We start from the raw sequence: 53,982 nt of genomic DNA, 5'->3' as shown, positions 1-53,982 counted from the left end.
GACTCCCACCCTCCACGGGGACCGCTGCAGCCCCGCCTCACTCCATCTCCCTCTCTCTCTGGCTTGCTCCGCCCTGCCAACGGCACGTTGCACTGCGACACATTCCGTTGCATAGCGCACCGCTAACGCTGCACACAGATCGCTCTTGCTGCATTTGCACAACAAAAATGCGGACTCGCACGCTATGCAAATAGCACCGTAGTGCTACTCTCAATGGAACGTGACAAGGAGCAAGGGCATGTCTCCAGACCGGGAGCAGTGCGAAAAAGCGTACAATCAGGGATGCATGTGGGGCATGTCCGGCGGCGACAGCAATCGTTGCCCCTATACGGATGCCCCGCTGACGCAATGGTGGTTTGACGGCTGGCAGGCCGGTATCGACGCCTGGCACGACCGTAACCTGCAGCAGAAAAACGCCAAACAAGCCTGAGACAAATCCGCAAAAAGGATCAGATAATTCTCACGTTTGGCGCAGGTCGCGATGCAGGCATCATGTCCTGCCTCGCCCGCACCCGACACAGTGCGTGAACATCCGTCCTCCTTCGCCCTTGCCGCCATCGGCGCTTTTGCCTACCCTTCGCCGGTCCCCGACGAAAAGAGCCGCCCCATGCCGTCCTTCATTCCTGCTCCACGCCCGCTGAACATCCTCGCATTCCTTGCCTGTCTGGCCGCCATGGCCGGCGCCCTTTACCTGCAACACGTGGATGGACTGGAACCCTGCCCGCTGTGTATTTTCCAGCGCGTCGGCGTGATCGTCGGGGCGGTGATCCTGCTGATCGCCAGCCTGCACGGCCCGAAAGGCGTTGGGGTGCGCATCTACGGCGCGCTGACCGCCCTGGCTGCCCTCGGTGGTGGCGCCGTGGCAGCACGCCATATCTGGTTGCAGAACCTGCCGGCGGACCAGGTGCCCGCCTGCGGCCCCGGGCTGGACTACATGCTCGACGTATTCCCCCTGCAGAATGTGCTCCAGCAAGTGCTGGCCGGTTCCGGCGAGTGCGCCGAAATGGACTGGTCCTTTCTCGGCCTGAGCCTGCCGGCCTGGTCCATGGTGGTGTTTGCCGGCCTGCTGATCGTTGCCCTGATCCAGATGTTCCGCCCGCTGCCCCGCTGAGCCCGCTATGATCGATGGTCTGCTGATCCTGCTGTTATTCCAGTTTTTCGGTGAGGTGGTTATTCGCCTCACTGGCATTCCCCTACCCGCTTCCGTGGTCGGCATGGTGCTATTGCTGCTGGCACTATTGCTGGAAGCCCCGTTCACGCAACGGGTGGCCCCGGCCGCCGGTGCCCTGATCAAACACATCAGTCTGCTGATTTTTCCCCTCGGGGTCGGCATCGTGCTGCAGTGGCACCGCTACGAAGAGTACGCCCTGGCGCTGGGCGTGGCCGTGGTGCTGGGCACCCTGCTCAGCATGATCGTGGTTACCCTGATGCTGAAAAAGCTGCTGGGCGGCAAACACCAGGAAGCCACAGGCAAAGCCCATGGAGACGACCATGCCGGCTAACCTGGACAACCTGGCCGGGCTGGCACACACCCCCCTGTTTGGTGTGCTACTGACGCTGGCCAGCTACCGTTTCGCCCTCTGGATCTACGGCCGCAGCAACAGCCTGCCCGTGTTTCACCCGTTTCTGGTGGCCTCCATCCCGGTGATTATCGTGTTGCCGCTGGTGAATGTGGACTACGAGGAATACCGCGACCAGACCCAGATCATTGCCTTTTTGCTGGGCCCGGCCACCGTTGCCCTGGCCTGGCCGTTATACCGGCAACTCCACACTGTGCGCAGCGTGCTTACCCCCATTGTCATCGCCACCATTCTCGGCGCCTTCATCTCAGCCGCCATCGCGGTGGGGCTGGCCTGGTGGCTGGGTGCGCCCGCGGAAGTCGTGGGCTCGCTGGCCCCCAAATCCATCACCACGCCAATTGCCGTGGAAGTGGTGAAATCCACCGGCGGCTACGTCTCGCTGGCGGCCGGTGCCGTGGCCATCACCGGCATTGTCGGCGCGCTTTCCGCCGGCCCCATCTTCCGGCTGCTCAAGGTTACCGACCACCGGGTAAAAGGCTTTGCACTGGGGCTGGTAGCCCACGCCATCGGCACCGCCAGAGCCTTCGAATACGGCGAGAAAGCCGGCGCCTTTGCGGGCCTGGCGCTGGGCCTGTGTGGGTTGGTCACCGCCATCGCACTGCCTTGGCTGTGGCCCTGGGTGGCGCAATATCTGTAAGAGCCGCAACAGGGGCTGCACGCCACACGCCTGCCGTTACAAAGCACTAGTTACAAAGCACTAAAAGCCCCTGCCTTATAAAAAATCCGTCTTTATCAGCAAGTGGCTGACGCCACGCTGTTTTTTTCACTGTTTCCACCCACTCCGCGAAAAGGTCACTTTCTGCCCATTGCGCCCTCGCCACGCTCCATCCTAGTCTCGATAGCCCTGCTGAAGAATCAGACGTCCGCTCGTACGGCACCGTTCGTACCCCCGGCCCAAGGCAGTCTCAGCCATTCACTAAGGAGGGAACACAATGGCGAGTTCCACATCTGCAGCACTGGCTCAATGGCAACGTATCGAAGCCCTGGTTCAGGCCTGGCTGGATGAACGCCAACAGCTGATTGTGCTGCTGTGCACCATGCAGGGCCTGAAAGGCCTTTCTACCCCCCAACCGTACGACAACCCGCAACCCATGCACCGGCAGGTACAGCGATTCTGTCAGCTACTGATGGACTACATCAGTGCCGGCTATTTCGAGGTATATCGGGAACTGGTTAACGAAGCCCGCCACTTTCACCGGGAGAACCCGGCACTGACCCGGCAGATTATGCAGAAGCTGGACACCTCCACCGATGCTGCCCTGGCTTTCAATGAAGACTTCGAACATCCGAACCAGTGCTTGGCCCAGCGCAAGGTGTTACCTCAGCGCATCAGTGCACTGATGGAAACCCTGGAAGAACGCTTTGCCCTGGAAGACCAGCTGATTCTCAGCATCCACCAGCAAGAACCGCCGCGGCAGCAGGCGACGCACTAAAGGCAGCGGCAAGCTACAAGCTGCAACACGAAGCAATGCATGGCGTGCAACAGCAGCCGCCGTGCTCCGCGCTTCAAGGTTAAATGTAGGAGCGCCGCTCTCTGTGCTCTGCGAGTATGAAGCGCGAACCGGCTTGGCAGAAAAGCGAGTCACGAGGAGCGAGTTTCGAAAGGCAAAATCCGTGAGTGGGGTTTTGGTTTTCGAAACTCACTTCTCGCAACTCGCATCTGGGTCGTTGCTCCGCTGCGGCCTTGCAGAAATGCTCACAAACCAAAAAGGGCGCCCGAAGGCGCCCTTTTTGTTGAAGCATAAGACGACGGGATTTATTCCTCGTCGGCGCTTGCCTCATCACCGCTGCCTTTCACATCCAGCAGCTCGATTTCGAAAATCAGCACCTGGTTCGGGCCGATGTCGCCACCCGCACCTTGCTCACCATAAGCCAGTGATGGCGGCAGGACGATTTTCCACTTGTCGCCTTCCTTCATCATCGGCAACGCTTCCTGCCAGCCCGGAATGATCTGCTGCAGGCCGAAGGTGGCAGGCTGCTCACGCTCTACTGAGCTGTCGAACACAGTGCCGTCGGGCAGTGTGCCGTGGTAGTGCACTTCCACGGTATCGTTCAGAGTCGGAGACGGGGCCCCTTCTTCACCGGAGGCCAGCACTTCGTATTGCATGCCGCTGTCGGTAACGGTCACGCCGTCACGTTCAGCATTCTCCGCCAGGAATTTTTCGCTGGCTTCCAGGTTCTTGCCGGCTTCTTCCTCAACCTTCTTCTGCTGAGCGGCCATCATGCGACCCTGAAAATCACGAATCAGCTGATCCAGGTCTTCATCACCCAGGCGGGACTCGCCCTTCTCGTCGAAGCCATCACGCAGGCCTGCAACCATGGCATCCAGGTCCAGGTTTTCCAGGCTGCGCATCTGCTCGGCACTGCGGAAACCCAAAGCATAGGACGCTTTCTGGTCGTCCGTTTTCACTTCTGCGCTTTCCTGACCACAGGCTGCCAGCAAGACCGTTCCTGCCAGCACGATTCCCAATTTCTTCATTCTGCCTCCAATTGGCTTACTGTTATTGTTTCTGTTGTGTCTCTTCAAGCCCCTTGCCACCGCGCATCTCTTCCGCGCTGATGGTGTCCGGGGCCTTTACCGTAATGGGTTCCGCCGACACACCTGGCGGCGGAATCTGGCCATACTGCCAGTTTCCATCGGGGTCACGCCAGCGATACAGCTCCGTGTCTCCCTTTTTTTCCAGCCAGGGAGACAGGCTCCCATCGAACAATTTTTCCGGCTGTTGCCAGTTCTGTTCCACATGCTGCCAGTCCAACAGTGGCTTACCGCCACCCAGCGGCACAATAAACAATGCCGCCAGCACTGCCAGCAGCAGCACCACAATAATGAGCAAGAAACGCATAATGCCGGATTCCCCTGTATTGAGCCTCTTCACGGGATCGAGTTCCCGGTGGGAGCAAAATAACATCACAATTTACATCACTGGTGCCACTTTTGCGGTAGTGTTGAATTTGTGAGCACAATCACCCTTTCTTCCGACGGTCACCGCACCGGCATTAGGGGCAGGTAGAATCATACGAAATAACCATAAAGAAACGGTATGAACAGCGCACAGAACAGCCCATCCACGGGGATCGGCTCCCAGCATCGCCCCCACGCATCGCGTTTGGTGATTCTGGTCGCAAACAGCAAAGGGGGTTGCGGCAAAACCACCATCGCCACCAATCTGGCCTGCTACTTCGAGGCCTTGGGGCGTCCGGTATGCCTGATGGACCTGGACCCACAACAGTCTGCCACCCAGTGGCTGAAAATGCGCAAGTCACCCACCATTCAAACCCTCAGCTGGCCTGCCGGCGAACCGGTTTCCCTGGGCCGTCTGCAGCAGCGCCTGGACCAGGCCGGCAACCTGGTGATCATCGATTCCCCTGCCGGGCTGGATCCGCACCAGCTGGATCACCTGTTACGACTCTCCCAGGTGGTTCTGGTTCCTGTGCTGCCCAGCCCCATTGATATCCGCGCTACTACCCGGTTTCTGCAAAGCGTCATGCTTACCCCCAGCTATCGACGTCGTCCCCGCCGGCTGGCCGTGATCGCCAACCGGGCGCGCACTCGCACAAAAATGTACGAAGCCCTGCGCCAGTTTCTGTCCAGCCTGAAAATTCCCTACCTGGTGACCTTGCGTGATACCCAGCTCTACGTGCAGGCCATGAGCCAGGGTGAAGGCATCATGGACGCCGCCGTCTCCCGCCATCTTGAAGACCAGCAACACTGGCGGCTAATCGGCGAATGGCTGGAGGTGCAACGGCACCTGATACAGACCATGCCGGGGTTTCGGTAAACCACCTGCAGGAGTTCCCTTCCAGGGGACGAACCGCGTGTAAACGCGGAATTGCCCGCAGGGCGATCAGGTTCTAGATCGACTCATGACAGTGCGGCAGGTAAAAACTCTTGTAGCCTCGCTTCGCGAGGTTCGTCCCCTGGAAGGGAACTCCTACAGCGGGTTTGTAGAAAGTTAGGTCTTAACGTCAACTGCCCTCCGCCAAATCCCGCATCGCCCCGGTGAGCTTGCTTAAATCCTCCGGCTCGATCACGAATGGCGGCATGATGTAGACCAACTTGCCGAACGGGCGAATCCACACACCCAGCTCCACAAAGCGTGCCTGCACCTGCTCCATGGCCACCGGTTCTTTCATTTCCATCACCCCAATGGCACCCAACACCCGGGTATTGGCCACCGCAGGCAGCGCCTTCAACGGCAGCAGTTCGTTCTTGAGCTGAGCTTCGATGGCGGCCACTTTTTGCTGCCAGCCGGAATCCAGCAGTAACTGGATACTGGCGTTGGCCACGGCACAGGCCAGCTGGTTGCCCATAAAGGTTGGTCCGTGCATCAACACACCGGCCTCCCCCTCACAAATCCCTGCTGCTACCTGATCGGTGCATAACGTAGCCGCCAGAGTCATGTAGCCCCCGGTAATCGCCTTGCCCAGGCAAAGGATATCCGGGCACACATCGGCATGCTCCAGTGCAAACATTTTACCCGTGCGACCAAACCCGGTAGCAATCTCATCAAAGATCAGCAACACACCGTATTCGTCACACAAGGCGCGCACGGCTTTCAGATAGGTCGGATGATAAATGCGCATGCCCCCAGCGCCCTGCACCACCGGTTCCAGAATCACGGCGGCGATCTCCTGATGGTGAGCCGCCAGCATCTGCTGGATGGAATCCAGATCTGCCGTTTCGAAATCACTGTCGTAGGGGCACTGCGGCGCGTCAGCAAAATAGTGTTTGGCCAGTACGCCACTGAATAGCGAATGCATGCCGTTGACCGGATCACAGGCTGCCATGGCGCCGAAGGTATCACCGTGATAGCCGTTGCGCAGGGCCAGCAGCTTGTCCTTGCCGGTATGCCCCTGGCTCAGCCAGTACTGCAAGGCCATCTTGATCGCCACTTCCACGGACACCGAACCGCTGTCAGCCAGAAACACTTTCTCCAGTGGATCCGGCGTCAACGCCACCAATTTTTTGCCCAGTTCCACCGCCGGTTCGTGGGTCAGCCCCCCGAACATCACATGGGCCATACGATCGATCTGGTCCTTGGCCGCCTGATTCAACACCGGGTGGTTATAGCCATGCACCGCCGCCCACCAGGACGACATGCCGTCCACTAATTCACGCCCGTCATCCAGCGTCAGCCTCACCCCGGCCGCACTGGCCACAGGAAAAGTGGGCAGGGGTTTCGAAGTAGACGTATAGGGGTGCCAGAGGTGATCGCGATCAAAGTCCAGGTCGGTGCTCATGGAAGGGTCCGAATAAAACGTGGACAGGAAGAATGGCAGCGCAGGGGGGAAAGTTCAAAGTTGAAAGTGGTAACACGCGATTTCTGCAGGAGCACCACTTGAGGTGCGAATCGCGTGTGAACGCGGAATCGGGCGAAGAGCCTGCCCCGGACTTGATCCGGGGACGATCAGGAATGTCAGGGCTTGACAGTTTTTCCTGAGAAAGAGATGGGAGTAGCTGCGATACCGTTTCCTCGCCAAGGCTCGGATTCGCACCTCAAGAGGTACTCCTACAGCGGCTTCGTCGCAATGCCTAAAGCGCAACCAGATCATTGAGCGATTTCTGCAACCCTTCACACTGCGCCGTTTCCGGGACCAGCACCAGCAACCAACCCATGGCATCCACCGGCTTGCCCGCCGGCAACAAGTTCTCGCACAAGGAAGGCAGGGTAGTCAGCAACCAGCGCTCGCCCTCCAGCTCTACCTGTTGGAGTTGGCGTTTGAACTCGGGCAAGCGCTCATCCTGTGCGGCCTTGCGGCGTACCTGGCGCAGGGGGCGCAGATAATCCGCTTCGAACGGCTCCGCCAGCTCCGCCAGCCGTCGACCCGTCCGGGCATCCGGCTGCTTGCCCGACGCCGCCAGCCACAAGCCGCACAGCAGTAGCGATACTGGCACCTGATAATCGTCCTGCAGATGCAGGCAGGCTTTCTCGAACCGCTTGTCCTGCCAGCGCCCCAGCGCAAAACGCCACAGATCCGCTTTCATCTCATCATTCACGGGCATCCCCTGGTTCACCTCCCCGGGCAGGTTGGTGCTTGAACAGGCCATCGCTTACACTGCGCCGGTTTCCTGCACGTCTGTCACGGCACGCAGGCCACTGTCTTGAAAATAGGCTCACCATGCTGTCTCTCGAACATATCAACCTTCGCCGCGGCCCCGACCTGCTGCTGGAAGATGCCAACCTGGTCCTGCACAAGGGCTGGCGCGTAGGTCTGGTGGGCCGTAATGGCAGCGGCAAGAGCTCGCTGTTCAAGCTTATCATGGGCGAGCTGGAGAGCGACGGCGGCAACCTCAACCTGCCTGCCGACTGGCGCCTGGCCATGATGGCCCAGGAAGTCCCCGCGCTGGAACAACCCGCCATCGATTATGTGCTGGACGGCCACCACGCCCTGCGCGCCGCCGAGCGTAAACTGGCGGCCGCTGAACAGGCCGGCGACAACCACGCCATTGCCCTGACCCACGGCGAGCTGGACGCCCTGCACGCCTGGCAACAACCGGCCAACGCCGCCATCCTGCTGGCCGGTCTGGGCTTTAGCGAAGCTCAACAGCAGCAGCCCGTCTCCAGTTTTTCCGGCGGCTGGCGCATGCGTCTGAACCTGGCCCAGGTGCTGATGAGCGACGCGGACCTGTTGCTTCTCGATGAGCCCACCAACCACCTGGATCTGGATGCCATTCTCTGGCTGCAGAGTTATTTGATTCAGCAGCCCGGAGCGCTGTTGGTGATCTCCCACGACCGGGCGTTTCTGGATGCCATCGTCACCCAGATTCTGCACATCGAACACAACAGCCTGAAGCAGTACACCGGCGGCTACTCCGATTTCGAACGCGAGCGCGCCGAAAAGTTGGCACTGCAGCAGAAGATGCATGACAAGCAGCAGACCCAGGTCGCCCACCTGCAAAAATTCATTACCCGTTTCAAGGCAAAAGCCAGCAAGGCGAAGCAGGCCCAGAGCCGGGTAAAGGCGCTGGAAAAACTGGAACTGATTGCCCCCGCCCATGTGGATTCCGGCTTCAGTTTTGATTTTCACAGCCCGGAAAAACTGCCCAACCCCATGGAGAACCTGGACGCGGTGCAATGCGGCTATCGCAATAACGGCGTTGATGCGGTGATCCTCGACCAGGTGAACCTGAGCCTGCGTCCGGAAACCCGCATCGGCCTGCTCGGCCCCAATGGCGCGGGCAAATCCACCCTGGTACGTACCCTGGTGGGCGAGCTTCCCCCACTGGGCGGTCACTTTGAAAAAAACGATGATCTGAAAATCGGTTACTTCCACCAGCAACAGGTGGATCGCCTGGACGCCAACGACACCCCCTACCAGATGCTGTCCCGGTTCTACCCGCAATGGAGCGAATCACAATTGCGCAGCGAACTGGGCCGCTTCGGCTTTCAGGGGAATGATGTATTCGCCCCCATCGGGCGTTTTTCCGGCGGCGAAAAAGCCCGCCTGGCGCTGGCCATGATCGTCCAGCAAAAACCCGCCTTGCTACTGCTGGATGAGCCCGCCAACCACCTGGACCTGGACATGCGCGAAGCGCTGACCCTGGCCCTGCAAGCCTTCGAAGGGGCGGTGGTGATGGTCTCCCACGATCGCCACCTGCTGGAAACCACCGTGGACGATTTTTTCCTGGTGGCCAACGGCGGCGTCAGCCATTTCGATGGCGACCTGGACGACTACGCCCGCTGGTTGCAACAAAACCGCCGCGACGGCAAACCGGTGAAAGAAGAGAAAGCCAGCGATGGCCAGGACGCCAAGGCCCGCCGCCAGCAAGCCGCCCAACAACGCCAACAGTTACGGCCGTTGAAAAAGCAGGTGGAAACCCTGGAAAAACAACTGGCCCAATGCAGTGACACACTGGCCACAGTGGAAGACAGGCTGGGCGATGACGCGCTGTACACCGACCCAAACCGCAAGGACGAAATGAACGGTCTGCTGGGGGATCAGGCTCGCCTGAAGAAACAGCACGACGCCCTGGAAGGGGAGCTACTGGACGCCATGGAAGCGCTGGAAATCGCCGAAAGCGAACTCGGCAGCTGACGCCGCATCAACGCAGGCCAGCACCCGGCTCGCCTGCCCTGCTATAAATCCACAAGCTGAGTCTGATACACCACCGGCCCGGTGGGCTGCCCTGTCGGTGAACCGCCATGGGGCTCCAAGCTGATCGCAAGGGAACGGGATTGCAGCAATTGTTTCACCTGCTCATGACTCAGCGTAATCCGCAACTCTGCCCCTTCGGTCGGCAATACCGATAACGAGATCGGCACCCCGGATTCCGGCAACAACCACAGCTCATAATCCTGATCATCGCTTGCCGGCAACGTGGGCGGCAATGAACGCAATGTGAGACTGTGGTCTCCCCGGGAGGCGTTCAACACCCACAATGGTTGCGCCTGTGTTCCCTGCACCACCCCCACCAATCCACTCTCCGGGGCTTTCGGCGGCACCGGCGTCCAGATCAATAACGCCATCAACCCCGCCACAGCAATGCCTGTGGTCCAGCGCCAGGGCAACGCCGACTGCCACCAGGCAGCGGCACGGGGCTCAGCCGCCGTCTCTGGCGCGGAAAACAACCGGCGCTCCAGCGCATCCCAGGCATCGGCCGGCGGCTGCATGCTGGGCGCAGACTCATTGAACGGTTGCAAACGCCGCTCCCACAGCCACACCTGCCGACGCAATTTGGGCGACAGCATCATCCAGCGTTCGAAACGTTTTCGCGCCGCGCCGTGCAGGGTGCCCAGCACATATTCCGCCGCCAGCGCATGGTTACGTTCAGGGTTATCCGGCTTCATGAACCCAGGCACTGACGCAAGACATTGAGCCCACGGCGCACCCAGCTTTTCGTGGTCCCCAGAGGCTGCCCCATGGCAACCGCCAGCTCCTGATGGGTGAAGCCACGAAAATAGGCCATCTCGATACTGTTTCGATAACGCTCATCCAGATCGCGTAAACAATCACTTAAGCGCTGCCGATCCACCATGTCGCCTGCATTCTGCATGGGCCCAGGTTTCTCGCAGGCATGGTTCTGGGCCACCGTATCGAACGCCACATCGGTACGCCGGCGACGCAATGCATCCAGCCCCCGGTACCGACAGATCGACATCATCCAGGTCAGTACCGATCCCCGGTCCGCATGGTATTCACCGGCGTGATGCCACACCTGAATATAGGTTTCCTGCAGCACGTCATTGGCCTCGTCATTATCACGCAACAATTGCATGCACTGTCCGTACACCGCACGACTGGTTTGTTGATACAGCCCCGCAAAGGCAGCGCGATCGCCCTGCGCCACTTTTGCCAGCTGATCCACCAGCATGCCTTCCTTTGCTGCCATAACGAGGTTCTCCGGACGTGCCGTTGAGTAGACCTCCTTAATGACAGCTTACCTGTTAGTAATACGTGAAAAACCGCATAACGGATGCAGAAAAAAACAAAATATTTTTTGCATCCGGCAGGCGACCTGCTGCGTACCGTAGAGACATAAATAAAAGGAGTGTTCGTATGTTACGCCGCCCTGTTCTCTTACCCGCGGTCTGTACCGCCGCCGCGCTGCTGGCCAGCAGCACCGCGCTGGCATCCAGCCACCGCGAGGCCCCGTTCATCACCGGCATGCCCAAAGTCGATGGCACGGACTTCTATATGTTCAACAGCTATGAGTCCGGCCGTGACGGGTATGTGACCCTGATCGCCAACTACCTGCCCCTGCAGGATGCCTATGGCGGTCCCAATTATTTTTCCCTGGACGATGACGCCATTTACGAAATCCATATCGATAATGACGGCAACGCCATGGAAGACATCACCTTCCAGTTTCAATTCAATACAGAACGCAAAAACGCCACGGTCAATGTGGGCGGCACTGACGTGCCGGTACCGCTGATCAACATCGGCGCCATCACCGCCAACGACACCAGCGCCCAAAACGTGCTGGAGAGCTACACCGTCAAAATGATCACCGGCGATCGCCGCACCGGCAACGTTCAAAACATCACCCACGCCGGCAGTGGTGACGACACCTTTGCCAAACCGGTGGACAACATTGGCACAAAATCGATCAACGATTACGCCACCTACGCCGACAGTTTCATCTATGACGTCACGCTCCCCGACTGCCCCATGCCGGGCAAAGTGTTCGTTGGCCAACGCCAGGAAGGCTTTGTGGTGAACCTGGGCGAAGTGTTCGACCTGGTAGCGCTCGACCCACTGGGCGCCCGGGATTCGCGCAACAACATTCTTGACGACAAAAACGTCACCAGCCTGGCTCTGGAAGTCCCGGCGGACTGCCTGACCGGCGACAACACCGTTGTCGGTGGCTGGACCACCGCCAGCGTTCGTCAGGCCAGCGTCATCAACCCGGCGCCGCAGGGCTCCAGCACCACCGCAAGCACCGATGCCAAAGGCCCGGCCGTGAAAGGCGGCGCCTATACCCAGGTATCACGCCTCGGCTCACCCCTGGTGAACGAAGTGGTCATCGGCCTGCCCGACAAAGACCGTTTCAACGCCAGTGAACCGAAAGATGATGGCCAGTTCGCCACCTATGTGACCAACCCAAGCCTGCCAGCTTTGGTGAATGTGCTGTTCAGCGTGCCGGCGCCGGAAACCCCACGTAACGATCTGGTCACTGTGTTCCTCACCGGTGTCCCCGGTGTCACCCAGCTGCCCACCGTAACCCCCAGTGAAATGCTGCGCCTGAATACCGGCATCCCGGCCACCGCCGCCGGTGCCCAGGTGGACCTCGGTGTTGCCGGGGGTGACTTTGCCGGCTTCCCCAACGGTCGTCGCCCGGTGGATGACGTGGTGGATATCGCCCTCACCGCCGCCGAAGGCTTCCTCTGCGGAGCGGATGTGAACGGCGCCGATCCCGGTGGTGAAATCGGTAATTGCGGCACCCAGGACAGTCAGGTCAACGGTGGTGCCATCGTCAATGACGGCGCCCTGCCCGATCCGGCTGCCTACCTGACTACCTTTCCGTACCTGAACACGCCGCTGCCCGGTGCCGACAACGTGGCCGCCGCGCCGTAACCGCGCCCCATTACAGGAGGACATCATGCGTTTATTACTGGCAACCACGGTTTCACTGGCCACCCTCGGGCTTGTGGCCTGCGGCGGTGACGATGACAACGACCCGCCACCGCCCCGGGCACAAGCCACGGTGGACTACACGGCTTTTGTGAAAACCCAGCTGGCCACCACCAGTGACACCACCGACCCGGTTAGCGTGAACAACCTGCGTTTCCGGAATCAGACCAACAGCAACGAGGATGCCTATAACAGTGTCCTGGACTAACCCCCAAACAGGCCGCCGGTTTCCGGCGGCCTTACTGTTGATTCTCTGCGGGGGGCTACTGGTCAGCACGACCCGGGCAGCCCCCTACACCCCGGACAATGACAACACGGTGCTGGCCACCTTGTCGGACTCGCAACGGGCCCTGACCCCCGCCAGCCCACCACAGAACGAGGCCGATGCACTGCGCCTGGCCCGGGCCCAGATTGATTACGGTCGCCAGCAAGGCGCCCCGCGTTTTCTCGGCTATGCACAACGCACCCTGAGGCCGTTTTCACAGCCGCCCTCCCCGGCAGTGAGCCTGCTGTGGGCAGACATCGAGCAACAACGCCACCATTTCACCCGGGCCCGAACCCGCCTGACGGAATTGCTGGAACAGCACCCCAACCAGGGCCAGGGCTGGCTGATGCTGGCCAACATCGAACGGGTTCAGGGCCAGTTCGATGCCGCCCGGCAAGCCTGTGGCAACGCGGCCAACAGCCTGCCACCGACGACGGTGGTGTTATGCCAGGCCAGTGTGCAGGCCATGACAGGCCAACATCAGCGCGCCTACGCCACCCTGCAGTCGCTGGCCGATAGCCCACTGGTTAGCGACACCACCCAGAGCGTCTGGTTGCAGACTCTCATTGCCGAAATGGCCATTCAGCAGGGCGAACCGGAACGGGCGCAACAGGCCCTGGATGCCGCCCTGGCGCTCGCCCCACAGGATGCCTATTTGCGCTACCTGCAAAACGACCTGTGGTTACAGCAAGGTCACTCCGACGCCGTGATTGCGGATCTGAAAAACTGGCAGGACCGGGACAATGCCCTGCTGCGCCTGGCCATTGCCGGCAAGAGAAGCCAGCATCCGCAGGCAGAGCAGTGGCAACAAGCCTATCAGCAACGGCTGGACGCGGCGGAACTCGCTGGCCGCACCGTGCATCAACGTGAGCATGCCCGCTACCTGCTGCAGGTCGTCCCGTCGCCCACCGAGGCCCTTGCCGTGGCCCGGGACAACTGGCAGCAGCAAAAGGAGCTCACCGACCTGCGCCTGTTGCTCGCGGCGGCCACCGCCGCCGACAACGATGCTGCCCGGGCCACCGCACGGGATTTCATCGACACCCACGGCGTTCATGACGCCGCCCTCCAAGCGCACTGGCCGGAGGCCCAACCATGAAGCATTGCCTGATACTGATGCTGCTTCTCGCCTGCGCCCCGGCGTTTGCCCATAAACCCAGCGACAGCTACCTGACCCTGAACAGCACCGCCAGCAGTCCAGACATTACCGGCCGCTGGGATATTGCCCTGCGCGATCTGCAACTGGTGATCGACCTGGACAGCAACAACGATGGCAACATCACCTGGGGGGAGCTGCGTAACCGCCAACCCGAATTGGCGCAGCAAATTTTGCCCATGCTCACCGTGCAGACAGGGCAAGGCGAGACAGCCCAACCCTGCCCGCTCACGCTCACCGGTTTGCAGGCCAATGACCATGTGGACGGCACCTACGCCGCCCTGCATTTTCAGGGCACTTGCCCCGCCGCACCGGCACAGCTGGGTGTTCATTACCGCTTCCTGTTCGACCGGGACCCCAGTCACCACGGCTTGCTCAGATCGAACCACGACGGCGTCGAGCTGGCGGTGACATTCAGCGACAAACAACGTCGCCACCAGCTCGATAGCAGTGGCGCCGGGCAATGGCAGGCCTTTCAGGGGTTTGTGCATCAGGGCATCCACCACATCCTGATCGGCTACGACCACATCCTGTTCCTGCTCACCCTGCTGTTTCCCGCCGTGCTGGTATGGCAACGGGGCGGCTGGCAGCCGGCACCCACCATGCGTGGTGCCCTGACCCAGACCGTGGCCATCGTCACCGCCTTCACCGTCACCCATTCGCTGACGCTGGCGCTGGCCACGCTGGGCATCATCACCCTGCCCGCCTGGCTGGTGGAATCCGCCATCGCCCTCACCGTCGCGCTCGGCGCCGCCGCCAATCTGCTACCGGGGCTGTTTCCGAAACGCTGGATCATGGCTTTCGTGTTTGGTCTGGTGCACGGGCTGGGGTTTGCGTCAGTGCTTGCGGATCTCGGGCTGATGGGCGACGGCATTGTGTTGCCGCTGCTGGGCTTCAATATCGGTGTGGAACTGGGGCAGATCGCCATCGTGCTGCTGTTTGTGCCGCTGGCTTATCTGGCCCGGGATACGGCGCTGTACAAGCGCGTCTTTGTGCCGGTGGGGTCAGTAGCCATCATGATACTGGCCGGAGTCTGGCTGGTGGAAAGGCTCAGTTGATTCGCTAAGCGGCCCTGGCGCGGAAACGGTATCGGGATACGAGTGACGAGTTGCGAGGTGCGAAAGGCAAAAGCAAAGGCCAAGGCGAAAGGCAAAACCCAGGATCCGAAGAGAGGGCTTCCGGTTCTGCACTTCGCTCCTCGAAACTCGAAACTCGTGACTGAACCCTTCGCCATGCAAGCATGGCTCCTGCAAATAAAACCGTGCGCACAAAAAAGCCGCCCCGGAAAACCGGAGCGGCTTTTTTCAAGCTGAAAAACGCGCAGGCACGGAGCTGAATGTCAGATGACCCGCTACACGCCCGCCCGCGTTTCCATTTTCAACTTTTCACTTCCAGCGACAACGTTTACAGCACTTCGATAATGGTCGCGTTAGCGGTGCCCAGGCCTTCACAGATGGCCAGCAGACCGTACTTGCCGCCACGGCGTTTCAGCTCATACACCAGCGTGCCCATCAGCTTGGAACCGGTGGCCCCCAGCGGGTGGCCCAGCGCCTGGGCGCCACCGTTCACGTTCAGTTTTTCGTAGTCTGCACCCACTGCCTTCATCCAGGCCAGCGGCACGGAGCCGAACGCTTCGTTGACTTCGTACAGGTCGATATCCGCCATGGTCATGCCGGCCTGCTTGAGTACTTTCTCGGTGGCCGGGATCGGGCCTTCCAGCACCATGGTCGGGTCAGAACCCACCACCGCCATGGCGTGGATACGCGCCAGCGGCGTCAGGCCCAGCTCCTTCACCGCCTTTTCGCTGGCGATCATCACCGCCGAGGCACCATCGGTAATCTGGCTAGCGTTGGCGGCGCTGATGTGACCGCCTTCCTGCAGCGGCTGCAGTGCCTTGATCGCATCCAGCTCCGCCTCCCAACGGATGCCTTCATCTACGGTATGCTCTTCCTGGGTACCGTCTTCCAGGGTCACCGGCACCGGAATGATTTCATCCTTGAAACGGCCCGCCTCGGTAGCCGCCGCCCCACGTTTGTGAGAATCGTAGGCGAACTGATCCAGCTCCGCCTTGCTCACCCCGTATTTCTCCGCCATGCGCTCGGCACCATGGAACTGGCTGAAGGTTTCCCCCGGGTAGCGCTTGCTGATCTCACCGGTAAACGGGTTACCCATTTCCTTGACGGCCATCACCGGAGAACCGATGGGCACCTGGCTCATGGATTCCACCCCGCCGGCAATCACCAGGTCCTGGGTGCCACTCATCACCGCCTGGGCGGCAAAATGAATCGCCTGCTGGGAAGAGCCGCACTGGCGATCGATCGTCACCCCGGGCACGGACTCCGGCAGGCAGGAGCTCATGATGGAGGTGCGTGCCACATTGAAGGTCTGCGGGCCGATCTGGCTCACACAACCAAAAATCACATCGTCAACTTTTTCCGGCGCCACACCGGTGCGCTCGACCACGGCATCGATAACGCGACCGCCCATATCCGCCGGGTGTACCTTGCTCAGCCGACCGTTCTTCTTGCCACCAGCGGTACGCACCGCCGCTACGATATATGCTTCTGCCACCGTGCTCTCCTTCTCATCACTGTCTGTTGAGCGTCAGCTCATGAATATGTCACTGAGGCTACGCCGCCTGGGCAACGAAGCTCAATGACCGAAGAAGACGGCAGTGACGGGAATCTTGTCATCCGCAGATAAGGGCGTGTTCCGGATAAATCGAAAAATTCGATTAAATGGCCAACGCTGTCGCACTGTTTCATCGAACAGTCATCGCCGATCCTAGTCCTATTGAACACTCAGCGGCTCGACAATGGCGCCGCTGCCGCTGGCAGAACAACAACTCTCTGTAGAAACAGGCAACAACCGCCCAGCAACGCGATACCGACCATGCGCGTGCGGGGCATACCGTACGCGTCACTGAATTGTAGTTCCGGCGAGCCGCTTGCGCGCTCCCGGAGTGAGACGGACACGGAGCCATGACAGAGAACACACGCGACAGCCTTTTTCCTTCCCCCGGTTTCCGGGTTGCCAGCCTACTGGCGATCATCATGCTGGCGAGCCCGGCACTGACCGCTGCCGCGTCCCTGTCCGACACCGCCTCGCCGCTGGCCCGGGCCGCAGACCCGGGACTCGCCGAAATACACCCACGCCAACCCCGCGCTCAACCGGAGCAGGAGCGCGAAAACGGCAGCTGGGCACTGACCCTGGATAACGACATGCTGGTGCCGGGCACCCGTGATCAGGATTACACCTACGGCCTCAGCATGGCCGCCACCGGCACCCGGGCACGGGATTTTCTGCTTTCCCTGGACACCCCGCTGGGCTGGATCGATAGCGCCCTGGGCCTCAATGGCCTGTCCAGTAGCCGGATTCGCGGCCACAGTTTTGAAGCCGGCATTTTCGGTTTCACCCCGGAACAGAAAGAGCGGCCCGAGCCCCTCTACGACGACCGTCCCTATGCCAGCATGATCTATCTTTCCAGCAGCCGCGTGCAGGTGAATCCCGACGACCAGGTGGCCTGGCACAGCACCCTGACACTGGGCGCCCTGGGGCTGGACCTGGCCGGCAATATTCAAAATGGTGTGCACAAGGTCGTCGGCAGTGAACAAGCGGAGGGCTGGGATCACCAAATCAGCGATGGCGGCGAACCCACCGCTCGCTATGCGGTGGCACGGCAGAAAACCCTGCCCATTTCCAGCGACAATCTGGAAGTGAAAAGCACCGTGGAAGGTTCCGTGGGTTACCTCACTGAAGCGCGCTGGAGCCTGAGCTTTCGCGCCGGGCGCCTGCGCAGCCCCTGGTGGCAGAGCAACCCGGAGCTGACCCGCTATGGTGAACGCAACAACACCACCGCCACCAGTGAAGACAACGAGCACTATGTGTGGGGTGGCATCGCGCTGGTCGGCCGCGCCTACAATGCGTTTCTGCAAGGCCAGTTCCGGGACAGCGACGTGCGCTACGACAGCGACGAAGTGAACCATGGCGTCGCCGAAGCCTGGCTGGGTTACACCTATGCCTTCAGCGACGGCTATCGGCTCAGCTATGTCCTGCGCGGCCACACCTCCGAACTGAAAGAAGGGGTGGGCGACCGCAATGTACTGTGGGGCGGTTTGGTATTCGCGAAGACCTTCGACTAGTTCGAAGGTTAGCGTTGCGCAAGCGCTTCGGCGTAGGGCACGGCATCCGACGACTCACCGTAGATGTCACGCACCGGCCGCACCTCGATGCTGCCATAGCGTGCCGGCGGAATACGGCTGGCCACTCGGATCGCATCGTTCAGGTCATTGGCATCGATCAGGTAAAAGCCCGCCAGTTGCTCCTTGGTTTCCGCAAAGGGCCCATCGGTGACACTCACCTGCCCATCACGCAAACGCACCGTGGTCGCCGTGGACACCGGTTGCAGGGCGGAGCCATCCAGCATCACGCCAGACTCCTGCAAGCCGCCGCTGTAGGACTGGCACTCCTTGTTAAGCGATTGCCAGTGATCATCACCACGCTCCTGCATGGCCGCTTCGTTGTAATACACCAGACATAGATATTTCATCACGCTCTCCTGGGCCTGTTAGACCCTAATTAAAGGGTACCGGTGCGTGCTCCGATTGCCACGTCATAATCAGCGACATGTCCTCCGGATTGAACGGGCAGGAAAAGTGTTCGTGCACAATCTTCCACTGGTCACCATCGCGTTTCCACACATGCGTACAGCGCATCCAGCCACCCTGCTTTTCCCCTTCCACGGTGGCACCGCAATGGGTCAGGCTATGCGACACCGCCAGCGAATCGGATGCCTCCACAACCAGGTCGTGCATCTCGAAAAACGGCTCCGCCGGGCAGGATTCCATGCATTTTTTCCAATGCGCCCGATACGCTTTCTCGCCAGATACCTGAATAGCCAGAATGGCATCGAATGAGCGGATAGTCGGGTGATAGAGGGCCATGATCGCCTCGACATCATTATCGGCTGCGCCTTTCAGCCAGCGGCGAGTCTGGTCCTGGATGGTTGCTTCAATGCTCATGTTCAACTCCTTTATGGGTCGGTCACTCATTAGTCGAACCTGAAACCCCGCTTTCGACAGCGCTCCTGTTTTTTTCAACATTCCGCTGGCCGCGGATAAAATCGCTAGCCGGACAGGTCGGCAAGCCGTTGTTGCAGAAAGCGCTTTTCCGCCGGCTGCGTCGCCAATGCCAGCGCTTGCGTGTAGGCCTGAGCCGCCGCGTCCTGATGGCCCAACTGCCGGTGCATATCGGCCAGCGCGGCATGGGCCAGGTGATACCCTTGCAGGGCCTTGTTCTCCATCAGCGGCGCCAGTGCCTGCAAACCAGCCTCCGGGCCATCACGCATGGCCAGCGCCGCCGCCCGATTGAGCGCCACGATGGGCGTCGGCATATGCTGCATCAACAGATCATAGAGCCCGACGATTTCCTGCCAGTCAGTCTCTGCACTGCTGGGTGACTGTGCATGCACTGCCGCAATGGCGGCCTGCAGGGTATAAGGCCCGAAGCGCCGTGACAGCAAGGCCTGGCGCACCAGTTGATCGGCGCGCTGGATTTCCTGTCGATCCCAGAGACTGCGCTGCTGGTTTTCCAGCAACACCAGCTCGCCTTGCGCATCCGTGCGCGTCGCCCTACGGGCATGGTGGAGCAACATCAGCGCCAGCAGGCCCTGGCATTCCGGGTCCGGCTGGTCGGTGCGTTCCGCCAGCAAGGCCAGCACCAGCTCCGCCAGGCGAATCGCTTCCTCACTGAGATCATGGCGCAGCGCCTGCTCGCCAGACGACGCCAGATAGCCCTCGTTGAACACCAGATAGATCACCTGCAGGACCGACTGCAGACGCTCCGCCAATGCCGCGCCTTCCGGCACTTCGTAGGGAATCTTCGCATCGCGGATCTTGCCCTTGGCGCGAACAATCCGCTGGGCCACAGTGGCGGGTTTGCTGAGAAAGGCCCGGGCGATGGCTTCCGTGGTGAGCCCACACACTTCCCGTAATGTCAGCGCCACCTGGGCTTGCGGCGCCAGCCCCGGGTGACAACAGGTGAAGATCAGGCGCAGCCGGTCATCCTCGATGGCCGCATTCTCTATCTCCATTTCCACCGTCGCCTGGGTGGCAAGGTGATCCGCCTGCTCACGCAATAGCGCGTCGTAACAGGCACGGCGGCGTAACTGATCGATGGCCTTGAAACGCCCCGCAGAGACCAGCCAGGCACGGGGATTGTCTGGCACGCCGTCTTCCGGCCATTGCCGCAGGGCAGCGACGAACGCTTCCTGCAAGGCATCTTCTGCCAGATCGAAATCTCCCAGCAGACGAATCAGCGTCGCCAGTACCCGGCGGGATTCGCTGGCAAAAATCCGTTGAAGCGTGGTTTCCATGTCATCCATGACAGCCGGTTCCGGGTCAGTTTTCCTGTTCCTGAAGATGTTGCACCACCAGCGGTGCGAGCCCGACGGCACTGCCAAAATAGTGCATCAATTCGATATCCAGATCAGGAAAACGCTCGCGGGCCTCTTCAATTTGTGCCGGAATATCCTTTCCCACGTGTTTCCCCTTGTTGAAGAACAACGGGTAAAGCTGCACGGTTTTCACCGGCTGATGTTCCAGCTGTTGAATCGCTTCAATCAAAGAGGGAGTCGCCAACTCGAGAAAACAGGGCAATACGGCCACGTACTCCTGCCCGGCGGCGTGGGCAGATTCCGCCACGGTGTCCACCAGCACACGAAACTCGTCGTTGGCCGTTTCACTGCGGCTGCCATGGGCCATGATCAACAGGGCTTTGGACATGAGAGCTCCTTCGGAGCAGTTGAAAGTTAAAAGTGGAAAGTTAAAAGCGACACAAAACGTAATGTCATATCACCGGCCCTGACCGCGTTTGAACTTTTAACTTTCAACTTTCAACTCAAAAGCTTGCTCTATAACGATGGCATGGCGCTGCGCCAGCGCGTCACGATCATCATCGTAGCCGCCCCCGATCACCGTGGCCACAGGAACATTCCGCTGACGGCAACGGGCAAGGACACCCCGGTCGCGATCGGCGATACCCTGCTCGGAAATATGCAGGCGCCCCAACGGATCGTGCTGAAAGATATCCACGCCGGCGTCATAAAAAACCAGATCCGGCTGCACCCAATCCAGCAATTGCTCCAGCGTCTCAAACACCGTATCCAGATAATCCTGATCCGTCATGCCCAGCGGTAACCCCACATCCAGGTCGCTTTTCATCTTGCGTACCGGAAAGTTTTTTTCGCAATGAATGGAGCAGGTAAACGCCCGAGGCTCATCAGCCAGCATGGCTGCGGTGCCATCGCCCTGATGCACATCGCAATCAAACATCAGTGCTTTTTTCACCACGCCCCGGTCCAGTAACTGACGCACCGCAAATGCCTGATCATTGAAGATGCAGAAACCGGAACCGAAATCGTAGTGGGCGTGGTGGGTGCCGCCGGCCAGATGACAGGCGATACCCTGCTGCAGTGCCAGCTGCGCGGTCATCAAGGTGCCCATAGCAGGCTGCTGCCCCTCCCTTGTGTGCTCAGTCTTTCAGGCTGGCTCGTAATCTAGGCGCAATGTTGAAGGTGTGTGTCCACCCATCGAGAAATTGCAACAACGAGTACGGGCCAGCCTGGAAGACCCGAAGCACCCGTTCGGGCATAAAGGCGCGGCCTGAAACGCACATCTGCTGCGCCTTGCCTCTAGGAAAGGGAGCCACCCTAACCGTCGAGACAAGACACAACAGCTGCACGTTTCAGGCCACGCTGAGCACGCAAGGGAGGGGCAGCAGCCTGCCAGGCGCAATGCAGGAGCGCTTCATCAAGGCTTCGCTCCACGGCAACCCCATGCGACGTAGCGCCCTGGCATCCAGCGTCCCGTCCACCATGGCCGAGACGTATTGCGGGCAGTGAGCCTGACTTAACAGTGTCGCCTTGGCCCGGCCGGGGCGGAACTCGTTATCACCATGGGCAATGCCCCGGCTGCGCAGATGGCCATGCAGCCGAGCAAATTTCTCCATGGGGAAACGGTGTTTGCCGGGAAAGGGAAAGCTGTATTCGGGATGATAAACAAGCGGCAGCACGGGCGACCTGACAGGCTGGAGTCGATCGCCGTATTGTGTCGGTTAGCGGATCAAGCGGCAAACCAAGGGCCACATCAGGATTCCACTGGCGCCTTGCTCCCTTCATCCCCCTCACCCCCTTCACCCAATACCCGGTACAGGGTGATGCGCGACTGATACTGGTTATAGATCAGATCCAGGCTGTTCTGGCGGGCACTGTTAAAGCTGCTTTGCGCGCTGAGCACATCGGTGAGTTCGGTTTCTCCTTCCTGATAGCGCACCTGCGCCACCCGATAGGCTTCCTCGGCTTGCCGGTATGCCTCTTCACGATACTGTTGTTGCTCGGCCAACCCCTGCACATTACTCAGCGATTGTTCCACTTCCTGCAGGGCCACCAGCAAGGTGCCGGTATAACTGGCCACCTGCTCTTGCCAGGCGGCCTTGCTCTGATCGATCCGCGCATTGCGGGCGCCGCCATCAAACAGGGTTTGCGCCAACGACACGCCCAGGCTGTACACCGCATCGCCATTGAACAACGACGACAGGGCGCTGCTGGCATAACCGCCACTGCCAGTGAGCGTGATGGAGGGCCAGTAGTCCGCCCGGGCGGCGGCCACGGAATAGTCCGCTGCCATCAGGCTGGCCTGGGCCTGGGCAATATCCGGGCGCTGGGCCAGCACCTGATCCGGCAAACCGGCCTGAATCTCCGGCAGCTGCAGGTTGCTCAGGGTACCGCCGCCCACCTGGAATGCCTGCGGCATTTCTCCCACCAATACCGCCAGCGCATAACGGCTTTGCCGCAACTGGTGACGCAAGGACGGTAACTGCGCTTTCACATTGGCAACCACGGTTTTCTGCTGGGCCAGATCCTGGGGAGAGACAGCACCGTTCTCCACCTTGGCCTGCACCACATCCAGCACTTGCTGGGCCAACGCCAGGTTTTCTTCCGACAGCGCCAGGTTGTCCTGCAGATACAGTACCTGCAGATAGGTATTCACCACACTGGCAATCACGGTGAGCTGCACGGTATCGCGACTGAACTGGCTGGCCAGCAGGGAGGCCCGCGCCACATCACGGCTATTGCGAAGCTGCCCCCACAGGTCCAGCTCGTAGCTGGCACTCACGGAGGCGTTGTAACTTTCACTGCTACCGCTTTCGCCGAATACACCACTGCGGCTGCCCCCGGCGCCCAATCCCAGGGTCGGGAACAGGGCCGAACCGGCCTGACTGAGTTGCGCATCCGCCTGCTCGACCCGCGCCGTCGCCGCCAGTAAATCCGTGTTGGCCGCCAACGCCTGGTCCACCAACCGATCCAGTTCCGCACTGTTGAACTGCTGCCACCATTGCGGGTGATGCACCATGGCTTCGCTGGCCTGCTGCTGGTTAAGCCACTGTGCCGGCATGCTTTGTTCGGGCGCCTCCAGTCCGGACCGCATGGCGCAGCCGGATAACAGAACAAAAACCGTCACCCATGCCACCTTGTTCATTGCCTTAGTCATTACTGAGTGCCTCCACAGGGTTCAGACGCGCGGCCTTCAACGCGGGGGCAAAGCCAAACAACAGGCCGATGCCAGCGGCGCAAACAAAAGCAGCCACCATCACCGATACCGAGAACACAATGGCCATGCCGAAAGCGTCCAGCAGCCAGCCCACCAAAACCCCAATCACCACACCGATCACTCCGCCCAGCGCAGACACCACCACCGCTTCGGTAAGAAACTGCTGCAGGATATTGCGCTGACGAGCGCCGGTGGCCATGCGGATACCAATTTCGTGAATGCGCTCGGTGACACTCACCAGCATGATGTTCATCACTCCGATCCCCCCCACCAATAATGAAATCGCCGCGATGGAGCCCAACAGCAACGTCAGGGTGTTCTGGGTTTCCGAGACCATATCCAGCAAGGACGCCATATTGAAAACACGCACATCCTCCTTACCGTGACGCTGGGTCAACAGGTTAACCGCTGCGGTTTCGGTCTCATCGATGGCGGTAACGTCATCCACTGCCAGGGTGATGGAACGCAGATAATTCTGGCCGAACAGCCGCAGGGTGCCGGTCGACAAGGGCACGAACACCACATCGTCCTGATCGTCTCCCCAGTCGGTGGCACCCTGACTACCCATCACGCCAATAACCTGAAACGGGATGCTGTCGAGCAACAGAAACTGGCCCAAAGGATCACTGTCCGGGAACAGGTTGTCTTTCACCGTCTGCCCAATCACTGCCACCGGCGCGTAGCTGGCTTCATCACTGCTGTTGAAATACACCCCTTGCACCGGCTGCCAGTCGCGCAAGCTGGGGTACTCCGCACTCACCGCCTGCACACTGGTAGAAATGTCCTTGCCGTTGGCCCGCGCCGTTACGCCGCCGGAAATTTCCGGTACGGCAACGCGAATATTGGGCAGGGCTTTCAGGGCGTCGGCATCCTCCGGCACCAGGGTGGCGATCACCCCGTCGGCAACACGCTGCTGCCCCCGGTCCGGCCGGATCACCAGCAGGTTCACGCCACGCTCGCCAATGCGCGCCACCACGTCTTCCTTGGCGCCCTGACCAATAGCCAGCATCACGACGACCGACCCCACGCCGATCACGATGCCAAGCAAGGTAAGTAAAGTGCGCAGCCAGTTGGCGTGTAATGAGCGCAACGCCATTACCACCGATTCCAGCACTTCACCCAGGTCAGGAAAGCGGCTTTCCTGCGGCGGTTCCGGCACCGCATGGGCCGCTTCTACCCGGTGCGGGCGGCGACGTCGATCATCAATCACGTTACCGTCGCGGATTTCCACTATCCGGTCTGCATGTTCGGCCACTGCCGCGTCATGGGTAATCACGATCACCGTGTGGCCCTGTTCCGCCAGCGCCTTGAGCTGGCCCATCACCGCCTCGCCACTAACACTGTCCAGCGCACCAGTGGGCTCATCGGCGAGAATCACCTTGCCGCCATTCATCAATGCACGGGCAATCGACACCCGCTGCTGCTGGCCACCGGATAATTGGTTGGGGCGGTTTTCCAGTTTGTCGTGCAACCCCAGATCACTGAGCAGGGCCTGCGCCCGTTGCTTGCGATCATCCCGGGACAGCCCCGCATAAATGGCCGGCAAGGCCACATTTTCCCAGGCGCTGGCAGTGCCTATCAGGTGATAGCTCTGGAACACGAAACCGAACATCTCCCGACGCAGCCAGGCCAGTTGCTCGTGGTCCATGTCCGTCACCGCCCGCCCGGCAAAGCGGTAAGCGCCGTCGCTGGGTTGATCCAGGCAACCCAGAATGTGCATCAGGGTGGATTTACCGGAGCCGGAGCTGCCCATGATCGCCACGAATTCCCCCGCGTCGATGGACAGGTCGATGCCGTGCAGCACTTCCACCTCTTGCTCACCGGCAGGATAGCGTTTACGAATGCCAGCCAGTTCAATCAGCGCCATCAGAACAGCCCACCGCGACGTCGCCCACCTTTTTCGATCTCACCTCGCAGCGGGCTGGCCTGTGCCTGTCCCAGCACAACGGTGTCACCTTCCTGCAAACCATCACGGATCACCCTGCGCACCCGATTGCTGATGCCCACTTTCACCGGCTGGCTGAGTGAGTGACCCTCACCGTTTAACACCTGCACCTGCCATTGGCCGCGCCCGGCACGCTTCACTGCGGCCACCGGGACATGCAGAACATCCTTGGCCGAGTGCACCACGAAAAACACCTGGGCAGTCATGCCAGACATCAGCTGGCCTTGCGGGTTATCGATGTCGAATTCAGCGGTGTACAGCACCACATTGTTGACCACTTCCGGGGTGGGCAGCACCTGGCGCAGGGTACTGTCATAACGCACATCACCATTGCCCAGGGTATTGAAGTACACCGGCATCCCCGCAGAGAGACTATCCACATCGGCCTCGGACACCTGAGTGGAAATGGTCATGGTGGTCAGGTCAGCGATACGCATCAGCGTGGGGGTGGTCTGGTTGGCGTTCAGTGTCTGCCCTTCGCGAGCTTCCAGGCTCACCACGGTACCGCTGCGCGGCGCATAGATTTTTGCGTAGCCCAGGCTAGCCTGATCCCCTTCTACACTGGCCTGCTTCTGGCGAATCTGGGCCTTGAGTACCTTGATCTGGGCACGGGTAATGGCCAGCGTGGAACGGGCACTCTGGAAAGCATCGTCACTGGTGGCGTTGGCATCACGCAACCGCTGCTGACGCTGATACTGCAACTCCGCCAGCTCCAGTTCTGCCTGCCGTTGTTCCTGTTGCGCACGCAACGCTTCCAGTTCTGCCAGGCCCGCATCCACTTGTGTCTGCTGTACCGACGCATCAATTTCCGCCAGCAACTGGCCCTGCTCAACGCTGTCACCCACATCCACGTGCAGCTGCGTCAGCTGGCCGGAGACCTGAGCGCCCACGTCAACATAATCCCCCGGTTCCAGGGTACCCAGAGCGGTGACCAGCTCTTCCACATCGCCACGCTCTACCTGAGCCGTTTTCCACTGCACAGCAGGCGCCGACGCGAGCCCCCAGCGCCAGCCCGCAAGCAGCAGGCACACGATCAGAATGACAAACGAAAGAGCCATTTTCGGATAACGGCGAATCCAGCGGGACATGGGCGATTCCACAAACCAGTAATGATGGTTGGGGAATATAGCGGGAAAAGTTGCAAGAAATGTGGAGGGGAGGGGAACAAGCTACAAGCGGCAACGCGGGTTGGGAGGCGCGGCCACACGTTGACCACTCTGCCCGCGAAAGATCAGTTGAACGTTCAAAGTGAAAAGTTGAAAAGAAAAACCGGGGGAGCTTTTCCCGCACCCCCATCCAAGCTTGTAGCTAGAACAACCATTCCATCCCATGGCGAACCTGGTTACGGGCGTTTTCAGCGATAACATCACCGTGGGCCAGGCTGAGTGTTTCGAAGGGCCATTCCAGAATGCGGGTGACGCTGGCCCGAGCCTTGCGACGGTTCAGATACACCAAACGCAGAACCGGATGCCAGCCCGGGGTCTTCCACAAACCGCCCAGCTTCAGATACCAGCGGGTAAAACCGTGCTCACACTGATGAAAGTTTTCTATCAAATCCGCAGCAATCAGGGTTTTGCTGGCCTGATGGTAGAACACGGTCTCGTGCAACATGGAGCCTTCAATAAAGACCAGCTCAAAGTCATCGCCCCAATCCGGATGGGGCGTTTCCGACAGTACCGCATCCAGCGACAGATCCTTGCGCTTGCTCGCCAGTTTCGCCGGCCCGTGCAGCACCGCCTGCGGATAGCGCTGCTTCACTTCTGCGGCAAAAACATGGTGAAACAGGTTGGGACAAACAATGTGGGTGACCTCGCCCAACGCCGCCAGCTCCTGGGCCAGAGACTCATCCACCGGCACCGGGGAATGCAACAGCAAGCCGCCAGCAGACAATTTGACCACCGTCATGCGGGCGCCCACGTGTAGCCCCATAAAACTATGGGGAACCGAATACGCCCACACATTATTGGCAACAACATCGAGTAACGGCACAGCTGGCTCCTGAATATGGTAATGCCCTCAGGATACCTGCTTGATTCAGCGGATACAGCCTATTTACGCAACGGTTCCAGCAGGTTTTCCGTGCCGTCCATTTTCAGCATCAAGGCCAGCGCCATCAGCCGCCCCAACTCCCCCTTCGGAAAGCCTTTTTTGGTGAACCACAGCAGATAAGGCTCAGGGAGATCAATCAGCACCCGCCCGGCATATTTACCAAACGGCATGGTGCGTTCGACCAGAGCAGTCAGGTCTTCCTGTTTGAAATCCATAGGTCTCAATCGTGATGGCAGAGGAAAAAGCCGTATTGGCAGCGGCGCCGCCAATACGGCCATGCAGCGTACCGCCCTGCTCACTCACCGCCAAGCCCCATCGCTTTTCTCAATCGTCGCACCGGTCACCCATCGCTGATTCGCTGCTGGCCTGGCGCAGAATCGAAATGGCGCTATGCGTAAACAGCCCGGCAATGGCCACGGCCACCAGCAGGTCCGGCCAACGGCTATCCAGCCAGAACACCAGGCTGCCAGACATCAGCACCGCCAGGTTGGCCAGCGCATCGTTGCGCGAACACAACCAGGCGGAGCGGATATTGGCGTCGCCCTGACGATGGCGCAGCAATAACAGCGCACTCACCACATTAGCGGCCAGCGCCACACTGGCCACCCCCATCATCAGCTCAGCCTGTGGCGCACTGCCCTGTAACAGCGCCCAAACGCTGTTCGCCAGTACCAGCACGCCCATTACCAATAACGACACACCTTTAATGCGCGCGGCACGTACCCGCCAGGCCATCGACTGTCCCAGTGCCCACAGTGTTAACCCATAGGTGGCGGTATCGCCCAGGAAATCCAGCGCATCGGCCTGCAATGCCCGTGAATCCGCCAGCACCCCGGAGGTCGCTTCCACCACAAACATCACGGCATTGATGGCCAATACGACCCATAACACCCGCTGGTAAGCCGGTGCCGGGTTTTCCACTATCTCGTGATCACAACAACCCATGTTTTCTCTCCTGTCTCTTTGCACCCAGCGCAGCGCCGGGTCCGGGGATAATGTGGGGAGCACTCAGCATCAGCGCCCATCCATCACGTCGCGCAGCGCATCGGGAATCGGCATGGGCTGCAGCGGGTTCACATTGGCCCCACCGGTATTGCCGGTGGGCACCCACACCCGCGACATCACCAGCGCCGCCAACAGTCGCAGCACCTGCCCACGGATTTCCCGCACCTCACGGCGTTGCCATCCCACTTTCAGCATCCACCAGTGAGTCAGGGTATGGGCGCCAACCCGCCGCTGACCCAGAATATGCGCCCGCTCCAGTTGCGCGAACGCTCCGCTCCAGTTCTGCCTGGCATAGGCGCACCGTGCCGCCGCCATGGCGGCACCAAACGCCCGCTGCTGTCTCTCCTGCATCGCCGTGCTCCTTGACTCCGTTTCACCTTGGCCCCATTTAAAAAGCTATAGTGACTACAGGTTCAAGTCCGATTTTCCCTTTGTGATGAGGTAATCATGTCTACCCTCTTTTCCATCGGCACTCTCAGCGACGCCACCGGCTGCAAGGTGGAGACCATCCGTTACTATGAAAAAATTGGCCTGATGCCCGAACCGGCCCGCAGTGAAGGTGGCCAACGGCGCTATCACCGCAACCATCAGGAACGGCTGCAGTTTATTCGCCACAGCCGGGAGCTGGGTTTCACGCTGGAAGACATTCGTGAACTGTTAGCCATGAGCGAACAGCATGGCTGTGCTGATGATATCGCCCGCCGTCATCGGGACGCCGTACAAAACCGCATCAGCGCACTGACCGCCCTGCGCAATGAGCTGGACCGGATGATTAGTGAATGCGAGCAAGGACAACCGGGCGAATGCCGGGTAATTGAAGTGTTGAGCGACCACGGACAATGCCTGACCGACCACGGCGGCTAGAGAGCCTCTGAAAAACGTCTCACGTGCTCAGCGCTCTGACCGGATTGAAGCTGACACTTTTACAACAGGTTCTATACCGATATACCCCATATGGGGGAGGCGGATTTTCCCCATCTTTCTAAAATTATTGTGTCTGGCTCGTTGATCGAGTCGTTGATATCGATAACGAAGGAAGGGGAAAAATCATGAAATGGACCATTGGCATTGCCGCACTCTTCGCCTCACAGTTTGCTGCCGCTGATTATTATTCCAGCGTCGACGATGACACCTGCTGGGATGCCCGGAACAGTAGCGGCGGCCCCTGCATGGTGGTGCACAAAACCAAATGGAGTGAGTACAGCAAGGACAACTTCATCATTACCTACCGCAACACCTGCAGTCACCGCATCTATGCCCGCTTCTGCAACGAGCGCAAGAACGGTTCCGAGGATTGCGGCGCCTCCGGCATCGGTGCGGGCAATACCAAAAGCTGGTCCACCCACAATGCCAATGGCCGCTACAGCTACAACTCGATTGGTGTGGTAAAAGGCTCCAAGGATTGGGTCTGCACCGGCAAGGTGTCTAACTGGCACGACTGACGCACTGCATATCGCCAAAAGCTGTCACGTTTAAGCCCGGCTTCCGGGCTTAAACGTATTGCCGGTTTCCCACTCCGGGGTTCGCGCCTCAAGAGGCACTCCTACCGAAAAGCCGACGCCCCCTGACCTGTGAGGACGGTGGTCCCACCGCGATGCAGACAACGTTGGTTAAGCGGGAGAATGCACGGCTTAGCTCAGCCACAGGTGGTTATCCCACCAGCCACCCGGCAGCTCCAGCCACTGGCTTTGTACCTCTGCGGTGCGGCTATCGTAGTAGCGGCATTTGCCCTGCCCCGAAGTCACCGCAAAACCGCCCGGCACCGCGCCAACCCCGGCACAGTCGGACATGGGCGCATCCAGCAGCGTGTCACCGCTATCCAGATCCCAGATAAAGAAACGGTTTCCCCGTGGCGCGGTCATGGCCACTTGTCGCTGCTCGCTGTGAATGGCAATGCTGGCGGTGTATTGATCCATCATCGCCAGTTGCGCACGGCTGACCGGGAACGGTTGATAGGCTTCCCCGGGCCGCTTGATCGCCAATAACGGCACACTGTTGTAGGCCGGGCCATGGTACTGCTGGCCAGTGATCACGGTGCCATCGGCAGCCACATCCAGATGGCGGATGCTGCTTTGTGCGTCGGCCAGGGTTTCCTTGCTGATCAACTCGCCATGGCGGCTCATGATCACCAGGCTGGGCGCCATGGCGTCCAGATTCATTTCCTCACGGCTGCCGCCTTCCGTGCGAATGCCCCCGTTACCGATCACCAGGGATTCACCGTCCGGCATCCAGGCTAGCTCGTGGGGGCCGACACCGTGGGTGGTCGCCTCGCCGTCATGGGTCAGCCGCAAGACAGCCGGATCAAGGCGGTAACGCCCCAGCACACCGCGCCCCGGTTCACGGGTATCGTTCTCGGTGGTGTATAGCCACTCGCCGCGGGCATGGAATACGGCATGGCCGTAGAAATGCCGATCCGGCTGACTGCGCAGGGTTTGCAGCAGTCGGCCATCGCGCAGGTCGATCAGGTAACTTTCCCTCGCCGGGCGGCGCCCCACATACAAAGCCACCGGCAGAAACGGGTGGCGAGCCACCGCATGGCAGCGTTCGGCCACTGGCGTGGCAAACGCCCGCTTGCCGTTCAGGTAATAGCCCACGGCATAATGCTGACCGGCATCATCGTTGCGGGCAGACAGCAACAGGGGAGATTCACCCGCCGTGCCAGTCCATAGCGCCCAGCCACCCAGCGCGGCCACACCGGCCATCGCCGCACCCGCGCCCAGCAACTTCCGCCGTGTCAGTGACATAACGCTCTCCTGCAAGCCCGCACTGCCAACGCCGGGCCTGGCTTTTCTAGCCTTTAACTTTTAACTCGCAACTGACGCTAATCGCCATCGTTGGCGTTAAAACCGATCTGGATATTGAGATTGCGGGCCAACTCCGTCTGCTGACGGTTTTCCAGATTATCCAGCGCGGCATAGAGCGTCGTCAGCGTCTCGCTGTTTGCCGGCGCCTGCACCAGCTCCATCAACGGCGCAGGCAAGGCCGCAAGCTGGTTGGCCACATCCGCATAGGCCTGGTCGATGTCTTTCACCAGGGCCGCATCACTCACCAGCGAACGCACCCGCTCCCACACCGCCTGCGCGCCTTGCAGCGACGCCTGCAGGTTTTCAATGGACTGTCGGCTACGCCATGCTTCTGCCTGGTAAGGCTGCACCACGCCCTGATTCAGGCGCCCCATGGGGGTACCCAGCTTTTTCTTCAGCACATCCACGCCGGTGATCTGCGTACGCAGAATCGCCGCCAGGCCTTCCTCCGCCGTGGCGTAACGCTCATTAGGGAAATCGCGCAACTGCGCCAGCATGCCGCCCGGCTCATTCCACAGCGCCAGCACCGACTCGGACAGCGCCAGCTGGTGGCGGGCAATGCCGGTGAGCAGCGGGCAGTAGCGGTCATGGCTCTGCGCCAGGGCGACCGATTGATCAAACAGCACATACTCAAATGCCGTCAGTCCCTGCACCACCACGCTGGCCTTCTCCAGCTGCTCACGGGTCAACGAATCCGTCTCGTCCAGCAACGATTCTGTTTGCCGCACCACCATGTTGCGCTTGTCCGGCCAGAACTGAACCTGCCAGCTGCGGTTGCCTTCGGATAACGGGCCGACCATTAACGGTTGCAGATGCGACCACCGGGACTGGGCCTGATAAAACGCGGTTTCCAGATCATCCACGGATGCCTGTGGAGCCGCGCAGTACGTCTCCACGGCGTCCACCAGGGCAGCATTGCTGTCGCGCCACTGCTGATGGGCCGGCAGCAGCACATCGTTGGCCAGCTGAACGGTGACTTCCTGGCGCGGGTTACTGCACGCCACCAGCAACACAGACAATGACACCGACACCAGTACACTCAGAGCACGCATGATCCATCCTCAACCTTAAAACCGTTACAGAAAAAAATCACAAAGAGTTCAGAAACGCCAACAGCGCAGCACGTTGCTCGGCATCAAACACCAGCACCGCGTCCCGTGACCCGGCCGCTTCGCCACCATGCCAGAGAATGGCCTCCATCAGGTTGCGGGCACGACCATCATGCAGGAACTGGGTGTGGCCATTCACCGCCTCGGTGAGGCCGATACCCCAGAGCGGCGGCGTACGCCATTCCTGACCATTGGCCAGAAACTCCGGGCGACCATCCGCCAGCCCCGGTCCCATGTCATGCAGCAACATGTCGGTGTAAGGCCGTATGGTCTGGTTGGCCAATTCCGGTTCGGCGGCGTCGGCACCGGTGGTGAACACGGGCACATGACAGCCCTGGCAATTGGCCTGGAAGAACAGACTTTTGCCCGCCAGCACCTGCGCATCATCCACATTCCGGCGGGCGGGAACCGCCAGATTACGGGTATAGAAAGTGACGTTATCGAGAATCGAGTCGCTCACTTCCACCTCGCCGCCATTGGGCATGGCAAGGCAGTCTGGCTGCGCGGCGGAGCAGGAATCCGTGGGCACCAGATGGCTGGTCAGCCCCATGTCGTTGGCGAAGGCTTCCGCATTCTGCTGGCGCAGACTGGGCTGGCCCGCTTTCCAGCCGAACCGCCCCATGGCCGTGGTGTTGTTGCTGCGATCCCAGACCCGGTTGGCCCGGCCGCTGATGCCATCACCGTCCTCATCGTCCGGGTCGGCGTGGGCCAGCAGGTCCGCTTCAGGGATGGCTTCGAGCAGGCCCAGCCCGATCACTGGCGGGGCAATGCGGGCGGAAAACAGGGTCGCCGGGTGCATCTCCCCATAGGCCAGATTACTGAAACTCAGGCGAGGCTCGCGCAACTCCACCTGATGGCCATCCGCAAAGGTGATTGTGCGGGGGCGGTAATCCACCCGTACCCGCCCTTCCGGTTCAATACCCGGAATGGCTGCGTCCTGAAACTGCCCGCCGTAGATCGGCTCAGGCATCAATCCGCCCTGGGTCAGGTCATCCTCGGCCGCCGCCGGCACGGACAACCGCACCAGCATGGAAACCGCCTGCTTGGCGTCAGGCCCGGGCGGGTGCCCGCGGCCATCCTTGATATGGCAGTTCTGGCAGGCATTGGTATTGAACAACGGCCCCAGCCCGTCACGGGCATCGGTGGATGCTGGCGCAATCACCCAGGGGTTACGAAAAAAGCTGTTGCCCACACTGAAGTCCAGCCGCCGGGACGGCGACAGATTGGCTAGCGGTAACGAGAACGCATTCTGGTCCGTCTTGGTGACCGTGGCCTCGCCCGCAGACAGCTGCTCGCCGGGCTCGGCTTCGGTGAACGTGGGGCCGGCATCACAGGCCGCCAGCAGGGCGGCAAGAGTCAGCGGGAGATATCGCAAGAGCAGGGCTTCCTTCTTTCTTGATGGCTGGCGGGCAGCTGGCTACAGGAGCGCGCCTGCACCCCAGAGAGGCTTCAGCCCCCTTGCGTGCATGCGCGCCTTTCAGGTTCTAACGTCAGAAGCTGTGGTTCGCCGTATCCGGGTTCAGGGCCTGAATGTTCAGCACCCGCGCCGCTTTTTCAATGCTGGTGGTTTGCACGACCAGGGCGTCAATGGCGGCATTCACCGTGTCGGCACCCTGCGTATTGCCCGGGGCAATCAACTGGTCGAAATGGGTGCCCTGATTGGCGCTGTCTACCAGCACCTGCAGCGCCGCCTCGCTGGCGTTCAGGTCGATTTTCAGCTGGCGGTCCGCCGCTGGCTGGTTCGCCGCCACCAGGTCGCTCAGCGAGGGGCCCGTCAGGGTTTCCCCGTTGCTGCGCTGATACTCGCCCAGGTACACATTGCGAATGCCCTTGCCATTATAGAAGTGCGACGCATGGGTGTTATCGCTGAAGCAGTCGTGCTCGTCTTCTGGGGAATGCGCCGCCAGCGCAACCTTCATACGCTCGCCGGCCAGCTCGCCCAAAGACAGGCTGCCCATACCGAACAGCATCTTGCGCAGGCCGTTTTCCACGCTGTCCGCTTCCAGCTCGGCCCGGTAGTTTTCTTCACCCGGTCGCCATTCATCCACCATCACTTCCAGATCGTCGATCAACAGATCGGTGACCACCGACAGGTATTCGCGGCGACGCTCGTTGTGACCGCCCGTTGCATCCGCGCCGGTGGCGAAATCCGTTGCCGGGCGCTGGCCGGCACCGGTGTCAGTGCCGTTCAGGTCCTGGCCCCACAGCAGGAATTCAATGGCGTGGTAACCGGTCGCCACGTTCACTTCTGAGCCACCCAGTTCGTTGAGGCTGGCCAGCAACTCCGCGTTCAGGTCGGTCAGGTCCAGAGTCTGTTCACCGATTTTCAGTGACTCACTGGCAATGATATTGGCGCGGGCACCGGGGTTACCCATCACCGCCTGATAGTCCTCGTCCACGTAATCGATCAGGCCTTCATCCAGCGGCCAGGCATTCACCTGCCCTTCCCATTCATCCACCACTGCATTGCCGAAGCGGAATACTTCTGTCTGCATGTAGGGCACCCGCGCGGCACGCCAGGCATCGCGAGCGGCAGCCAGGTTGGCCTCGGTGGGCGCTGCCAGGAGGGCATCGATCTGTGTCTTCAAGGCCCGTGCACCGGACAGTGCGTCGCCAAAGGTGGCCAGCGCCACATCAGCATAATGGCTCACCACCCGCTTGCCCTCTACCTGGTCATAGGCCGGAGCCGTGTCGGCGTCGGTGGATTGCGGGTCGTCGCTGCAGGCAGACAAGAACAGGGAAGCCAGTAGCAGGCCCCCGGCGGACAGGCGGGTCAGCATGAAAATTCCTCGATGACATCAGGCACAATAAGTAAAACGCACCGGCACACCGATGCGAAAGCAATCAGGGTGCACATAATGCGAATTATTCTCATCTTTTTAAAGGGGGACGGGCAAAATTTGCCCACCTTTGCCCGTTTTTCGCCCACAATTCGCCGGATAACCACGGATAAACAGGCCGTTTCCGGGTGAACCCTGTTCACAAAAAGCCTAATATAGCGCCGCCCTCCACTCTTCACCTTCTGCCTACAGTGCGAGTCGCCCGTTATGACTACCGTTTTGCTGATCCTGGTGGCGCTGGGCTTTTTGTCCATCGTCGTCGAAGACATCGTTCATATTGATAAAGCGAAAACCACCCTGTTTTTCGGGTCGTTCGCCTGGCTATTGTTCTTTATCGCCCCCCCGGCCCACCTCAGCCACGACGCGCTGATGGAAAGCCTGAACGAAAACCTGCTGGATATTGCCACCCTGTGGCTGTTTCTGATGGCCGCCATGACCTTTGTGGCCTACCTGTCCAGCAAGGGCATTATCGATAGCCTGGTCAACAAGCTGCTGCCCGAGCACATCAGCGAACGCAAATTGATGCTGCTCACCGGCCTGTTTGCTTTCCTGTTCTCTTCCATGGCCGACAACATCACCGCCACCCTGGTATGTATCGCTGTGCTGATGAACCTGAACCTGCCGGCCAAAAAGCTGATGCGCTACGTGGTGCTGGTGGTGTTCTCGGTGAATGCCGGCGGCACTGCCCTGATCACCGGGGACGTCACCACGCTGATGATCTTTCTGGCAGGCAAAGTGGAAATCCCGGACCTGCTGTTACTCAGCCTGCCCGCTGCCGGGGCCGTGGCCGTGCTCGCCATCATGCTCTCGCTGGGCCTCAGTGGCGACGTGCATATCCAGAAAAAAAACAGCGCCATTGAGCGCGGCGACAAGGTCATTGCCCTGCTGTTCTTTGCCACCATTGTCGGCACCATCGCCGCCAACGTGGCGTTCGGCATTCCGCCGGTGTTGTGCTTCCTGTTCGGCCTGTCGCTGATGTTCATGGTGGTGCAGTTCCTGAACAAGGACGAACCGGTTCTGGAATACATTCGCAAGATCGAGTTCGACACCCTGCTGTTCTTCCTGGGCGTGTTGCTGCTGGTCGGCATGCTCAAGGAACTGGGGATGCTGGCCTACTTCCCGGCACTCTATGAAGTGATGCCGCCAGTGGCCGCCAACTTCCTGGTGGGCCTGGCCTCGGCCCTGTTTGATAACGTGCCGCTCACCGCCGCCCTGCTCAATTCCGGCATCGAAATGAACCTGGCCCAGTGGTTGTCGTTGACCTATTCGGTGGGAGTGGGAGGGGCGCTTCTTGTCATCGGCTCCGCCGCTGGCGTGATCGCCATGAGCAAGATCGAAGCACTGACGTTCGGCAGCTACCTGCGATACTTCGGCTATCTGTTGGTGGCGTATAGCGTTGGGTTTGTCGCGGTACTGGGGCTCGGCCAGCTGCTGTAGGCTCCGCTACCGCGCCGGACCGGGGCGACCCGGTCCAGCCTACCAGCGGCCTTCGCGCCGTAGCTGATTCTTCCATTTTCGCCAGCGGGGTTCTGCGTACGCCGGGCGGGGCTTGAGTGACCGCAATGGCACCCAGCTCCCCTCATCCAGCCGGCCTACCCATTCGTCATCGGGCAAGAATGCCTCCCCTTCATGGGATTTCCCATGGCAGGTATAGCGGAAACGCAGCAACCACAGCGTTTCTTCTTCACCCTCTGGCTCATTGTATTGCGTCACTGACAACACCGCCCCATCCACATTGGCGCCATGTTCTCTGAGCAAGGCCCGCTCGTAGTAATAGCCGATGCTGCTGACGCTGGTCACCAGCGCCATGATCATGACCCCAATGCCGACCAACGCAAAGAAAGCCCCGCCAAACGCAGCCCCCCAATCATCGCCACCTTCAAACCAGAGCAGGCTGACGCCAACCGCCGCAAACGGCAAACCGAGAAAGAAGAAAAGCATGAAGAAAAGGGAAAAATGCCGACGCGCCGATTGCAGCAGCAGCGGCCAGCTGAGCGGCCCAATGGCCATAGTGCGACTCCCGTCCCTAGACAACCAGACAGAAGCATACCGAAAAAGCCCCCGGACCCCGAGGGCTAACAGACCACCATCGAATCAGTTGGCGCCGTAAAGATCGCTGTCCAGATCCTTCAGATCCTTGTCCAACTGTTGCCAGTTAGCCTGGCCATCCACGCTGTCTGCACCGGTCAGTTCATGGTATTCGTCAATGCGTTGCTGCAATTCCGTCAGCACATCCTGCAGGGCAAGCTGGTGCCGCTCGGCTTCGGTGCTGCGGTCTCCGCCCCCCTGCTTTTCCAGTTGATCCAGCTCGGCTTCCAATTCATCCAGCTTGCCTTTGATATCGGCAATCATCTGTTTACCGGTTTCCATAATCGCAACTCCTTGTTCGATCAGGGATTCACAGGCGAACCCGGTTTTCAGAGTGGCCCTATTCATTGAACAGGGTCAAGTCTGACTCCGGCAACGGTACAGACGGTCAGACAATCGGGCACCAATACGTGTTCCCGGGGCCCATAATGGTTATGGTCCTTGTTAACGGTTTTCGCTACATTGCGGAACAGCCCCTTACCCGATTGACCATGCAGGCCGACAATGAAAAAAACAGCAGAACGAGCAGAGCTGCTCAAGGACATGATTCAGGAAGCCATTGAAGATGGCGCCACCACCGTGGAAGACGTACACCAGCATATTGCCGGGCTACCGTTTGACGCGCTGGAGAAGCTGGGTCTCTTTGAAGACAAGGCGCCAGCCCTGAAAGAAAAACAACGCAAAACCATTGGCCTCGTCTACGACACCATTCGCAAGGTGAACCAGGAAGTGGGCGCACTGATTTCCGAGCAATTTGCCGCACTGGAAGATGCCCGCACTGCCGCCAAAAACATGGACAAAAAAGAAGACTGATCAGCGCCAGCTGGACCCCGCCTGAATATACCAGGCGGTATCCTCCGGCCCCCGGGCAATATCAATGCCCATCGTCATCCCATACCGGCGAGCGATCAGATAGCGAAACCCGGAACCGTAACTATTTGCGACTTCAGCCTCTGACAAATCCGAAAGGCTTTCTGCGGCACGTCCACCGCCACCAAAAAAGTTAAACCGCCAGCGAGGACTGGCTTTCCAGATCGCCTCCACTTCTGCCACCGCGACCGCCTTACCCTGATAGCGAACAGCCGGAATGCCGCGCATATCCACATAAGGCAACACATAAGGTGGCAACCGGGTACTGTCGCTCACATCGACACCGTCATACTGAAGACGCAGGGCAAAATTGAAATGCTCGTTAACGTTCCAGTAATTCAGGCCCTCCAACGTATAACTGGCAAAGTTGATATCACTGCCAACACTGTCCCCGTACCACACATAATTACCCGCATAATAAAGCCCGGACTGAGGAGCCAGAGGATTATCCCGGCTATCATACTCAGCCAGCACTCCCAGCCCTGAGGTGCTAATTTTATCCCCCAGATTGTTTTGCAAAAACGTATTCACCGCCTGTTCAAGCCGGGGATTGGGCAACGATATATTTTCTTCAAGGGACAGTTCGACCTGTCGGTAAACCTGCCTTGCTCCCAGCATCCAGCGGCTTTCACCCAATCGGAATTTTAATTCCTGCACGGCCGCCGGCCCTTTCACATTCAGCTCTACGGGATCACGCAGGTCGCGTCCTCCCAGGGAATAAAAGTCCAGATTCAAATCGGGAAACAAGGCAAAACCACGATAGCGAATACGGTCGTCATGCCAGAAACCTATATGTCCCAGTCCCGCTGCACGTGTTCCATTCTCTGTCGCGCCCAGCCCTACGACACTGATATTGTGAGGGATGATAGCCGCACTCTGAGCGTTTTTTTGCTGTTTCTTTTGTTCTTCACTTTCATGGAAAAACACCGCGCCCATCCCCAGGCCGGCGCCCACCGCGGGCTCTGTAATCACCATCGGGATCGGCAAGAACCCTTGCGGCACCTCGGAAAGATACCGACTGCCGTCCAGCATGCCGTCTTCCGGATCGATCATGTAATCCTGAAAAAAATCAGCCTGTGCGGCGCCAGCCATCAATCCTGTAACGACTGCCAGCATCCCTTGCTTGAGCATGACCCGATCCCTGTGTAAGTTCAGTTTGAAATTATCGCACTGTTGCGTTTTGATAATCGCAGACTTGCTGCGATGACTCCACCATGCCTCATATGCCACCCCTGATCGGGCTATTACTGGTTACCTTGCTCTCCACGGCTTGCCAGGCACAGCCCAGCTATGACCCGAGTGACCGCCCCGCCAGCGTAGGGCTTCCCAGTCCTGCTGACGGCCCTATTGTCGAAGGGCTGGAACAGCTTCACAAAAACCCCGAGCATGAAAATCAGTCCGGCTTTTACCTGTTGCACGAGGGGCTGTCTGCTTTTGTGGCACGCGTTGCCCTGATTGAAGTGGCCCAATCCTCGCTGGACCTGCAGTACTATATTGTTTCCGACGACACCTCATCGCGCATCATCATCGCCAAACTGCTGGAAGCAGCAGACCGGGGCGTTCGGGTGCGTCTTCTCGTCGACGATTTGGGCACACGTGTGGCAGAGCCGCTCGTTGCCACCCTCGAACAACACCCCAACATTCATATCCGCATTTTCAATCCGGTTGCTGCCCGCAGCGGCATTAGCCGGGCGTTTCAAATGGCCACACATTTCGGGCGCACCAACCATCGCATGCATAACAAATTGATGGTGGCGGACAGTAGCGTCCTGATCACTGGCGGGCGCAATCTGGGCGACGAGTATTTTTCCAATAGCAACGTGGATTTTCAGGATGTCGACGTGATGGCCGTGGGCAAGATTGTCCCTGACGGTGCTGCCAGTTTTGATCTGTACTGGAACACGACCGCCGCGGTGCCGATCAATCATGTTCTTGACGCCGTCGATGCGGACATGGATCTGGCCACCTTGCGGCGCACCCTGAACAGCTTTCTGGATGAGCAGACGAACAGCGAATTTGCCAACGCCCTCTCCGGCTCCAGCCTGGGCCGCCGGCTTGTAGAAGGGAAAGTCTCCCTGGACTGGGGGCAGGCTACCCTTTATGCCGACCCACCGGAAAAAGCCACCGCACGGGACACGGTGAGCCGCGACGATTATCTCGGCGCTTCACTGAAAACCATTCTCGACAGCGCCGAACAGCGGCTGCAAATCAGTTCTGCCTATTTTGTCCCCGGAGATGCCGGCGTGGCACTGTTTTCAGCATTGACCGATCGTGGCGTTAAAGTCGACATCCTGACCAACTCCCTGAGCACCACCGACGTGGCCATCGTGCACAGCGGCTATGTGAATTACCGAAAGCCGCTACTGGAAAATGGCATCCGCCTGTGGGAGCTGCGTGCCGAAGCCGGGCAGCAGGAACGCATTCACTGGTTTAAGGGCAAGTCCCGCGCCAGCCTGCACGCCAAGACCTTTGTCATTGATGACGATCGCACCTTCATCGGTTCGGTGAACCTGGATGGCCGTTCGATCTTGCAAAATACGGAAATCGGTTTGCTGATTGAAAGCGAATCGCTGAATCAACAACTCAGCCAACTGTTTTCCAGCTGGATCAGCGACGATTCAGCCTGGCACGTCAGCCTGAATGATGAGAACGAATTGCAGTGGCAAGCGAGCAATGCAGACAGCGACACGCCATTGACGGTGGATCACGATCCGGAGACGTCCCGCTGGCAACGCATCAAGGTATGGGTACTGTCGTGGCTGCCGATTGAATCGCAAATTTGATTCCCGCAAGCCCCGGCGTTACTCGTCGCTGTCGTCAGCCGCTTTTTCCTCATTCCCGTCAGCACTGCCATCGCCAAAAATATCCTTGGCGGTATCGCGGAAAAAATGCCCGGTTTCACGGGCCGCATCGCGGGTGGCGTGACCGATATCACGGGTCACATCGCGGGTCGTCTCACCAACCTGGCGCCCGCCATCTTTTATTTCCTGTTTCTGCTGGCTGGAACACGCCGAAACCATCACCAGCACCGCCATAACCATCACTATCCTGCTCATTACTGCCTCATCCTCTGTGCTCGGCCACGCGCAGTGGCGCTACCAATACAGGCCTCGCTTATTGTAAATCGTTGGCAATACGTACCAGCAAATCCGTCACACCCACATCAACGCCAACCTGCGACATCAAGGTGCTCACTTGGCCACGATGGTGAGTCTGGTGATTGAAAAAATGCGTTAACAAACTGCCAAACCGCCGCCGCGCCGCAACACCCTTGCTGTTACGGTAGGACAACAGATATTCCAGATCGGCGTCACGCAGATTCCCACACCACACCACAATTTGCTGATCCAGCCATAACCGGTGCATGTGCAATTCAGAAAACGTGTCCCGCACCGGTGCATCCAGCGCCGGCGGCGTGGGCAGAATCGTAATGGGCGCAAGGCTGTCGATACACGCCGGGTGCAGCGCAAACCGTTTTAACCACAGCGTATCCGCCACCACCAGATGATTCAGCGTCCCTTCGACAGACCCGAAAAAGGCCCCACGGTCTTGCTGGCGCACCGCATCCGGCAAGGCCGCGGCGGCCTCGTAGAGGCGCCCGTTCATCCACTGATTATAATCCGCCAGCAAACGGACTGCGCTTAATTCACTCACCGCGCCTCTTCCCGCATCTCTTCCCGCATTGACTCATTGGTCCGGATCCGCACCGGTACAAAAATGCTCAAAGCCTGCTGTCGTATTGGCAAAGCCATGGGCTTCAGCCAGCTCCCAGGGGCGCTCACAGGCGGCGGTGGCCGGGCACCATTGATAGCCACCGGACAGCAGGCAGCCGTGACGGTCCCGATCGGCGCCCACTGGTTTGCCCGGCTGGCAGCCGGAAAGCAGGCCCGACGCCAGCAGCATCACCGGTATCGCGGTTTTCCATGCGTTCATGTCGCACTCCTTTGCGTGCCGGCCCTACGACAGATTTCGCAACCCATCTTTCAACCGACCAGCGCATTATCATCGCCGGCCTTTCCCGATTAGAATGGGCGGCTGGCTACCGATCCATTCTAATCGGGAAAGGCAGCACCTTGCTGCAGCCACCGATAACCCGTTTTCCCGTATCTGCAGTCGCCATGGACAACAGTATGCATAGGACGCAAACACCCGCGCAAACCGGCCCCGCCGGCAGCCGGCTGGTACAGCTGCTCGCCAGCCTGGACCCGAAAGCCGCCGCGTCCTCGCACCCCTGCTTTGCCGAACGGTTGGGGCGCCTGTTTGACCTGTCCGACACCATTGCTCTGGATGCCGCCACCCAGCACCGCCCCAACGGCCCGTTTACCCCCCGGGACGATATCACCGACACCCTGCAGGCCGACCTGCTGAAAACCCGTAACACCCTGCTGGAGAACCTGAGCTACAGCTTCGCCGGCAAACAGGCCGCTTCGGTGATCAGCCTGCCCGCCGTCAATCGCGATACCCCGGCAGACAAACGCCCCACCTTTGGCCCCTATGAGCGCTTCCACCAGGCCCACCAGCGGCAAATGATTGCCGCGCTGACCAACCTGCGCCTGCGTGCCCGGCGCCAGCTCACCGCACACAGTGCCGAGCTGGCACGGCTGGCCGAGCTGGATGCGGTGTTCGAGCACAGCCTCTCAACCTACGTACGCCGCTGCTTTACTGCCCTGCCCGCCTTTCTGGAAAAGCGTTACCGCACGCTCTGGCAGCAGGGCCAACACACACCACCGCAGGACTGGATGGCCGCCAACGGCTGGCTCGCCCAATTCTGCCAGGAAATTCAAATGCTGTTGCTGGCTGAACTGGACGCCCGTCAGGAGCCCATTCTGGGCCTGCTGGGCGCAGCCACCGCCGCGTCCTCAGACGCAAACACCGGCTCCACGTTCGCCACCATTGATCACAAGGAAAGCACCACCCCATGAGACGTTTTTTGTTTGCTCTGCCCTTTGCCCTTGGCGCCGTGGCCGTTATCTGGATTGGCGCCACCTTTTTGCGCAATCCGGTGGCCCTCACCGTTACCCTGCTGATCGCCGCCGTCTACGGGCTGGGCTTTCTGGAACTGCTACGCTACCGCCGCGACACCGCCCGGCTGGATCAACAACTGCAGCAGCTCCCCGAGCCCGATGCCGGCCGGGATTCCCTGACCCGCTGGCTCACCGACCTGCCCCGCACCCTGCGCCATGCTGTACAACGCCGCGTCGACGGCCAGCCCTCCGCCCTGCCAGGCCCGGTGCTGACCCCTTACCTCACCGGCCTGCTGGTCATGCTCGGCCTGCTCGGCACCTTTGTAGGCATGATCGTCACCCTGAAAGGCGCCGCCACCGCCCTGGATGGCAGCAGTGAATTGACCGCCATTCGCAGCGCCCTGTCCGCGCCCATCGCCGGCCTGAGCCTGGCCTTTGGCACCTCCATTGCCGGGGTAGCCGCCTCCGCCATGCTGGGCCTCACCGCCACCCTGTGCCGTCGCGACCGCATGGAGGTCTCCCGCCATCTGGACGACGCCGTAGATGGCCAGCTGTACCGCTTCTCCCTGAATCACCAACGTGAAGCCGCCTACGCGGCTCTGCAAAGCCAGTCACAAGCCTTCCCGGAACTGGTCACCGCCCTGCAGACCCTCACCGGGCGCATGGAACAAATGGGCGAGCAGCTCACTGGCAATCAGCAAGCCTTCCACAACGGACTCCAGGAGCAATACCAGGGGTTGGCGCGCTCCGTGGGCGATTCCCTGCGTGACACCCTGGCCGATAGCAGCCGCCTGGCCGCCGAGAGCGTACAGCCGATCATGGCCCAATCCCTGGCCAGCCTCAGCGAGCAGGTTCAGGGCACCCACGAAAAGCTCAACGCCATCACCGAACAGCAACTCGGCACCCTCACCGAGCGCTTCCGCGACACCACCGAACACGCCGCCGAACAATGGCGCGCCGGCCTCGCCGAGCATCAGCAAACCAGCGCCCGGCTGGTCAACGACATCAGCACGTCCCTGGCCGCCCACCACGACCAGTTCCAGCACAACAGCGACACCCTGCTGCAACAGGTCCGCGACACCCAGCAACAACTGGGCAACGCCAGCGAACAACAACTGGCCGCCATTACCGAGCAATTCCAGGCCGCCACCCGCCAGGCCATGGACAGCTGGAACGCCGGGCTGGAAGTCCACCGGGCCAGCGGCGCGGAACTGCTCCAGCAGGTACAACGCACCCAGCAGACCGTGGCTGAACAGAGCGAAAAACAGTTCGCTGCCATCGCCGGGCAATTCCAGGCCAGCACCGAGCAAGCCAGCCAGCACTGGCAAACCGGCCTCAGCGAACAGCAACAAACCGTGGCCACGCTGGTCAGCGAGATCCGTAGCGCCCTGCACGAGCACAACAGCGAATTCCGTGACAGCGCCGCCGGGTTACTCAGCGGTCAGCAAACCGGCATGGACAGCCTGATCAAGCAACTGGGCGAACAACTCAATACCCTGCGTGATCAGGAAGCGGCCCGCGGCGATGCCGCCAGCGAGCGCCTGGCCGGGCTGGAAACCACTGTCACCGAGCATCTGGGCCGTCTGGGCACCGCCCTGGAAGCACCGATGACGCGACTGATCGAAACCGCTTCGCAGACCCCCAAAGCGGCCGCGGAGGTGATCACCCGCCTGCGCGAGGAAATGACCCACAGCAGCGAACGGGACAACGAACTGCTGGAAGAACGCCGCCGCATCATGGCCGAGCTGGACACCCTGCTCAGTGGCCAGCAAGCCGCCGCCAGTGCCCAGCGCGACGCCATCGATACCCTGATCCGCACCTCCAGCGAAACCTTGAGTCAGGTCAGCGACACCTTTTCCCGGCAGGTCAGTGAACAGGCCTCCCGCCTCAATCAGGTGGCCGGCGATGTCACCGGCAGCGCCGCCGAAGTGGCCAGCCTCAGCGATGCCTTTACCGCTGCCGTGCAGGTATTCAGCAGTGCCAACGACACCCTGCTGGACAACCTGCAGCAGGTGGAAAGCTCGCTGGAGAAATCGTCCGCCCGCGCCGACGAGCAACTGGGTTACTACGTGGAACAGGCCCGCGAGGTGATCGAGCTGAGCATGGCCTCACAGAAAGACGTGATTGATGCCCTGGCCAGCCTGCGCCATAGCGAGGCGCCCGCGCAGGATAGCCAGCGCCCGGCTTCCGAGGTCAACTGATGGACGAATTACACGACAGCGATGCCCAGGCCTCGCCGGTCTGGGCCATCTTCTCGGACCTGATGGCCGCGCTGGTGGGCATTCTGGTGCTGTTACTGGTGTGGGTAATCGGTATCCAGCTGGAATTAAGCCAGTCTCTGGAGCAGGAAAAAGCCAAACGCCTCGCCGAAGAACAGCGCCGCATGGCACTGGAAGAAGCGCTGGCCGACCCGTTAGCCAGCGGTCGAGTAACCTTCCACAACGGCCGCATCGGCATCAGTGGCAGCGTGCTGTTCCAGCTCAACTCCGACCAGCTGCAACCGGAAGGCGAAGCCCTGCTAAGCGATCTGGTGAAACCACTGCAGGTATTTCTCAGCCAGCATGACGACATGCTCATGGTCAGCGGCTTCACCGACGACCTGCCCATCAACCGGGGCAACGGCCGTTACGCGGATAACTGGGGCCTGTCGGCGCAGCGAGCACTCACCGTCACCCGCACCCTGATCGAACAGGGCATGCCGGCGGACCAGGTGTTTGCCGCCGCTTTCGGCGACAACCAGCCGGTGGCCCCCAACAACGACGCCGACAGCCGTGCCCGTAACCGCCGGGTAGAGCTGACCACGGTGCCAAGGCAAAGCGAGGAAGCCGATGCACCCTGATCACGCCGCGCCCTCGCCCACACTCGGCGCCCTGCTGGAGCGGCTAACCGCCCTGCGCGAACAGGGCGCGGAATATTTCGAGCCGGTGCAGTTCCACTACCTGGCCAGCCTTGCCCAACGGCTGGCGGCGCTGCCTGAGCCCCCCATCAGCACACAGGGCAAACTGGCTAGCCAACTGAGCGAGTACGAAGACGCGCTGAATCAGGCACGGGAAACCCTGCAACGTGCCGGGGAACCCACCGACAATCCTGGCCAGTTCCGCTCTCTGCTACGGCGGCGCCAGACGGCAAACCCGTCACCGTTTGCGCCCTTGCAGCAGGCCTACCGTGCCGCACCTGCGGATGAGGACGCGCAAGAGCACAACGCACTGGCAAGCATGTTGAAGCAACAGGAAACCCAGGTTCTGGCAGACAATGGCGCCAGCCCCCCACCACCGCCGCCCCGACAACGGGAACTGAGCGCCTTGCGCCAGCTGCGTAGCCAGCGGCAGGCACACCAGGCTCGCCAGCGCATCGACGATGCTATTACCCAAACGCCCAGTGACGCCGGCCCCCTCAACTCCCACCGGCTGGTGACCCGCTCCATCGAAACCCTGCGCGAGCTGTCACCCGCGTATCTGGAACACTTCGTGAATTATCTGGATACCCTGATGAGCCTGGAAAAACTGGCACGCAAACGCTGAACTCTCACCCTTCGAGTTTTGACTACCCTAAATGTTGGATTACGCCTTTCAGGCTAATTCAACCTACAAAACCAGAGAGTCGTCTGGTTTTACAGGTCAGATTTACCCAAGGGCACAGAGAGCCTAAAGGCGTAATCCGACATTGGCCTGAAACGAAAGACGCCCCAACATGTGGGGCGCCCGAGCGATAACACCATTTCGGTTAGCGAGCCATTACACCGGCTTCACACTCCCGTCGCCTTCTCCATTATTCCCTTCACTGTCGTCACCGGGTTGATCGCGCAGCAGGTCATCGTGCTCCGCCATTTCCCAGGGCAGCTTGCCCGGGGCCACATTCAGGAAGTGCAGATAGTTTTCAAACTGGTCGAGCATATCGCGGATGATATCCACCTCATCGTAACCGAACACATCGTAGGAACGGCCGCCACGGCGCAGGAACACCTCGGCGCGGCAATACTCATGAGCATCGCTCACCTTGGCCTCGCGGCTGCTGTAGGCGTATTCCGGCACCGGCGTGGTAATCAGGCGAATATCATAGATAAAGCCCACATGCTCATCGCGGTTCACCACCAGCTCGGCACGGATAAACTGCTCGTCGAAATCCACCGCCGCATCCCAGCCAGCCTTGCGCAGCTCTTCGACCACCTTGGTCATACTGCCCATGGCAGTCTCACGGATGAAGGCTTCCACTTCTTCCCGGGTAGGGTAACGAATCATGGCAGTAAGACGGTGGCGCCACTGGCTGCCCGTCATATGGCGACTATGGGCCATATGCGCCTGCAAGCTGGTTTCCCGATGCCCCTCAATCACCAGCGCCCGCCACATGCCCACGGCGGCCAGTAGAATGATGATCGCAAACGGCAACGCACTGACCATGGTCATGGTCTGTAGCGCACTCAAACCGCCGGCCAACAACAGCACAGACGCGATGGCACCTTCCAGCACCGCCCAGAAAATCCGCTGCCAGGCCGGAGTTTCCAGCACGCCACCAGACGCCAGGGAATCCCCCACCAGCGAGCCGGAATCCGACGACGTCACAAAGAAGGTCACAATCAGGCACACCGCAAGGAACGACACCAGCGTGGACCAGGGCAGGTGATCGAACAGCTGGAACAGGGCCACCGCCTTGTCCGCCTGCACCTGAGTGACCAGCTCGGTATAGCCTTGTTCCATGATCGCGTTCAGTGCCGTATCGCCAAACACCGAGAACCACAGGAAGGTAAAGATACTGGGCACCAGCATCACCCCGACCACAAACTGGCGAATGGTGCGGCCACGGCTGATTTTCGCAATAAACAAGCCCACGAAGGGCGCCCAGGCGATGGTCCAGCTGAAAATAAACAGGGTCCAGTTGCCGATCCAGTCACTGTGCGTATACGCCTGCAAATTAAACGTACGCTCGACAATATTGCTCAGGTAACTGCCCGTGTTCTGCACAAAACTTTCCAGAATATGGACGGTGGGGCCGACCACAAACACGAACAGCATCAGTGTCACGGCCAACACCATATTCAGGATCGACAGGCGCTTCACACCCTTGTCCATCCCGGCCACCACCGACACCGTCGCCAGCGCGGTAACAATAGCGATAGCGCTGATCTGCACCATGTTGCCCACCGGCACATCCCACAGGTAATTCAGCCCGGCATTAATCTGCGCCGCCGACAGGCCCAGGGTAGTGGCGATACCGAACATGGTGCCGAGAATGGCAAACACGTCGATGGCATGGCCGATTGGGCCGTAAATTTTTTCACCGATGAGCGGATAAAACGCTGAGCGCATGGACAACGGCAAACCGTGACGGAAGGCGAAATACGCCATCACCAAACCGACCAGCCCGTAAATCGCCCAGATATGGAAGCCCCAGTGGAAGAACGCAATCTGCATGGCCTGCTTCGCCGCATCCACCGTTTGCGCCGCGCCCACTGGCGGCTCGGCATAATGCAGCACAGGTTCGGCCACACCGAAGAACAACAGCGCGATGCCATAACCCGCCGAAAACAACATGGCGAACCATTCCGGAAACGAATACTCCGCCTCACAATGGTCTGGCCCCAACTTGATGTTGCCCCAGGAGGTCAGGCTGATACCGACAATGAAGATAAAGAACAGCGCCACCACCAGCATATAGAACCAGCCGAAGTTAACGGTGATCCAGGACTGGGCAGCCGAAAACGCCTCCCCCGCCAGCTCCGGGTCGCTGATCGTGCCAATAATCAGTAATAACGCAACGATAACCGCCGGCACAAACACCGGCACGAGAATGGTTGAACTTCGCAACACAGCATTCTTCGCCATACACAACATCCTTATTCGGCAAACAGACTGGTCAGCGGTGACCGCACAAACCCCAGATTCTCTATGACCATACAGGCCGTTAACCCGCCTTTCCAGCTCCCCTCTCACGGCCCAGGTTTCGAATACAACTCACCGCCTGCGGCATACTCATGGTCAGCCGCTCAACGCGATCGGCGGCGACTTGGATCAGCGACCCCGACCAGGGATCCGGCGCACCAGGCAGATAAATCGTCACCTCGCCGTCATCAGCGCGCCCCACTTCAAAACACAGTTGCGAATAATCATCGAAACGCACCTGCACCGGCACCATTAATGCCTCCCCGCTTGCGTCCAGCGACAAGGACTGGGAAAAGGATTTGATAAAGGCATAGCCGGGCAACAGCATTAACAGTCCATCGAGACGATGGTAAAACCGCCGCGCCACCCTGCTCATGGCAAACAGGCCGGCGAAGAAGCACACCAGCACCATCGCCAAAACGGCCATCAGGTCCGCCACCGCAATCCCGCCAATCGATTCCAGAGGCACAAAGCGCTGCACCGGTGCCGCCAGGCGCGACATAAGCTCAAACGCCTTGCCAAACACCACCATCAGCACAACAACCGGGATAAGAAACGCCACCCCGCCAATCAAGGTTGCCTTGAGAAAATGCATCCGTTCATCCTCATTGCTGAATGACTTCTGGATAGCATATTAATGGCCGGGGGACTAGCAGGGAGGGACATGTTCACTGAAACAAAGAAGAGAGGCCTGGCGTGCAGCTCCGTAAGTTATATCGGCCTGATTTACGGTCCGTCTGGATCAATATCTTCACCAAACATGATCCGGTGACCGTCCGGTGTGGCTACACCAAACTCACGCAACCCCCAGGGCTTATCTGCGATCTCCTGAAAAATATCAGCGCCACGCTTTTGGTAATCCTGGTAAAGCTCGTCGATGCACTCACAGTTCACATAGGCGAAATACGAATGCTCGTTGGTGTCACCGGCAGATGTTTCGTCCGGGCAATGTCCCACCATTACATGAAAACTGCCCAGGCTAAGAAACGACCAGCCGTCTACATGAAAACGGACGGAAAACCCAAGCTTGTCCAGAAAGTAGTTTTCCGTGGTTTCGAGATCCTTGACAGCCAGCACATGCTGGGTTGCTTTTACTTTGAACACCGGTGATTCCTTTCATGGGTTTACTTGCAGGCATAACGCGCGCCATAAGTGGCGGCCTGACAGGGACGCCCGATGGAGGACCGTCGGCCCGGAACAGACTCAATGGCCTCGTTATACCTTCTCAAGGACACAATCGATCTCCGTCTCTACGAGCCAGGCCGGGTTGATAAATCGACTCACTTCAACAAACGTGCATGCCGGCTTTATTGCAGAAAACAGCTCACCATGTGCTTTGGCGGCTTCCTCCCAACGGGAAATGTCAGTAAGCATAATGCGAGTTCTGATTATATCTGTCGGTTTTCCACCAGCTTCCTCGATAGCCCGAATAGACAACTCAAGGCAATACTTGGTCTGCCCATAGACATCCCCAACACAAGTAGTTTCACCATTATCTATGGGTGCCGTGCCCGAAACCGAAATCATGTTTCCAACTCTGCATGCTCTGGAAAACCCAATCGGTTCTTCCAGAGGAGAGCCTGAACTTACCAGTTTTCTCATATACCCCTCCGTGAGATATAACGCTCGCATTTGCGGCTGGTTTGGAGCGCAGCGGAAATCCAGTCCGACAACATGCGCTTGTTAGCTGCTTACTCCATCAGCCTAAACCAATCTCCTACAGTAAGGCGGAGTCGAACTATTTCATCTTCTGCGAGTGGGCTGCAATGTGCTATAGGCCCTCTTAGGAGATTCAAGTTGTTCATGACTCGGTTGAAGCCTTTCTGGCTGTTGAAAAGATCACCAAATTTATCCCAGTTCTTTCGAACAATTTCGCCCAGCTCACCAAACGTCGTGTAGTCTAACTCGTCATCTGATCGCTGAGTAAATGCTGAGTCTACTTCTCGCTGGATATTATCCTTTACATTTTTCCTAATATGTTCGGGAATTTCTGCTTGGTTCCACCAGTCTTCACCTAGCTCTGACACCAGCTTTTCACTTACGATATTTCGTATAGATACTTCCAGGCAATAGAATAATTCATAGTGAATTGCCATTTCTCTTGCTTCAGAGCGGATAGAATGCTGGAACTGAGGATAATATTCTTCATCCTTGTCCGATTCATGGCCTGAATCTCGGCCTAAATCGATCTTTAGATCTTTCTCGACATAATCTAATGTTCTTTCTGCCATTTGGTTAGAAATGGCAAATAGCTTTATTTTGTCTTCCATATTATTTCTTCAGTAGGTTTTCTCTTAAGCTCTTAAATATTGCATTGAACACCGCAACATCATCTGTCTTCGGTAGTACCAAATTAATGGTATAAGACAAATTGAGGCCGATTTCGCCATCATCGCTGGAAATACTAGTCGGGCCGACGGGTATATTCACTTCCGTATCTGCACTATCTGGTTTTTCGTGAACGATATCTGCCGTAGATACATCAAAGTCTGCAAACCCTTTCAGTGCTTCAAATGAGCCAACAACCGCCTGAACAGTTTTATTGCCCTTCTCCGACCCCGTCATCTCCATGATGAGACCTTCCAGATCCGCCTTGCTCAGGCTATGGGCGTATTCATTTCTGGAATAAATATCTGCGTAGCCTTTTTTAATGGCTTCAGCCATAGCAGCTTTAGCTATAGAGGAGTTTGTGTTTCTAAACTGCTTGTATAGATCCGTTGGGCTTCCATCACCTCCCAAAAACCCAATTTTTTTGGCGAAAGAAATGAAGGCTCTAGCACTTCCCCCACTAAATCCAAGTTCGGTAGCGAGGTAATCCTGAGTAAATCTATCTGGTGTTGCAGCAACTTTAATTTTATCTAGTATTTTACTGATAAGCCCCGTAGCGTTCATGTAGGGTGGATATGATTTTGCCATTCTAAATTCCTTCTCGATTTTAATTATTTGGTGCAGCTAACGCCCGGCGCAGCGGGCAAATTGGAGCGACGGAGGAGCGGAAATTTGATCCGCCTGGCGCCGCTTGTTATGCATTACTTGTCGCCGACACTTTTTTGGACCCTATTGTTTAGTTCAATAAAGTCTCTTACGAGCTGGTCGCAAACGTCTTTTGCAGCACCGCAACGAGCCCTAGTTTCAATCAAAATAGAACCTTCCTTCTGTACCACTTCACGTTTTACATACGAAGGGTGAGCCGGATGCGTTTCTGGCGTAAATGAATACAGAGTCCTTTCTGACTTAACTTCTGCGATTTGCCAACCACGCTCAACTCTCACTTGCACATCAGGATTCGATTTTAATTGCTCCAAAAGCTCTGAGACAGCCAACCCATCCGAATTGTGACCTTCATACCCGAGCTCCTCCTTAACGGTGGGGGCAGATCCGCAGCCAAAAAGTGAAGCAGCAAATACCAGAACAAATATTTTCTTCATCGATCCCCTCTTATGCATAACGCCCCAAGCAGGGGCAGATTTTGCGTTTTGAGCGCAGCGATGCAAAATTTGTCCCTCTGCCTTGGCTTGTTAGGTTCGAGAGGGGCGGCAGATGCATCAAATCACCCTTAAATTTTTCACTAGAGGGAAATAACATACCGCCAAGATTGCTGTAACGCCCAAAAACCACTCACCATCACCACCAAAATATACTCTTACCCACTCCCCTCCTTCTGGGCCGGAAAATAAAAAGGCAGCCAGGAAGAAAAGAACAAGATTTGTAACCAACCCCAACCCTGAAGCAGCTATAACCGAATAAAACTTCTGCACCACTGGATTTCTATCCATCACTTCGATACCTAACGCCCGCCATCATGCGCTTGTCGCATGCATGGCATTGTTATGCTTCTTCAGTTTCCACATTTTTTGGCATTGAAGCCTCAAGAATGGCTTGCCGAAGCCCTTTCGCGAGAAAAAAGACACCGGAAATACCAGAGATATACGCAAAATAGCCAATATATAGACCAGACGCCGTCTCATTTCCAAGCCCCAACACACCTTTAAGAAAACCAGCAACCATTGGAATTATCACCAAAAAGAGAAGCGCATTTTTCAGAAGCTTCTTACCCTTCTCTCCTGCTGTATTCGCAATCCCATTAAGAGTAATAACCAGGTAGGCGCTTGCTGCGAACATAGCGCCCGTTATAAGACCATTAAGTAATTGCATTCTTCCCCCTCTTATTTAATGCATAACGCCGAGAGCAGCGGCGGAACGTCCGCTGCCTTGCATTGTTATGTGGTGAATACACTTAGGCAGATAGGTGTGGAACAACGCTGCCGACTCCGATAGCCCAGATGTTTTCAAAAGTTGAGCTTAAAAACACACGAGTACGTACAGTTAATGTTTTCTTCATAGGCATCTCCTTAATGTTGTTTTGATCCGATGGAACCAATCTAATACTTACGTAACGCAACAAAACCAGCAGAAGAGCTATGGAGCCAACAAGCGCCACGGGAGCCATAACCTCCCCACCTATTACCCCTATCGGCCTAAATGTACTCACCATCTCCTTTCACATAACGCCGACCATCATGCGCTTGTCGCATGCATGGCATTGTTAACTGCCCCCCAAAAGAATCTCATTGTATAATTCTAGAATTGTGACTTTACCAATAACCCTGCCCCCTGAATTCATATTGATTTCTTTGCCCACACTCAAACTTTTCGGGTAATACTCAGGAGCAAGAAGCTTTATGTAAGCACGAGCAGATTCACCAGGCATCAAAATGTCATTTTCGAAGAACATTTGCTCCCCACTAGT

The 53,982-nt window shown here is 58.9% G+C and carries 61 protein-coding genes; 21 read left to right on the top strand and 40 right to left on the bottom strand.

Features of this window, described 5'->3' with window-relative positions:
• Positions 1 to 238 precede the first annotated feature (238 nt).
• From rmf to rsd, 5 genes are all read left to right on the top strand, one after another.
• The gene (gene rmf / locus CL546_RS15940) at positions 239 to 430 is read left to right on the top strand and encodes a ribosome modulation factor (protein ID WP_007150230.1); all 192 of its coding nucleotides are present in this window, start codon (positions 239 to 241) and stop codon (positions 428 to 430) included.
• A 177-nt stretch (positions 431 to 607) separates the two neighbouring features.
• A complete protein-coding gene (locus tag CL546_RS15935) occupies positions 608 to 1,111 on the top strand; it encodes a disulfide bond formation protein B (RefSeq protein WP_290496689.1) in 504 nt (167 codons plus the stop codon).
• Between the two features lie 7 nt (positions 1,112 to 1,118).
• Positions 1,119 to 1,502: a CidA/LrgA family protein gene (locus tag CL546_RS15930; RefSeq protein WP_290496685.1), complete on the top strand. Its 384-nt coding sequence runs from the start codon at positions 1,119 to 1,121 to the stop codon at positions 1,500 to 1,502.
• Positions 1,492 to 2,217: an LrgB family protein gene (locus CL546_RS15925; protein WP_290496683.1), complete on the top strand. Its 726-nt coding sequence runs from the start codon at positions 1,492 to 1,494 to the stop codon at positions 2,215 to 2,217. Before CL546_RS15930 ends, CL546_RS15925 begins: the two co-directional genes overlap by 11 nt.
• Positions 2,218 to 2,512: 295 nt before the next feature.
• Positions 2,513 to 3,013: a sigma D regulator gene (gene rsd / locus CL546_RS15920; protein WP_290496682.1), complete on the top strand. Its 501-nt coding sequence runs from the start codon at positions 2,513 to 2,515 to the stop codon at positions 3,011 to 3,013.
• A gap of 323 nt (positions 3,014 to 3,336) precedes the next feature.
• On the opposite strand, the gene CL546_RS15915 is transcribed toward rsd, so the two are convergent.
• Complete coding sequence (locus CL546_RS15915; protein ID WP_290496681.1) at positions 3,337 to 4,059, bottom strand: FKBP-type peptidyl-prolyl cis-trans isomerase; 723 nt, start codon at positions 4,057 to 4,059, stop codon at positions 3,337 to 3,339.
• 22 nt (positions 4,060 to 4,081) lie between these two features.
• On the bottom strand, positions 4,082 to 4,423 hold the full coding sequence (locus CL546_RS15910; RefSeq protein ID WP_007149274.1) for a DUF4124 domain-containing protein: 342 nt from the start codon (positions 4,421 to 4,423) through the stop codon (positions 4,082 to 4,084).
• A gap of 198 nt (positions 4,424 to 4,621) precedes the next feature.
• Here CL546_RS15910 and CL546_RS15905 point away from each other — a divergent pair, with 198 nt between their 5' ends.
• Positions 4,622 to 5,359 carry a ParA family protein gene (locus CL546_RS15905; protein WP_290496680.1) on the top strand — a complete coding sequence of 246 codons (738 nt, stop codon included), beginning with the start codon at positions 4,622 to 4,624 and terminating at the stop codon, positions 5,357 to 5,359.
• A gap of 187 nt (positions 5,360 to 5,546) precedes the next feature.
• Here CL546_RS15905 and bioA read toward each other — a convergent pair whose 3' ends face one another.
• Both bioA and CL546_RS15895 read right to left on the bottom strand, forming a co-directional pair.
• Complete coding sequence (bioA, locus tag CL546_RS15900; protein ID WP_290496679.1) at positions 5,547 to 6,821, bottom strand: adenosylmethionine--8-amino-7-oxononanoate transaminase; 1,275 nt, start codon at positions 6,819 to 6,821, stop codon at positions 5,547 to 5,549.
• Positions 6,822 to 7,113: 292 nt separating this feature from the next.
• A complete protein-coding gene (locus CL546_RS15895) occupies positions 7,114 to 7,584 on the bottom strand; it encodes a TIGR02444 family protein (protein ID WP_290496687.1) in 471 nt (156 codons plus the stop codon).
• Between the two features lie 116 nt (positions 7,585 to 7,700).
• Here CL546_RS15895 and CL546_RS15890 point away from each other — a divergent pair, with 116 nt between their 5' ends.
• On the top strand, positions 7,701 to 9,617 hold the full coding sequence (locus tag CL546_RS15890) for an ATP-binding cassette domain-containing protein (protein ID WP_290496677.1): 1,917 nt from the start codon (positions 7,701 to 7,703) through the stop codon (positions 9,615 to 9,617).
• Between the two features lie 41 nt (positions 9,618 to 9,658).
• Here the strand turns inward: CL546_RS15890 and CL546_RS15885 are convergent, their stop codons facing one another.
• Positions 9,659 to 10,369, bottom strand: a complete 711-nt coding sequence (locus CL546_RS15885) for an anti-sigma factor (RefSeq protein WP_290496675.1) — start codon at positions 10,367 to 10,369, stop codon at positions 9,659 to 9,661.
• Complete coding sequence (locus CL546_RS15880; protein ID WP_290496673.1) at positions 10,366 to 10,911, bottom strand: sigma-70 family RNA polymerase sigma factor; 546 nt, start codon at positions 10,909 to 10,911, stop codon at positions 10,366 to 10,368. Before CL546_RS15880 ends, CL546_RS15885 begins: the two co-directional genes overlap by 4 nt.
• A 167-nt stretch (positions 10,912 to 11,078) precedes the next feature.
• On the opposite strand from CL546_RS15880, the gene CL546_RS15875 reads away from it, so the two are divergent.
• Genes CL546_RS15875 through CL546_RS15860 form a run of 4 tightly spaced genes read left to right on the top strand, consistent with a single transcriptional unit; the run spans position 11,079 to position 15,132 of the window.
• Complete coding sequence (locus CL546_RS15875) at positions 11,079 to 12,599, top strand: DUF4331 domain-containing protein (protein ID WP_290496672.1); 1,521 nt, start codon at positions 11,079 to 11,081, stop codon at positions 12,597 to 12,599.
• Positions 12,600 to 12,624: 25 nt separating this feature from the next.
• A complete protein-coding gene (locus CL546_RS15870) occupies positions 12,625 to 12,864 on the top strand; it encodes a hypothetical protein (protein ID WP_290496670.1) in 240 nt (79 codons plus the stop codon).
• Positions 12,851 to 14,017 carry a tetratricopeptide repeat protein gene (locus CL546_RS15865; RefSeq protein ID WP_290496668.1) on the top strand — a complete coding sequence of 389 codons (1,167 nt, stop codon included), beginning with the start codon at positions 12,851 to 12,853 and terminating at the stop codon, positions 14,015 to 14,017. The genes CL546_RS15870 and CL546_RS15865 overlap by 14 nt, the downstream gene beginning before the upstream one ends.
• On the top strand, positions 14,014 to 15,132 hold the full coding sequence (locus CL546_RS15860; protein ID WP_290496666.1) for a HupE/UreJ family protein: 1,119 nt from the start codon (positions 14,014 to 14,016) through the stop codon (positions 15,130 to 15,132). The genes CL546_RS15865 and CL546_RS15860 overlap by 4 nt, the downstream gene beginning before the upstream one ends.
• Positions 15,133 to 15,478: 346 nt before the next feature.
• Here the strand turns inward: CL546_RS15860 and CL546_RS15855 are convergent, their stop codons facing one another.
• The gene (locus CL546_RS15855; protein WP_290496665.1) at positions 15,479 to 16,645 is read right to left on the bottom strand and encodes an acetyl-CoA C-acetyltransferase; all 1,167 of its coding nucleotides are present in this window, start codon (positions 16,643 to 16,645) and stop codon (positions 15,479 to 15,481) included.
• Between the two features lie 410 nt (positions 16,646 to 17,055).
• Here CL546_RS15855 and CL546_RS15850 point away from each other — a divergent pair, with 410 nt between their 5' ends.
• The gene (locus CL546_RS15850; RefSeq protein ID WP_290496663.1) at positions 17,056 to 18,216 is read left to right on the top strand and encodes a lipid A deacylase LpxR family protein; all 1,161 of its coding nucleotides are present in this window, start codon (positions 17,056 to 17,058) and stop codon (positions 18,214 to 18,216) included.
• 8 nt (positions 18,217 to 18,224) lie between these two features.
• Here CL546_RS15850 and CL546_RS15845 read toward each other — a convergent pair whose 3' ends face one another.
• The 13 genes from CL546_RS15845 to CL546_RS15785 all read right to left on the bottom strand — a co-directional run bounded on the left by CL546_RS15845 (position 18,225) and on the right by CL546_RS15785 (position 29,032).
• Positions 18,225 to 18,623 (bottom strand): YciI family protein, encoded by a 399-nt coding sequence (locus tag CL546_RS15845; protein ID WP_290496661.1) that lies wholly within the window; start codon positions 18,621 to 18,623, stop codon positions 18,225 to 18,227.
• 25 nt (positions 18,624 to 18,648) lie between these two features.
• Complete coding sequence (locus CL546_RS15840; RefSeq protein ID WP_290496660.1) at positions 18,649 to 19,095, bottom strand: YybH family protein; 447 nt, start codon at positions 19,093 to 19,095, stop codon at positions 18,649 to 18,651.
• A 104-nt stretch (positions 19,096 to 19,199) separates the two neighbouring features.
• Positions 19,200 to 20,456: an RNA polymerase sigma factor gene (locus CL546_RS15835; RefSeq protein WP_290496659.1), complete on the bottom strand. Its 1,257-nt coding sequence runs from the start codon at positions 20,454 to 20,456 to the stop codon at positions 19,200 to 19,202.
• 16 nt (positions 20,457 to 20,472) lie between these two features.
• Positions 20,473 to 20,856: a sirohydrochlorin chelatase gene (locus CL546_RS15830; RefSeq protein WP_290496657.1), complete on the bottom strand. Its 384-nt coding sequence runs from the start codon at positions 20,854 to 20,856 to the stop codon at positions 20,473 to 20,475.
• A 96-nt stretch (positions 20,857 to 20,952) separates the two neighbouring features.
• Positions 20,953 to 21,576, bottom strand: a complete 624-nt coding sequence (locus tag CL546_RS15825) for a histone deacetylase family protein (RefSeq protein WP_290496656.1) — start codon at positions 21,574 to 21,576, stop codon at positions 20,953 to 20,955.
• A 241-nt stretch (positions 21,577 to 21,817) separates the two neighbouring features.
• Entirely contained in the window at positions 21,818 to 22,144 is a 327-nt protein-coding gene (locus CL546_RS15820) for an arginase family protein (protein WP_290496654.1), read from the bottom strand.
• Between the two features lie 74 nt (positions 22,145 to 22,218).
• Positions 22,219 to 23,622 (bottom strand): efflux transporter outer membrane subunit, encoded by a 1,404-nt coding sequence (locus CL546_RS15815; RefSeq protein WP_290496652.1) that lies wholly within the window; start codon positions 23,620 to 23,622, stop codon positions 22,219 to 22,221.
• Entirely contained in the window at positions 23,615 to 25,549 is a 1,935-nt protein-coding gene (locus CL546_RS15810; protein WP_290496650.1) for a MacB family efflux pump subunit, read from the bottom strand. The genes CL546_RS15815 and CL546_RS15810 overlap by 8 nt, the downstream gene beginning before the upstream one ends.
• Positions 25,549 to 26,715, bottom strand: a complete 1,167-nt coding sequence (locus tag CL546_RS15805; protein WP_290496648.1) for an efflux RND transporter periplasmic adaptor subunit — start codon at positions 26,713 to 26,715, stop codon at positions 25,549 to 25,551. Before CL546_RS15805 ends, CL546_RS15810 begins: the two co-directional genes overlap by 1 nt.
• A 220-nt stretch (positions 26,716 to 26,935) precedes the next feature.
• Positions 26,936 to 27,616, bottom strand: coding sequence for a DUF4336 domain-containing protein (locus CL546_RS15800; RefSeq protein WP_290496646.1), 681 nt, complete (start codon positions 27,614 to 27,616; stop codon positions 26,936 to 26,938).
• A 59-nt stretch (positions 27,617 to 27,675) separates the two neighbouring features.
• Positions 27,676 to 27,891 (bottom strand): DUF3820 family protein, encoded by a 216-nt coding sequence (locus CL546_RS15795; RefSeq protein ID WP_007149068.1) that lies wholly within the window; start codon positions 27,889 to 27,891, stop codon positions 27,676 to 27,678.
• A gap of 109 nt (positions 27,892 to 28,000) precedes the next feature.
• Complete coding sequence (locus tag CL546_RS15790) at positions 28,001 to 28,621, bottom strand: cation efflux transmembrane domain-containing protein (RefSeq protein WP_290496644.1); 621 nt, start codon at positions 28,619 to 28,621, stop codon at positions 28,001 to 28,003.
• Positions 28,622 to 28,690: 69 nt separating this feature from the next.
• Complete coding sequence (locus tag CL546_RS15785) at positions 28,691 to 29,032, bottom strand: DUF3703 domain-containing protein (RefSeq protein ID WP_290496643.1); 342 nt, start codon at positions 29,030 to 29,032, stop codon at positions 28,691 to 28,693.
• Between the two features lie 96 nt (positions 29,033 to 29,128).
• Between CL546_RS15785 and CL546_RS15780 the strand changes: the two genes are divergently transcribed.
• A complete protein-coding gene (locus CL546_RS15780; RefSeq protein ID WP_290496642.1) occupies positions 29,129 to 29,545 on the top strand; it encodes a MerR family transcriptional regulator in 417 nt (138 codons plus the stop codon).
• A gap of 185 nt (positions 29,546 to 29,730) precedes the next feature.
• Positions 29,731 to 30,123 carry a hypothetical protein gene (locus tag CL546_RS15775; RefSeq protein ID WP_290496641.1) on the top strand — a complete coding sequence of 131 codons (393 nt, stop codon included), beginning with the start codon at positions 29,731 to 29,733 and terminating at the stop codon, positions 30,121 to 30,123.
• Positions 30,124 to 30,312: 189 nt separating this feature from the next.
• Here the strand turns inward: CL546_RS15775 and CL546_RS15770 are convergent, their stop codons facing one another.
• The 4 genes from CL546_RS15770 to CL546_RS15755 all read right to left on the bottom strand — a co-directional run bounded on the left by CL546_RS15770 (position 30,313) and on the right by CL546_RS15755 (position 35,374).
• Positions 30,313 to 31,425, bottom strand: coding sequence for a DUF1513 domain-containing protein (locus tag CL546_RS15770; protein WP_290496639.1), 1,113 nt, complete (start codon positions 31,423 to 31,425; stop codon positions 30,313 to 30,315).
• A gap of 77 nt (positions 31,426 to 31,502) precedes the next feature.
• A complete protein-coding gene (locus CL546_RS15765; protein ID WP_290496638.1) occupies positions 31,503 to 32,537 on the bottom strand; it encodes an imelysin family protein in 1,035 nt (344 codons plus the stop codon).
• 37 nt (positions 32,538 to 32,574) lie between these two features.
• Complete coding sequence (locus CL546_RS15760) at positions 32,575 to 33,969, bottom strand: di-heme oxidoreductase family protein (RefSeq protein ID WP_290496636.1); 1,395 nt, start codon at positions 33,967 to 33,969, stop codon at positions 32,575 to 32,577.
• A 115-nt stretch (positions 33,970 to 34,084) separates the two neighbouring features.
• Positions 34,085 to 35,374, bottom strand: a complete 1,290-nt coding sequence (locus CL546_RS15755; protein WP_290496634.1) for an imelysin family protein — start codon at positions 35,372 to 35,374, stop codon at positions 34,085 to 34,087.
• A gap of 267 nt (positions 35,375 to 35,641) precedes the next feature.
• On the opposite strand from CL546_RS15755, the gene nhaD reads away from it, so the two are divergent.
• Complete coding sequence (nhaD, locus tag CL546_RS15750) at positions 35,642 to 36,871, top strand: sodium:proton antiporter NhaD (protein ID WP_290496632.1); 1,230 nt, start codon at positions 35,642 to 35,644, stop codon at positions 36,869 to 36,871.
• Positions 36,872 to 36,910: 39 nt separating this feature from the next.
• Here the strand turns inward: nhaD and CL546_RS15745 are convergent, their stop codons facing one another.
• Positions 36,911 to 37,444 carry a hypothetical protein gene (locus CL546_RS15745; RefSeq protein WP_290496630.1) on the bottom strand — a complete coding sequence of 178 codons (534 nt, stop codon included), beginning with the start codon at positions 37,442 to 37,444 and terminating at the stop codon, positions 36,911 to 36,913.
• Positions 37,445 to 37,528: 84 nt separating this feature from the next.
• A complete protein-coding gene (locus CL546_RS15740) occupies positions 37,529 to 37,804 on the bottom strand; it encodes a hypothetical protein (protein ID WP_290496629.1) in 276 nt (91 codons plus the stop codon).
• A 222-nt stretch (positions 37,805 to 38,026) separates the two neighbouring features.
• Between CL546_RS15740 and CL546_RS15735 the strand changes: the two genes are divergently transcribed.
• Entirely contained in the window at positions 38,027 to 38,335 is a 309-nt protein-coding gene (locus tag CL546_RS15735; RefSeq protein ID WP_290496628.1) for a hypothetical protein, read from the top strand.
• Here CL546_RS15735 and CL546_RS15730 read toward each other — a convergent pair whose 3' ends face one another.
• Positions 38,336 to 39,445, bottom strand: coding sequence for a BamA/TamA family outer membrane protein (locus CL546_RS15730; RefSeq protein ID WP_290496626.1), 1,110 nt, complete (start codon positions 39,443 to 39,445; stop codon positions 38,336 to 38,338). It lies immediately after the preceding gene.
• A gap of 161 nt (positions 39,446 to 39,606) precedes the next feature.
• Between CL546_RS15730 and CL546_RS15725 the strand changes: the two genes are divergently transcribed.
• Positions 39,607 to 41,175 (top strand): phospholipase D family protein, encoded by a 1,569-nt coding sequence (locus CL546_RS15725; RefSeq protein ID WP_290496624.1) that lies wholly within the window; start codon positions 39,607 to 39,609, stop codon positions 41,173 to 41,175.
• An 18-nt stretch (positions 41,176 to 41,193) separates the two neighbouring features.
• Here the strand turns inward: CL546_RS15725 and CL546_RS15720 are convergent, their stop codons facing one another.
• Genes CL546_RS15720 through CL546_RS15710 form a run of 3 tightly spaced genes read right to left on the bottom strand, consistent with a single transcriptional unit; the run spans position 41,194 to position 42,325 of the window.
• Positions 41,194 to 41,448, bottom strand: a complete 255-nt coding sequence (locus CL546_RS15720) for a hypothetical protein (protein ID WP_290496622.1) — start codon at positions 41,446 to 41,448, stop codon at positions 41,194 to 41,196.
• Between the two features lie 58 nt (positions 41,449 to 41,506).
• Positions 41,507 to 42,046, bottom strand: coding sequence for a DinB family protein (locus tag CL546_RS15715; RefSeq protein ID WP_290496621.1), 540 nt, complete (start codon positions 42,044 to 42,046; stop codon positions 41,507 to 41,509).
• 33 nt (positions 42,047 to 42,079) lie between these two features.
• Positions 42,080 to 42,325, bottom strand: coding sequence for a serine protease (locus tag CL546_RS15710; protein WP_290496619.1), 246 nt, complete (start codon positions 42,323 to 42,325; stop codon positions 42,080 to 42,082).
• 197 nt (positions 42,326 to 42,522) lie between these two features.
• Here CL546_RS15710 and CL546_RS15705 point away from each other — a divergent pair, with 197 nt between their 5' ends.
• From CL546_RS15705 to CL546_RS15690, 4 genes are read left to right on the top strand one after another with little or no spacing between them, the layout of a single operon-like run.
• Positions 42,523 to 43,314 carry a DUF3348 domain-containing protein gene (locus CL546_RS15705; RefSeq protein WP_290496617.1) on the top strand — a complete coding sequence of 264 codons (792 nt, stop codon included), beginning with the start codon at positions 42,523 to 42,525 and terminating at the stop codon, positions 43,312 to 43,314.
• Entirely contained in the window at positions 43,311 to 45,557 is a 2,247-nt protein-coding gene (locus CL546_RS15700) for a DUF802 domain-containing protein (RefSeq protein ID WP_290496615.1), read from the top strand. The genes CL546_RS15705 and CL546_RS15700 overlap by 4 nt, the downstream gene beginning before the upstream one ends.
• Positions 45,557 to 46,195 (top strand): OmpA family protein, encoded by a 639-nt coding sequence (locus tag CL546_RS15695; RefSeq protein ID WP_290496613.1) that lies wholly within the window; start codon positions 45,557 to 45,559, stop codon positions 46,193 to 46,195. Before CL546_RS15700 ends, CL546_RS15695 begins: the two co-directional genes overlap by 1 nt.
• Entirely contained in the window at positions 46,185 to 46,877 is a 693-nt protein-coding gene (locus CL546_RS15690) for a DUF2894 domain-containing protein (RefSeq protein WP_290496611.1), read from the top strand. Before CL546_RS15695 ends, CL546_RS15690 begins: the two co-directional genes overlap by 11 nt.
• Positions 46,878 to 47,090: 213 nt before the next feature.
• On the opposite strand, the gene CL546_RS15685 is transcribed toward CL546_RS15690, so the two are convergent.
• The 10 genes from CL546_RS15685 to CL546_RS15640 form a co-directional block, all read right to left on the bottom strand.
• Positions 47,091 to 49,175 carry a BCCT family transporter gene (locus CL546_RS15685; protein WP_290496609.1) on the bottom strand — a complete coding sequence of 695 codons (2,085 nt, stop codon included), beginning with the start codon at positions 49,173 to 49,175 and terminating at the stop codon, positions 47,091 to 47,093.
• A 79-nt stretch (positions 49,176 to 49,254) separates the two neighbouring features.
• Positions 49,255 to 49,827: a DUF502 domain-containing protein gene (locus CL546_RS15680; protein ID WP_290496607.1), complete on the bottom strand. Its 573-nt coding sequence runs from the start codon at positions 49,825 to 49,827 to the stop codon at positions 49,255 to 49,257.
• Positions 49,828 to 49,958: 131 nt separating this feature from the next.
• A complete protein-coding gene (locus CL546_RS15675; RefSeq protein ID WP_290496606.1) occupies positions 49,959 to 50,336 on the bottom strand; it encodes a VOC family protein in 378 nt (125 codons plus the stop codon).
• 111 nt (positions 50,337 to 50,447) lie between these two features.
• A complete protein-coding gene (locus CL546_RS15670) occupies positions 50,448 to 50,834 on the bottom strand; it encodes a RidA family protein (RefSeq protein WP_290496604.1) in 387 nt (128 codons plus the stop codon).
• An 89-nt stretch (positions 50,835 to 50,923) separates the two neighbouring features.
• Positions 50,924 to 51,502: a Swt1 family HEPN domain-containing protein gene (locus CL546_RS15665; RefSeq protein ID WP_290496603.1), complete on the bottom strand. Its 579-nt coding sequence runs from the start codon at positions 51,500 to 51,502 to the stop codon at positions 50,924 to 50,926.
• Between the two features lies 1 nt (position 51,503).
• Positions 51,504 to 52,148 carry a DUF5343 domain-containing protein gene (locus CL546_RS15660; RefSeq protein ID WP_290496602.1) on the bottom strand — a complete coding sequence of 215 codons (645 nt, stop codon included), beginning with the start codon at positions 52,146 to 52,148 and terminating at the stop codon, positions 51,504 to 51,506.
• A 113-nt stretch (positions 52,149 to 52,261) separates the two neighbouring features.
• Positions 52,262 to 52,660 (bottom strand): hypothetical protein, encoded by a 399-nt coding sequence (locus CL546_RS15655; RefSeq protein WP_290496600.1) that lies wholly within the window; start codon positions 52,658 to 52,660, stop codon positions 52,262 to 52,264.
• A 117-nt stretch (positions 52,661 to 52,777) separates the two neighbouring features.
• Positions 52,778 to 53,008, bottom strand: coding sequence for a hypothetical protein (locus CL546_RS15650; protein ID WP_290496598.1), 231 nt, complete (start codon positions 53,006 to 53,008; stop codon positions 52,778 to 52,780).
• Positions 53,009 to 53,060: 52 nt separating this feature from the next.
• Positions 53,061 to 53,387: a hypothetical protein gene (locus tag CL546_RS15645; RefSeq protein ID WP_290496597.1), complete on the bottom strand. Its 327-nt coding sequence runs from the start codon at positions 53,385 to 53,387 to the stop codon at positions 53,061 to 53,063.
• A gap of 391 nt (positions 53,388 to 53,778) precedes the next feature.
• On the bottom strand, positions 53,779 to 53,982 hold a 204-nt coding region (locus CL546_RS15640), incomplete at its 5' end, for a hypothetical protein (protein ID WP_463671048.1).

Origin of the sequence: Alcanivorax sp. (genome assembly GCF_002726155.1) — a bacterium.
Taxonomy (GTDB): Bacteria; Pseudomonadota; Gammaproteobacteria; order Pseudomonadales; family Alcanivoracaceae; genus Alcanivorax.
The sequence above is the reverse complement of the archived record's forward strand: the minus strand, read 5'-3'. Positions and strand labels throughout refer to the sequence as shown.

Excerpts from the sequence above, each read along its gene's own strand:
- rmf (WP_007150230.1), top strand. The coding sequence starts at position 239 with ATGTCTCCAGACCGGGAGCAGTGCGAAAAAGCGTACAATCAGGGATGC.
- CL546_RS15935 (WP_290496689.1), top strand. The coding sequence starts at position 608 with ATGCCGTCCTTCATTCCTGCTCCACGCCCGCTGAACATCCTCGCATTC.
- CL546_RS15930 (WP_290496685.1), top strand. The coding sequence starts at position 1,119 with ATGATCGATGGTCTGCTGATCCTGCTGTTATTCCAGTTTTTCGGTGAG.
- CL546_RS15925 (WP_290496683.1), top strand. The coding sequence starts at position 1,492 with ATGCCGGCTAACCTGGACAACCTGGCCGGGCTGGCACACACCCCCCTG.
- rsd (WP_290496682.1), top strand. The coding sequence starts at position 2,513 with ATGGCGAGTTCCACATCTGCAGCACTGGCTCAATGGCAACGTATCGAA.
- CL546_RS15915 (WP_290496681.1), bottom strand. The coding sequence starts at position 4,059 with ATGAAGAAATTGGGAATCGTGCTGGCAGGAACGGTCTTGCTGGCAGCC.
- CL546_RS15910 (WP_007149274.1), bottom strand. The coding sequence starts at position 4,423 with ATGCGTTTCTTGCTCATTATTGTGGTGCTGCTGCTGGCAGTGCTGGCG.
- CL546_RS15905 (WP_290496680.1), top strand. The coding sequence starts at position 4,622 with ATGAACAGCGCACAGAACAGCCCATCCACGGGGATCGGCTCCCAGCAT.
- bioA (WP_290496679.1), bottom strand. The coding sequence starts at position 6,821 with ATGAGCACCGACCTGGACTTTGATCGCGATCACCTCTGGCACCCCTAT.
- CL546_RS15895 (WP_290496687.1), bottom strand. The coding sequence starts at position 7,584 with ATGCCCGTGAATGATGAGATGAAAGCGGATCTGTGGCGTTTTGCGCTG.
- CL546_RS15890 (WP_290496677.1), top strand. The coding sequence starts at position 7,701 with ATGCTGTCTCTCGAACATATCAACCTTCGCCGCGGCCCCGACCTGCTG.
- CL546_RS15885 (WP_290496675.1), bottom strand. The coding sequence starts at position 10,369 with ATGAAGCCGGATAACCCTGAACGTAACCATGCGCTGGCGGCGGAATAT.
- CL546_RS15880 (WP_290496673.1), bottom strand. The coding sequence starts at position 10,911 with ATGGCAGCAAAGGAAGGCATGCTGGTGGATCAGCTGGCAAAAGTGGCG.
- CL546_RS15875 (WP_290496672.1), top strand. The coding sequence starts at position 11,079 with ATGTTACGCCGCCCTGTTCTCTTACCCGCGGTCTGTACCGCCGCCGCG.
- CL546_RS15870 (WP_290496670.1), top strand. The coding sequence starts at position 12,625 with ATGCGTTTATTACTGGCAACCACGGTTTCACTGGCCACCCTCGGGCTT.
- CL546_RS15860 (WP_290496666.1), top strand. The coding sequence starts at position 14,014 with ATGAAGCATTGCCTGATACTGATGCTGCTTCTCGCCTGCGCCCCGGCG.
- CL546_RS15850 (WP_290496663.1), top strand. The coding sequence starts at position 17,056 with ATGACAGAGAACACACGCGACAGCCTTTTTCCTTCCCCCGGTTTCCGG.
- CL546_RS15845 (WP_290496661.1), bottom strand. The coding sequence starts at position 18,623 with ATGAAATATCTATGTCTGGTGTATTACAACGAAGCGGCCATGCAGGAG.
- CL546_RS15840 (WP_290496660.1), bottom strand. The coding sequence starts at position 19,095 with ATGAGCATTGAAGCAACCATCCAGGACCAGACTCGCCGCTGGCTGAAA.
- CL546_RS15835 (WP_290496659.1), bottom strand. The coding sequence starts at position 20,456 with ATGGATGACATGGAAACCACGCTTCAACGGATTTTTGCCAGCGAATCC.
- CL546_RS15830 (WP_290496657.1), bottom strand. The coding sequence starts at position 20,856 with ATGTCCAAAGCCCTGTTGATCATGGCCCATGGCAGCCGCAGTGAAACG.
- CL546_RS15825 (WP_290496656.1), bottom strand. The coding sequence starts at position 21,576 with ATGGGCACCTTGATGACCGCGCAGCTGGCACTGCAGCAGGGTATCGCC.
- CL546_RS15815 (WP_290496652.1), bottom strand. The coding sequence starts at position 23,622 with ATGACTAAGGCAATGAACAAGGTGGCATGGGTGACGGTTTTTGTTCTG.
- CL546_RS15810 (WP_290496650.1), bottom strand. The coding sequence starts at position 25,549 with ATGGCGCTGATTGAACTGGCTGGCATTCGTAAACGCTATCCTGCCGGT.
- CL546_RS15805 (WP_290496648.1), bottom strand. The coding sequence starts at position 26,715 with ATGTCCCGCTGGATTCGCCGTTATCCGAAAATGGCTCTTTCGTTTGTC.
- CL546_RS15795 (WP_007149068.1), bottom strand. The coding sequence starts at position 27,891 with ATGGATTTCAAACAGGAAGACCTGACTGCTCTGGTCGAACGCACCATG.
- CL546_RS15790 (WP_290496644.1), bottom strand. The coding sequence starts at position 28,621 with ATGGGTTGTTGTGATCACGAGATAGTGGAAAACCCGGCACCGGCTTAC.
- CL546_RS15785 (WP_290496643.1), bottom strand. The coding sequence starts at position 29,032 with ATGCAGGAGAGACAGCAGCGGGCGTTTGGTGCCGCCATGGCGGCGGCA.
- CL546_RS15780 (WP_290496642.1), top strand. The coding sequence starts at position 29,129 with ATGTCTACCCTCTTTTCCATCGGCACTCTCAGCGACGCCACCGGCTGC.
- CL546_RS15775 (WP_290496641.1), top strand. The coding sequence starts at position 29,731 with ATGAAATGGACCATTGGCATTGCCGCACTCTTCGCCTCACAGTTTGCT.
- CL546_RS15770 (WP_290496639.1), bottom strand. The coding sequence starts at position 31,425 with ATGTCACTGACACGGCGGAAGTTGCTGGGCGCGGGTGCGGCGATGGCC.
- CL546_RS15765 (WP_290496638.1), bottom strand. The coding sequence starts at position 32,537 with ATGCGTGCTCTGAGTGTACTGGTGTCGGTGTCATTGTCTGTGTTGCTG.
- CL546_RS15755 (WP_290496634.1), bottom strand. The coding sequence starts at position 35,374 with ATGCTGACCCGCCTGTCCGCCGGGGGCCTGCTACTGGCTTCCCTGTTC.
- nhaD (WP_290496632.1), top strand. The coding sequence starts at position 35,642 with ATGACTACCGTTTTGCTGATCCTGGTGGCGCTGGGCTTTTTGTCCATC.
- CL546_RS15745 (WP_290496630.1), bottom strand. The coding sequence starts at position 37,444 with ATGGCCATTGGGCCGCTCAGCTGGCCGCTGCTGCTGCAATCGGCGCGT.
- CL546_RS15740 (WP_290496629.1), bottom strand. The coding sequence starts at position 37,804 with ATGGAAACCGGTAAACAGATGATTGCCGATATCAAAGGCAAGCTGGAT.
- CL546_RS15735 (WP_290496628.1), top strand. The coding sequence starts at position 38,027 with ATGAAAAAAACAGCAGAACGAGCAGAGCTGCTCAAGGACATGATTCAG.
- CL546_RS15730 (WP_290496626.1), bottom strand. The coding sequence starts at position 39,445 with ATGATCGATCCGGAAGACGGCATGCTGGACGGCAGTCGGTATCTTTCC.
- CL546_RS15725 (WP_290496624.1), top strand. The coding sequence starts at position 39,607 with ATGCCTCATATGCCACCCCTGATCGGGCTATTACTGGTTACCTTGCTC.
- CL546_RS15720 (WP_290496622.1), bottom strand. The coding sequence starts at position 41,448 with ATGAGCAGGATAGTGATGGTTATGGCGGTGCTGGTGATGGTTTCGGCG.
- CL546_RS15710 (WP_290496619.1), bottom strand. The coding sequence starts at position 42,325 with ATGAACGCATGGAAAACCGCGATACCGGTGATGCTGCTGGCGTCGGGC.
- CL546_RS15705 (WP_290496617.1), top strand. The coding sequence starts at position 42,523 with ATGCATAGGACGCAAACACCCGCGCAAACCGGCCCCGCCGGCAGCCGG.
- CL546_RS15700 (WP_290496615.1), top strand. The coding sequence starts at position 43,311 with ATGAGACGTTTTTTGTTTGCTCTGCCCTTTGCCCTTGGCGCCGTGGCC.
- CL546_RS15695 (WP_290496613.1), top strand. The coding sequence starts at position 45,557 with ATGGACGAATTACACGACAGCGATGCCCAGGCCTCGCCGGTCTGGGCC.
- CL546_RS15690 (WP_290496611.1), top strand. The coding sequence starts at position 46,185 with ATGCACCCTGATCACGCCGCGCCCTCGCCCACACTCGGCGCCCTGCTG.
- CL546_RS15685 (WP_290496609.1), bottom strand. The coding sequence starts at position 49,175 with ATGGCGAAGAATGCTGTGTTGCGAAGTTCAACCATTCTCGTGCCGGTG.
- CL546_RS15680 (WP_290496607.1), bottom strand. The coding sequence starts at position 49,827 with ATGCATTTTCTCAAGGCAACCTTGATTGGCGGGGTGGCGTTTCTTATC.
- CL546_RS15670 (WP_290496604.1), bottom strand. The coding sequence starts at position 50,834 with ATGAGAAAACTGGTAAGTTCAGGCTCTCCTCTGGAAGAACCGATTGGG.
- CL546_RS15665 (WP_290496603.1), bottom strand. The coding sequence starts at position 51,502 with ATGGAAGACAAAATAAAGCTATTTGCCATTTCTAACCAAATGGCAGAA.
- CL546_RS15660 (WP_290496602.1), bottom strand. The coding sequence starts at position 52,148 with ATGGCAAAATCATATCCACCCTACATGAACGCTACGGGGCTTATCAGT.
- CL546_RS15655 (WP_290496600.1), bottom strand. The coding sequence starts at position 52,660 with ATGAAGAAAATATTTGTTCTGGTATTTGCTGCTTCACTTTTTGGCTGC.
- CL546_RS15650 (WP_290496598.1), bottom strand. The coding sequence starts at position 53,008 with ATGGATAGAAATCCAGTGGTGCAGAAGTTTTATTCGGTTATAGCTGCT.
- CL546_RS15645 (WP_290496597.1), bottom strand. The coding sequence starts at position 53,387 with ATGCAATTACTTAATGGTCTTATAACGGGCGCTATGTTCGCAGCAAGC.